General features: G+C 61.1%; 59 protein-coding genes (2 of these 59 only partly in view). 18 read left to right on the top strand and 41 right to left on the bottom strand.

Annotation, left to right across the window (positions count from 1 at the left end):
• The 3 genes from AC09SL_RS16000 to AC09SL_RS15990 all read left to right on the top strand — a co-directional run.
• Nucleotides 1-713: the 3' portion of a zinc-binding dehydrogenase gene (locus tag AC09SL_RS16000; RefSeq protein ID WP_058542345.1), read on the top strand. Its footprint begins 250 nt before the window's first position; the window shows 713 of its 963 coding nt (coding positions 251-963); its start codon lies beyond the left edge, outside the window; it ends in the stop codon at nt 711-713.
• Nucleotides 714-1,050: 337 nt separating this feature from the next.
• Entirely contained in the window at nt 1,051-1,686 is a 636-nt protein-coding gene (locus AC09SL_RS15995; RefSeq protein ID WP_058542344.1) for a DUF1326 domain-containing protein, read from the top strand.
• Nucleotides 1,687-1,688: 2 nt separating this feature from the next.
• On the top strand, nt 1,689-2,477 hold the full coding sequence (locus AC09SL_RS15990) for a DUF2182 domain-containing protein (RefSeq protein WP_058542343.1): 789 nt from the start codon (nt 1,689-1,691) through the stop codon (nt 2,475-2,477).
• A gap of 33 nt (nt 2,478-2,510) precedes the next feature.
• On the opposite strand, the gene AC09SL_RS15985 is transcribed toward AC09SL_RS15990, so the two are convergent.
• The 6 genes from AC09SL_RS15985 to AC09SL_RS15960 form a co-directional block, all read right to left on the bottom strand.
• Nucleotides 2,511-3,164 (bottom strand): HAD family hydrolase, encoded by a 654-nt coding sequence (locus tag AC09SL_RS15985; RefSeq protein WP_058542342.1) that lies wholly within the window; start codon nt 3,162-3,164, stop codon nt 2,511-2,513.
• Between the two features lie 46 nt (nt 3,165-3,210).
• Entirely contained in the window at nt 3,211-4,200 is a 990-nt protein-coding gene (locus AC09SL_RS15980; RefSeq protein ID WP_058542341.1) for an ABC transporter ATP-binding protein, read from the bottom strand.
• Nucleotides 4,197-4,997 carry an ABC transporter permease gene (locus tag AC09SL_RS15975; RefSeq protein WP_058542340.1) on the bottom strand — a complete coding sequence of 267 codons (801 nt, stop codon included), beginning with the start codon at nt 4,995-4,997 and terminating at the stop codon, nt 4,197-4,199. Before AC09SL_RS15975 ends, AC09SL_RS15980 begins: the two co-directional genes overlap by 4 nt.
• Nucleotides 4,984-5,820 (bottom strand): ABC transporter permease, encoded by an 837-nt coding sequence (locus AC09SL_RS15970; protein ID WP_175359939.1) that lies wholly within the window; start codon nt 5,818-5,820, stop codon nt 4,984-4,986. The genes AC09SL_RS15975 and AC09SL_RS15970 overlap by 14 nt, the downstream gene beginning before the upstream one ends.
• Before the next feature lie 5 nt (nt 5,821-5,825).
• Nucleotides 5,826-6,632, bottom strand: a complete 807-nt coding sequence (locus AC09SL_RS15965; RefSeq protein WP_058542338.1) for an alkaline phosphatase family protein — start codon at nt 6,630-6,632, stop codon at nt 5,826-5,828.
• A 211-nt stretch (nt 6,633-6,843) separates the two neighbouring features.
• Entirely contained in the window at nt 6,844-7,911 is a 1,068-nt protein-coding gene (locus AC09SL_RS15960) for an ABC transporter substrate-binding protein (protein ID WP_058542336.1), read from the bottom strand.
• Between the two features lie 349 nt (nt 7,912-8,260).
• On the opposite strand from AC09SL_RS15960, the gene AC09SL_RS15955 reads away from it, so the two are divergent.
• Nucleotides 8,261-8,992, top strand: a complete 732-nt coding sequence (locus AC09SL_RS15955; RefSeq protein WP_058542335.1) for a UTRA domain-containing protein — start codon at nt 8,261-8,263, stop codon at nt 8,990-8,992.
• A 7-nt stretch (nt 8,993-8,999) separates the two neighbouring features.
• On the opposite strand, the gene AC09SL_RS15950 is transcribed toward AC09SL_RS15955, so the two are convergent.
• From AC09SL_RS15950 to minC, 7 genes are all read right to left on the bottom strand, one after another.
• Nucleotides 9,000-9,182, bottom strand: a complete 183-nt coding sequence (locus AC09SL_RS15950; RefSeq protein WP_058542334.1) for a hypothetical protein — start codon at nt 9,180-9,182, stop codon at nt 9,000-9,002.
• Nucleotides 9,183-9,436: 254 nt separating this feature from the next.
• Nucleotides 9,437-10,726, bottom strand: a complete 1,290-nt coding sequence (locus AC09SL_RS15945; protein WP_058542333.1) for a M18 family aminopeptidase — start codon at nt 10,724-10,726, stop codon at nt 9,437-9,439.
• Between the two features lie 102 nt (nt 10,727-10,828).
• Nucleotides 10,829-11,932 (bottom strand): hypothetical protein, encoded by a 1,104-nt coding sequence (locus tag AC09SL_RS15940; RefSeq protein ID WP_058542332.1) that lies wholly within the window; start codon nt 11,930-11,932, stop codon nt 10,829-10,831.
• 44 nt (nt 11,933-11,976) lie between these two features.
• The gene (locus tag AC09SL_RS15935) at nt 11,977-12,612 is read right to left on the bottom strand and encodes an RluA family pseudouridine synthase (protein ID WP_025214990.1); all 636 of its coding nucleotides are present in this window, start codon (nt 12,610-12,612) and stop codon (nt 11,977-11,979) included.
• 187 nt (nt 12,613-12,799) lie between these two features.
• On the bottom strand, nt 12,800-13,054 hold the full coding sequence (gene minE / locus AC09SL_RS15930; RefSeq protein WP_003179111.1) for a cell division topological specificity factor MinE: 255 nt from the start codon (nt 13,052-13,054) through the stop codon (nt 12,800-12,802).
• On the bottom strand, nt 13,054-13,866 hold the full coding sequence (minD, locus tag AC09SL_RS15925; RefSeq protein WP_058542331.1) for a septum site-determining protein MinD: 813 nt from the start codon (nt 13,864-13,866) through the stop codon (nt 13,054-13,056). The genes minE and minD overlap by 1 nt, the downstream gene beginning before the upstream one ends.
• 200 nt (nt 13,867-14,066) lie before the next feature.
• The gene (minC, locus tag AC09SL_RS15920; protein WP_058542330.1) at nt 14,067-14,804 is read right to left on the bottom strand and encodes a septum site-determining protein MinC; all 738 of its coding nucleotides are present in this window, start codon (nt 14,802-14,804) and stop codon (nt 14,067-14,069) included.
• 118 nt (nt 14,805-14,922) lie between these two features.
• Here minC and AC09SL_RS15915 point away from each other — a divergent pair, with 118 nt between their 5' ends.
• The gene (locus tag AC09SL_RS15915) at nt 14,923-15,855 is read left to right on the top strand and encodes a lipid A biosynthesis lauroyl acyltransferase (protein WP_058542329.1); all 933 of its coding nucleotides are present in this window, start codon (nt 14,923-14,925) and stop codon (nt 15,853-15,855) included.
• 47 nt (nt 15,856-15,902) lie between these two features.
• Nucleotides 15,903-17,057 (top strand): patatin-like phospholipase family protein, encoded by a 1,155-nt coding sequence (locus tag AC09SL_RS15910; RefSeq protein ID WP_058542328.1) that lies wholly within the window; start codon nt 15,903-15,905, stop codon nt 17,055-17,057.
• Between the two features lie 211 nt (nt 17,058-17,268).
• On the opposite strand, the gene AC09SL_RS15905 is transcribed toward AC09SL_RS15910, so the two are convergent.
• The 7 genes from AC09SL_RS15905 to puuE form a co-directional block, all read right to left on the bottom strand.
• Nucleotides 17,269-18,054 (bottom strand): outer membrane protein OmpK, encoded by a 786-nt coding sequence (locus AC09SL_RS15905; protein WP_058542327.1) that lies wholly within the window; start codon nt 18,052-18,054, stop codon nt 17,269-17,271.
• A 42-nt stretch (nt 18,055-18,096) separates the two neighbouring features.
• Nucleotides 18,097-18,369, bottom strand: a complete 273-nt coding sequence (locus tag AC09SL_RS15900; RefSeq protein ID WP_155742091.1) for a hypothetical protein — start codon at nt 18,367-18,369, stop codon at nt 18,097-18,099.
• Nucleotides 18,370-18,543: 174 nt separating this feature from the next.
• A complete protein-coding gene (locus AC09SL_RS15895) occupies nt 18,544-19,845 on the bottom strand; it encodes a urate hydroxylase PuuD (RefSeq protein WP_058542326.1) in 1,302 nt (433 codons plus the stop codon).
• A gap of 51 nt (nt 19,846-19,896) precedes the next feature.
• Nucleotides 19,897-20,400, bottom strand: a complete 504-nt coding sequence (locus tag AC09SL_RS15890; RefSeq protein ID WP_064106976.1) for an ureidoglycolate lyase — start codon at nt 20,398-20,400, stop codon at nt 19,897-19,899.
• Nucleotides 20,401-20,565: 165 nt separating this feature from the next.
• Nucleotides 20,566-21,561, bottom strand: a complete 996-nt coding sequence (alc, locus tag AC09SL_RS15885) for an allantoicase (protein WP_058546667.1) — start codon at nt 21,559-21,561, stop codon at nt 20,566-20,568.
• Between the two features lie 67 nt (nt 21,562-21,628).
• The gene (uraD, locus tag AC09SL_RS15880) at nt 21,629-22,144 is read right to left on the bottom strand and encodes a 2-oxo-4-hydroxy-4-carboxy-5-ureidoimidazoline decarboxylase (protein WP_058546668.1); all 516 of its coding nucleotides are present in this window, start codon (nt 22,142-22,144) and stop codon (nt 21,629-21,631) included.
• Nucleotides 22,141-23,082, bottom strand: a complete 942-nt coding sequence (gene puuE, locus AC09SL_RS15875; RefSeq protein WP_058546669.1) for an allantoinase PuuE — start codon at nt 23,080-23,082, stop codon at nt 22,141-22,143. The genes uraD and puuE overlap by 4 nt, the downstream gene beginning before the upstream one ends.
• 413 nt (nt 23,083-23,495) lie before the next feature.
• On the opposite strand from puuE, the gene uraH reads away from it, so the two are divergent.
• Complete coding sequence (uraH, locus tag AC09SL_RS15870) at nt 23,496-23,849, top strand: hydroxyisourate hydrolase (RefSeq protein ID WP_058546670.1); 354 nt, start codon at nt 23,496-23,498, stop codon at nt 23,847-23,849.
• 205 nt (nt 23,850-24,054) lie between these two features.
• Here uraH and AC09SL_RS15865 read toward each other — a convergent pair whose 3' ends face one another.
• From AC09SL_RS15865 to AC09SL_RS15855, 3 genes are all read right to left on the bottom strand, one after another.
• Nucleotides 24,055-24,681 carry a LysE family translocator gene (locus AC09SL_RS15865; protein ID WP_058546671.1) on the bottom strand — a complete coding sequence of 209 codons (627 nt, stop codon included), beginning with the start codon at nt 24,679-24,681 and terminating at the stop codon, nt 24,055-24,057.
• A gap of 62 nt (nt 24,682-24,743) precedes the next feature.
• Nucleotides 24,744-26,093 carry an NCS2 family permease gene (locus AC09SL_RS15860; protein WP_058546672.1) on the bottom strand — a complete coding sequence of 450 codons (1,350 nt, stop codon included), beginning with the start codon at nt 26,091-26,093 and terminating at the stop codon, nt 24,744-24,746.
• Nucleotides 26,094-26,567: 474 nt separating this feature from the next.
• On the bottom strand, nt 26,568-27,014 hold the full coding sequence (locus tag AC09SL_RS15855; RefSeq protein WP_058546673.1) for a MarR family winged helix-turn-helix transcriptional regulator: 447 nt from the start codon (nt 27,012-27,014) through the stop codon (nt 26,568-26,570).
• Between the two features lie 81 nt (nt 27,015-27,095).
• On the opposite strand from AC09SL_RS15855, the gene AC09SL_RS15850 reads away from it, so the two are divergent.
• Nucleotides 27,096-28,262: an aminotransferase-like domain-containing protein gene (locus tag AC09SL_RS15850; RefSeq protein ID WP_058546674.1), complete on the top strand. Its 1,167-nt coding sequence runs from the start codon at nt 27,096-27,098 to the stop codon at nt 28,260-28,262.
• A 144-nt stretch (nt 28,263-28,406) separates the two neighbouring features.
• On the opposite strand, the gene AC09SL_RS15845 is transcribed toward AC09SL_RS15850, so the two are convergent.
• The 5 genes from AC09SL_RS15845 to AC09SL_RS15825 all read right to left on the bottom strand — a co-directional run bounded on the left by AC09SL_RS15845 (nt 28,407) and on the right by AC09SL_RS15825 (nt 31,177).
• The gene (locus AC09SL_RS15845) at nt 28,407-28,778 is read right to left on the bottom strand and encodes a glutathione S-transferase N-terminal domain-containing protein (protein WP_058546687.1); all 372 of its coding nucleotides are present in this window, start codon (nt 28,776-28,778) and stop codon (nt 28,407-28,409) included.
• Between the two features lie 104 nt (nt 28,779-28,882).
• Complete coding sequence (gene folE, locus AC09SL_RS15840; RefSeq protein WP_003204506.1) at nt 28,883-29,428, bottom strand: GTP cyclohydrolase I FolE; 546 nt, start codon at nt 29,426-29,428, stop codon at nt 28,883-28,885.
• Between the two features lie 77 nt (nt 29,429-29,505).
• Entirely contained in the window at nt 29,506-30,063 is a 558-nt protein-coding gene (locus tag AC09SL_RS15835) for a Smr/MutS family protein (protein WP_003204497.1), read from the bottom strand.
• A 73-nt stretch (nt 30,064-30,136) separates the two neighbouring features.
• Nucleotides 30,137-30,457 (bottom strand): hypothetical protein, encoded by a 321-nt coding sequence (locus AC09SL_RS15830; RefSeq protein WP_058546675.1) that lies wholly within the window; start codon nt 30,455-30,457, stop codon nt 30,137-30,139.
• A gap of 129 nt (nt 30,458-30,586) precedes the next feature.
• Nucleotides 30,587-31,177, bottom strand: coding sequence for a cysteine hydrolase family protein (locus AC09SL_RS15825; protein WP_058546676.1), 591 nt, complete (start codon nt 31,175-31,177; stop codon nt 30,587-30,589).
• A gap of 254 nt (nt 31,178-31,431) precedes the next feature.
• On the opposite strand from AC09SL_RS15825, the gene prmB reads away from it, so the two are divergent.
• Nucleotides 31,432-32,340 (top strand): 50S ribosomal protein L3 N(5)-glutamine methyltransferase, encoded by a 909-nt coding sequence (gene prmB, locus AC09SL_RS15820; protein ID WP_058546677.1) that lies wholly within the window; start codon nt 31,432-31,434, stop codon nt 32,338-32,340.
• A gap of 222 nt (nt 32,341-32,562) precedes the next feature.
• On the opposite strand, the gene AC09SL_RS15815 is transcribed toward prmB, so the two are convergent.
• Together AC09SL_RS15815 and AC09SL_RS15810 are read right to left on the bottom strand one after the other, a co-directional pair.
• Nucleotides 32,563-33,351, bottom strand: coding sequence for a hypothetical protein (locus AC09SL_RS15815; RefSeq protein ID WP_058546678.1), 789 nt, complete (start codon nt 33,349-33,351; stop codon nt 32,563-32,565).
• 106 nt (nt 33,352-33,457) lie between these two features.
• The gene (locus tag AC09SL_RS15810) at nt 33,458-34,423 is read right to left on the bottom strand and encodes an alpha/beta hydrolase (RefSeq protein ID WP_058546679.1); all 966 of its coding nucleotides are present in this window, start codon (nt 34,421-34,423) and stop codon (nt 33,458-33,460) included.
• A gap of 142 nt (nt 34,424-34,565) precedes the next feature.
• On the opposite strand from AC09SL_RS15810, the gene aroC reads away from it, so the two are divergent.
• The 3 genes from aroC to AC09SL_RS15795 are packed head-to-tail and all read left to right on the top strand — an operon-like array spanning nt 34,566 to nt 37,405.
• The gene (gene aroC, locus AC09SL_RS15805) at nt 34,566-35,657 is read left to right on the top strand and encodes a chorismate synthase (protein ID WP_064106977.1); all 1,092 of its coding nucleotides are present in this window, start codon (nt 34,566-34,568) and stop codon (nt 35,655-35,657) included.
• Between the two features lie 34 nt (nt 35,658-35,691).
• Entirely contained in the window at nt 35,692-36,837 is a 1,146-nt protein-coding gene (locus tag AC09SL_RS15800; RefSeq protein ID WP_058546680.1) for an MFS transporter, read from the top strand.
• A 34-nt stretch (nt 36,838-36,871) separates the two neighbouring features.
• On the top strand, nt 36,872-37,405 hold the full coding sequence (locus tag AC09SL_RS15795) for an acireductone dioxygenase (protein WP_058546681.1): 534 nt from the start codon (nt 36,872-36,874) through the stop codon (nt 37,403-37,405).
• A 228-nt stretch (nt 37,406-37,633) separates the two neighbouring features.
• Here AC09SL_RS15795 and AC09SL_RS15790 read toward each other — a convergent pair whose 3' ends face one another.
• A complete protein-coding gene (locus tag AC09SL_RS15790) occupies nt 37,634-37,912 on the bottom strand; it encodes a DUF3509 domain-containing protein (protein ID WP_003204481.1) in 279 nt (92 codons plus the stop codon).
• 353 nt (nt 37,913-38,265) lie between these two features.
• Here AC09SL_RS15790 and AC09SL_RS15785 point away from each other — a divergent pair, with 353 nt between their 5' ends.
• From AC09SL_RS15785 to AC09SL_RS15770, 4 genes are all read left to right on the top strand, one after another.
• Nucleotides 38,266-40,104, top strand: a complete 1,839-nt coding sequence (locus AC09SL_RS15785) for a long-chain-acyl-CoA synthetase (RefSeq protein WP_058546682.1) — start codon at nt 38,266-38,268, stop codon at nt 40,102-40,104.
• A gap of 94 nt (nt 40,105-40,198) precedes the next feature.
• Nucleotides 40,199-40,720 carry an ankyrin repeat domain-containing protein gene (locus tag AC09SL_RS15780; protein WP_064106978.1) on the top strand — a complete coding sequence of 174 codons (522 nt, stop codon included), beginning with the start codon at nt 40,199-40,201 and terminating at the stop codon, nt 40,718-40,720.
• A gap of 169 nt (nt 40,721-40,889) precedes the next feature.
• Complete coding sequence (locus tag AC09SL_RS15775) at nt 40,890-41,420, top strand: hypothetical protein (RefSeq protein WP_058546683.1); 531 nt, start codon at nt 40,890-40,892, stop codon at nt 41,418-41,420.
• Between the two features lie 71 nt (nt 41,421-41,491).
• The gene (locus AC09SL_RS15770) at nt 41,492-41,683 is read left to right on the top strand and encodes a PLDc N-terminal domain-containing protein (RefSeq protein WP_003204476.1); all 192 of its coding nucleotides are present in this window, start codon (nt 41,492-41,494) and stop codon (nt 41,681-41,683) included.
• 59 nt (nt 41,684-41,742) lie between these two features.
• On the opposite strand, the gene AC09SL_RS15765 is transcribed toward AC09SL_RS15770, so the two are convergent.
• The 9 genes from AC09SL_RS15765 to gcl all read right to left on the bottom strand — a co-directional run bounded on the left by AC09SL_RS15765 (nt 41,743) and on the right by gcl (nt 52,891).
• Nucleotides 41,743-42,945 (bottom strand): MFS transporter, encoded by a 1,203-nt coding sequence (locus AC09SL_RS15765; RefSeq protein ID WP_064106979.1) that lies wholly within the window; start codon nt 42,943-42,945, stop codon nt 41,743-41,745.
• A 289-nt stretch (nt 42,946-43,234) separates the two neighbouring features.
• Nucleotides 43,235-44,233: a sulfate ABC transporter substrate-binding protein gene (locus tag AC09SL_RS15760; RefSeq protein WP_058546684.1), complete on the bottom strand. Its 999-nt coding sequence runs from the start codon at nt 44,231-44,233 to the stop codon at nt 43,235-43,237.
• 91 nt (nt 44,234-44,324) lie between these two features.
• Entirely contained in the window at nt 44,325-45,149 is an 825-nt protein-coding gene (locus tag AC09SL_RS15755; protein ID WP_058546685.1) for an ion transporter, read from the bottom strand.
• A gap of 20 nt (nt 45,150-45,169) precedes the next feature.
• The gene (locus AC09SL_RS15750; RefSeq protein ID WP_058546686.1) at nt 45,170-46,084 is read right to left on the bottom strand and encodes an urea transporter; all 915 of its coding nucleotides are present in this window, start codon (nt 46,082-46,084) and stop codon (nt 45,170-45,172) included.
• A gap of 220 nt (nt 46,085-46,304) precedes the next feature.
• Nucleotides 46,305-47,720 carry a pyruvate kinase gene (gene pyk, locus AC09SL_RS15745; RefSeq protein ID WP_064106980.1) on the bottom strand — a complete coding sequence of 472 codons (1,416 nt, stop codon included), beginning with the start codon at nt 47,718-47,720 and terminating at the stop codon, nt 46,305-46,307.
• Entirely contained in the window at nt 47,710-48,990 is a 1,281-nt protein-coding gene (locus AC09SL_RS15740; protein ID WP_058542628.1) for a glycerate kinase type-2 family protein, read from the bottom strand. The genes pyk and AC09SL_RS15740 overlap by 11 nt, the downstream gene beginning before the upstream one ends.
• 150 nt (nt 48,991-49,140) lie before the next feature.
• Complete coding sequence (locus AC09SL_RS15735; protein ID WP_058543324.1) at nt 49,141-50,031, bottom strand: 2-hydroxy-3-oxopropionate reductase; 891 nt, start codon at nt 50,029-50,031, stop codon at nt 49,141-49,143.
• 148 nt (nt 50,032-50,179) lie between these two features.
• Nucleotides 50,180-50,962 (bottom strand): hydroxypyruvate isomerase, encoded by a 783-nt coding sequence (gene hyi / locus AC09SL_RS15730; RefSeq protein WP_058543325.1) that lies wholly within the window; start codon nt 50,960-50,962, stop codon nt 50,180-50,182.
• Between the two features lie 153 nt (nt 50,963-51,115).
• A complete protein-coding gene (gene gcl / locus AC09SL_RS15725) occupies nt 51,116-52,891 on the bottom strand; it encodes a glyoxylate carboligase (RefSeq protein WP_058543326.1) in 1,776 nt (591 codons plus the stop codon).
• A gap of 268 nt (nt 52,892-53,159) precedes the next feature.
• Between gcl and AC09SL_RS15720 the strand changes: the two genes are divergently transcribed.
• Nucleotides 53,160-53,600, top strand: coding sequence for a GlcG/HbpS family heme-binding protein (locus AC09SL_RS15720; RefSeq protein WP_058543327.1), 441 nt, complete (start codon nt 53,160-53,162; stop codon nt 53,598-53,600).
• A gap of 134 nt (nt 53,601-53,734) precedes the next feature.
• Here the strand turns inward: AC09SL_RS15720 and AC09SL_RS15715 are convergent, their stop codons facing one another.
• Nucleotides 53,735-54,340, bottom strand: coding sequence for a TetR/AcrR family transcriptional regulator (locus AC09SL_RS15715; RefSeq protein ID WP_058543328.1), 606 nt, complete (start codon nt 54,338-54,340; stop codon nt 53,735-53,737).
• Between the two features lie 131 nt (nt 54,341-54,471).
• On the opposite strand from AC09SL_RS15715, the gene AC09SL_RS15710 reads away from it, so the two are divergent.
• Nucleotides 54,472-55,349: the 5' portion of a DUF808 domain-containing protein gene (locus AC09SL_RS15710; RefSeq protein WP_058543329.1), read on the top strand. 37 nt of this gene lie beyond the right edge of the window; only the first 878 of its 915 coding nucleotides appear in the window; the start codon lies at nt 54,472-54,474; its stop codon lies beyond the right edge, outside the window.

Raw genomic sequence — 55,349 nt, 5'->3', positions numbered from 1 at the left:
TGGCCGGTGGTGGGATGGCCGAGGAAGTGGTGGTCGATGGCCGTCATGTGCTGCCCGTGCCGGAAGGCCTGTCGATGGCCGAAGCGGCCGCGCTGCCTGAGGTCTACAGCACCGCATGGCTGAACCTGTTCCAGCTGGCGGCGCTCAAGCCGGGTGAGAAAGTGCTGCTGCACGCTGGCGCCAGCGGTGTCGGTTCGGCCGCGATCCAGCTGTGCAAGGCGTTTGGCAACCCGTGTTGGGTCAGTGTCGGTTCGACCGAGCGGCTGGACTATTGCGAGGCGCTGGGCGCCCAGGGCGGCGTGGTGCGCACCGATGGCCTGGAGGGTCTGAATGACCTCGGTCCCTTCGACGTGATCCTCGATCCGGTGGGCGGCAGCTACGCCAAACTCAACGTGAAACTTTTGTCAGTTGACGGCCGCTGGGTATTGATCGGCCTGATGGGCGGGCGCTCCACCGAGCTCGATCTGGCGCAGGTGCTGGGCAAGCGCATCCAATTGCTTGGCTCGACCTTGCGCAGCCGTGACGAGCAGTTCAAGGCCGACCTGATCAGCCAACTGGGCCAACAGGTGTGGCCGTTGTTTGCGGACAAGCGTTTGAGCCCGCAATTGGCCAAGACCTTTGCGATCAAGGACGCCGAAGCGGCGTTTGCGGAGCTGGCGAGCAACCAGGTGTCCGGCAAGCTCGTGTTGGTGATCGATGAAAGCCTGAGCTGACTTCCGGAGCTGGACGCGGACTTGTGGGAGCAAAGCTTGCTCGCGAAAGCGATGGGTCAGTTTGCATCGATGCTGAATGTACGGCCGCCATCGCGGGCAAGCCTTGCTCCCACAAGGGGCTTCGGGTGCTCATAGAGCCGGTGTTCACCCCAAATCCCTTGTGGGAGTTGAGCCAAGGCCTCCAATCGACGGTGGCTTGCACCTCTCACCAGCGCCCACGGGCAAGCTGACCTTCGGTCGGCAGCCCGTATCCGATGCGCGCGCCCTGCTAGCGTTAATTAATGGGGGATGGGGTTACCGCAGCTTTCATTTCACCCGCCAGGTGAAGAGGTTGATCATGGCCATCGCCGAATGGCGCATGCAGGGCGTCGAATTCATTGCCTGCAACTGTAATTGGGGCTGCCCCTGTCAATTCAATGCGCCACCGACCCATGGTCACTGCCAGGCGGTGGCGTCGATGCGAGTGGAACACGGGTATTTCAATCAGGTAGCGCTGGACGGCTTGTGCTGGGCCGCCACCTTCGCTTGGCCGGGCGCCATCCATGAGGGCAACGGCAGTTGTCAGGTGTTCATCGATGAGCGCGCCGACGAGGCGCAACGCCAGGCCCTGCTGACCATCCTTTCTGGCCTGGAGAGCGACCCTGGGGCCAACGTGTTTCAGGTGTTCAGTAGCACCATGAGTGAAGCGTTCGAACCGCTGTTCGTGCCCATCACCCTCTCCATCGATGTCGATCAGCGCTTGGCGCACCTGGACATTCCAGGGGTGTTGCAGGCCAGCGGCGAGCCGATCCGCAGCCCGATCGACGGCTCCCCTCATCGAGTCCGCCTGGCCCTGCCCAACGGTTTCGAGTTCCTTGAGGCCGAAGTGGCCAGCGGCAGCTACCAGACGCATTCAGCCCTCAAACTACAATCCCAGGGCAGTCATAGCCACCTCGCCCACGTGCACTTCACCGGCCATGGCATAGAGCCGTAAAAATGGCACAACCTCAGGCGGTGATGCAGAGCAAGCGATTGACAGGCGAGCAACTGCTGCTCCTGCTCTGCCTGCTCGCGCTGACCGCGTTGGCCTGGCTGATGCTCCTGCAGATGGGCCGCGACATGAGTGCGCCGGGCGGCATGGCTGATACGGCGATGGGCGGCATGCTCATGCCCTGGAGCCTGGCCGATGCGCTGCTGATGTTCGCCATGTGGGTGGTGATGATGATCGGCATGATGCTGCCCAGCACCCTGCCCATGCTGCTGATCTACCAGCAGATGCTGCGCAAGCGCATGCCGGCACCGCAGCGACACTTGGCACTGTTGCTGTTCTGCAGCGCCTATGTTCTGGTCTGGGCCGGTTTCGCCCTGGGCGCCACGGCGTTGCAATGGGCGCTCGAGCAACTCGCCCTGCTCAGTCCGGGGATGCGCAGCACCAGTACCGCGCTGGGCGCCGGCCTGCTGTTGGTCGCCGGCGTCTATCAGTGGCTGCCAGGCAAGGCGGTCTGCCTTGAGCATTGTCGCGGGCCGCTGCATTTCCTGCTCAGTTACTGGCGTCCCAACGTGCTCGGCGGCTGGCGCATGGGCCTGGCCCATGGCGCTTACTGCCTGGGCTGCTGCTGGGCCCTGATGGGCCTGCTGTTCGTGGTCGGCGTAATGAACCTGCTCTGGGTGGCAGTGATCGGTGCCTTCATCTTGCTGGAGAAAAACCTGCCGCAGGGACTCTGGCTCAGTCGTCTCTGCGGCTTGTTGTTGCTCGGCTGGAGCCTGTGGCTGCTGCTGGGCTGAACCTGTGGGAGCAAGCTCGCTCCCACTAGGGGCTTATTTCCAGGTATGGATTGGCCACCCGGCCAGTTCGGCATGGGCCTTCAACACCGGGTCCGGATTCACCACATGGGGGAAATCCACCCGCAGCAACAGCGGCAGGTCATTGCGCGAATCGGAATAGAAACTTGCACCTTCCAGGTTCTCTTCCTCGGCATCCAGCCAGTCCAGCAGGCGGGTGATCTTGCCTTCGCGGTAGGTCAGGGTGCCCACGGTCTGGCCGCTGTACACCCCATGGCTCACTTCAAGTTCGATCGCCAGGATCTCGTCGATGCCCAGGCGTTCGGCAATCGGCTTGACCAGGTGCGTGCCCGAGGCCGAGATCACCAGGATCCGGTCGCCGGCCTTGCGGTGTTCGGCGATGGTCTTGGTGGCGTCGCTGAAGATGATCGGTTCGATGAAGTCTTCCACCCAGGGCGCCACCAGGTGTTCGATTTCTTCCGGTGTGCGGCCGATCATCGGTTCCAGGCTGAAGTCCATGTACTCTTCCATGCTCAGCTTGCCGTGGCTGTAGGCGTCCATCAGTGCGTTGTTGCGCTGCATGAACGACTCGGGGTCGACCCAGCCCAGGCGTCCCATCTGTTCGCTCCAGAGGGTGGCGCAGTCGCCGTGGATAAGGGTTTCGTCCAGATCAAAAATTGCCAGGGCCATCAGCGCGTTTTCCTTTTCAAGATCAGCTTCAAAATCAATAAAGCCATCAGGCTACCTCACACAGCGCCGACGGATCGATGGAAAGTGACAGCCGTGCGCCATCGGGGTGCAGGTCGGCGGCCGAGCGATTGAGTACATCCACCACCAATTCCACGCCACGGGCCTCGACCCGATAGCGAATCACGTTGCCCAACAGGCTGTGGCTGCGGATCAGCGCATCGGCCTCGCCGTTGCGGCTCAGCTCGATGGCTTCCGGACGGATGGCGATACGGCCGCTCATCGGCCGTTGCAGCAGTTTGGTCGCGCTGTCGGCGTCCAGCAGGTTGTAGTTGCCGATGAAACCGGCGGCAAAGACGTCGACTGGCGCGGTGTAAAGGGTTTCGGCATCGCCGCTTTGTACGATCTTTCCTTGGTTCATCAGGAAAATCCGGTCAGACATGGTCAGGGCTTCTTCCTGGTCGTGTGTGACGAAGATCGTGGTCAGGCCCAACTCGCGCTGGATCTGTCGGATCTGTTCGCGCAAGTGCTTGCGAATCCGCGCATCCAGGGCCGACAGCGGCTCGTCCAGCAGCAACAGGCGCGGCCGGGTCACCAGGGAGCGGGCCAGGGCGACGCGCTGGCATTGGCCGCCGGACAGTTGATGGGGGTAGCGGCCGGCAAAATCATGCAGCTCCACCAGGCGCAGGATCTCCAGCACGCGCTTGTGGCTGTCCGCGGCATCGACCTTTTGCATACGCAGGCCGAAGGCGACGTTCTGTTCCACGGTCATGTTGGGGAACAAGGCGTAGCTCTGGAACACCATGCCGATGCCGCGTTTCTGCGGGCTCAACGGAACGATGTCTTGCCCGTCCAGGATGATTTGGCCGGCATCCACCGCGGTCAGGCCGGCAATGCAGCGCAACAGCGTGGACTTGCCACAACCGGAAGGGCCAAGGAGGGTGACGAATTCGCCCTTGCGGATCTCGCAGTTGATGTCGCTGAACACCGGTGTGCCGGCGTAGCTTTTTTGCAGGTGTTGGACGCTGACGTAGCTCATTGGCTTTTGTCCTTGCTCAAGATGTTGGCCGCCCAGGTCAGGACCAGTACGAAGAAGAAGTAGGAAATCACCAAGGCACTGGTGAAGTGGCCGCTGCTGTTGCGCATGTTATTCAGGTACACCTGCAGGGTTTCATAGCGGGTGCCGACGAGGATGTTGGCAAACACGAATTCGCCGAACAGGAACGAGAACGACAGTAGCAACGCCACCATCAAGCCCTTGTGCAGATTTGGCAGCACCACCAGCAACGCGGCCTGGAAGGTGCTGGCGCCGAGCAGTTGGGCGGCGTCCATCAAGTCGCGCAGATTTATCGCTTGCAGGTTGTTGGTGATCGCCCGGTACATGAACGGCAGGGCGACGGTGAAGTAGCAGCCGATCAGGATCCACGGCGTGCCGACCATCGCCAACGGCCCGGAGCCGTAGAGTTGCAACAGCCCCACCGATGACACCACCGGCGGTACCGCGAAGGGCAGCAGAATGAGGATGTTCATCAGCGCGTCGAGTCTGGGGAAGTGGTAATGCACCACGAACAGCAATGGCAGGATCAACACCACCGAGAGCACCAGCGCACCGACGCAGACCAGCAGCGATTGACCGAAGGCGTGGAGAAAACGTGGATCGCTCCACAACTGCACATACCATTTGAACGTGAAGCCGCTGGGCAGCACGGTGGCCGACCAACTGCTGGCGATGGAGTAGACGAGCGTGCCGGCCAGGGGCAGCAGCAGGATGGCGAACAGCAGGTACACCACCGCCCGATGATAGAGCCCGACGGAGCCCGGTTCAGCGCGAGACATGGTAGCTCCTCTTGAGCAGCAACTGATGGACGATGGTCACCACGGTCATCAACGCCACCAATATCACGGCCAGGGCGCTGGCCATGTTCGGGTCGAGGGAAATATCGCCGGAAACCATGGCGGCGATGCGGATCGGCAGTACGTTGAAGTTGCCGGTAGTCAGCGCATAGACCGTGGCGTAGGCGCCGAGGGCGTTGGCCAGCAGGATCACGAAGGTGCCCAGCAGCGCCGGGGTCAGCACCGGCAAGCCGATGTGTCGCCAGAACTGCCAGCCGTTGGCGCCCAGCAGCTCGGCGGATTCGCGCCAGTCTTCGCGCAAGGCGTCGAAGGCCGGATAGAGCAGCAGCACGCCCAGGGGGATCTGGAAGTAGGTGTAGAGAATGATCAGCCCGGTTTTGGAGTACAGGTTGAAATCTTCGATGATCCCAGCCTGTTTGAGCATGATCGTGATGCTGCCGTTGAACCCGAGCAAAATGATGAAGGCGAAGGCCAGGGGCACGCCGGCGAAGTTGCTGGTCATGTTGGCGAAGGCGTTGACGAAGTTGCGCAGCCGCGAATCCACGCGGCGCAGGGAGTAGCTGCCGAGCACAGCGATGACGATGCCGAACACACTGGACCAGAAGCTGATTTCCAGGCTGTGCTGGATCGCTTGCAGGTAGAACTTGGAACTGAAGATCTTGCTGAAGTTGGCCAGGCCCCAGCCGAACTCTTGCGATTCCAGGCTATTGACCAGCACCCAGAACAGCGGGGCGATCTGGAACACGATGAAGAAAATCGCGAAGGGCACCAGGCACAACGCTGCCAGCCATTTGCCGCGCGTCATGGCGTTCACTTGAGTATCTCCTGGCAATAGGGTTTGTCGTGGTCGACGCCGAGCAATTGGCAAATGGTGCCGCACAGTTCGGTCTGCCGGGGCGTGGCCGCGGGATCGAGACTGAAGCCGCTGCCCAGGACAAACAGCGGCACTTCCCGTTCTTCGGCCAGCAGGCCGTTATGGGAGCGGTCGTTGTTCATGCCGTGATCGGACGTCACCAGCACCTGGTAACCGGCATCGAGCCAGCCTTGCAGGTAGACCGCCAGGTTGATGTCGGCCGAGCGGGCGCTGTTGCGGTATTGCGCAGTGTCGAGGCCATGCTTGTGGCCGGCATCGTCGATGTTCATCGGATGCACCAGCAAAAAGTTCGGCATGTAGCGCAGGCGCAGGTGTTCGGCGTCGGCGAACAGATGGGAATCGGGGTAGTGGTCATTCCAATAGAAATGCCCATATTGAATCGGCAAGTCGGGGTTGTCGGTATGACGATCACGACCGGCCACGAAGGGCGAAACGTTGTAGAGCTCGCTGACCCAGTGATACGCCGCGGCCGCCGTACTCAAGCCGGCCTGGGTGGCGTAGTGGAAAATGCTGCGCTGGTTCGACAGGCGCGAGACGTTGTTGTGCACGATCCCGCTGTCGATGGGCACGACGCCGGTGAGGATGCATTCATAGAGCGGGCGGGACAGGGCGGGCAACTCACATTCCAGTTTGTAGAGGGCCGCGCGTCCTGCGCCGACGTAAGCCTGCAAATGCCCCATGGCATGCCGGGCGACCTCATGGTTGAGACCGTCGAGCACCACCAGGATGACGTTGTGCTTCATGGGTACCGGGACTCCGGACAGATACCAGGAAACTCGGATCCAGCAAGCTCCACTGTGAGAGCAGGCCTGTGGGAGCAAAGCTTGCTCGCGATGAAGGCGACACGGTTCAACTGCAAGACCGTGTCATCGTTTATCGCGAGCAAGCTTTGCTCCCACGGGGCCTGTTCCCACAATTGCATTGCCTGTGGATAGCCGAGCGGGAGCTATTGCCTCACTCCATATTGATGATCACTTCTTCCTGCCACTTCTGCGGCAGTGTCTTGGAGGTTTTTTCCCAAGCATCCGCGTCCTTGATCGGGGTCACGCCTTTGTACTGCTCGTTGGGCAGCAGCTTGGCCTTGACCTCTTCCGGCAGGGTCAGGTGCTCGGCGCGGATCGGACGGGCGTTGCCCTTGGCCAGGTTGATCTGGCCAGCGTCGCTGAAGATGTACTCACGGGCCAGCTTGGCGGCGTTCGGGTGCTTGGCGTATTTGTTGATGATGGTGGTGTAGCCGGAGATGACCGAGCCGTCGGACGGAATCAGTACGACGTAGTCATCCGGGTTGGCCATCTTGGCCTTGTAGCTCAGGCCGTTGAAATCCCAGACCACGCCGACTTCGACTTCACCTTTTTCCATCGTGGCGATGGTTGGGTTGGCCATGGACAGGCGTCCTTGCTTGGCTATGTCGGCGAACATCAACAGCGCCGGCTGAACGTTCTTCTCGTCGCCGCCGTTGGCCAGGGCCGCGGCCAGCACGCCGTTGGCGGCTTGGGCGGCGGTGCTCACGTCACCGATGGATACCTTGTATTTGCCGGTCTTCAGGTCTGCCCACTTGGTCGGCACTTCGGAACCGTGCAGCAACTTCTTGTTGACGATGAACGCGATGGTGCCGGTGTAGGCCAAGGCCCAGTTGCCATCTTTGTCCTTGGCCCAGGCAGGTACTTGTTCCCAGGTGCTTGGCTTGTAGGGTTGGACCACGCCCTGCTTGACCGCGATCGGGCCGAACGCTGCACCGACGTCGCCGATGTCGGCGCTGGCGTTGTCTTTCTCGGCGGCGAACTTGGCGATTTCCTGGGCCGAGCTCATGTCGGTGTCGATGTGTTTCAGGCCGTAGACCTTGGCCAGGTCGTCCCAGGTGCCTTTCCAGTTTGCCCAGTCATCGGGCATGCCGACGCTGTTCACGGCACCTTCCGCTTTCGCAGCGGCTTCCAACGTTTTCAGATCGGTGTCAGCGGCCATGGCGGCGGTGCACATGGCAATGGTCGAGCCTAACAGTGATGCCAGGAAAAGCTGTTTCATCCGAAGCTCCTATGGGCGTTTTCAACGCTGCGTTTGCGGTTGTGTTGGTCTAGGTCAGCAATACCTGAGCCAATGTAGGCGAGCCCTGTGACATTTTGATGTCGGTGTTGGAGGGTCCAGGAAACGCCCGGCTCATGGAGGTTGGTTGCGAATTAAGCGTAGACCATGGTTAAACAACTGATCTGCAAGGACTTGGCCGTTAATTTGCACGCTTGCAAAACGACCGTTCGGCGGCTCTGTCATCTGCCAGTCATGTGCAGTGCCTAGGCTTGCTGGACGAAGAAGCGGATCGATGAACAGTCGATCTTGCCCCGAAACAGTGCTGGTCTAGTCCAGATAGGTAACGTTGATGCGCATCGATGCAACCAAAGCGGTGACAGCCATCGGACAGGTCCTGCAAGAGCAGCTCGACCACGGGTTGCTGGCGCCCGGCAGCAAGTTGCCGGCCGAGCGCAAGCTCAGTGAATTGTTCGGGACCACGCGCATTACCGTGCGTGAGGCGTTGTTGCAGCTCGAAGCCCAGGGGCAGATTTATCGGGAGGAGCGCCGGGGCTGGTTCGTCTCGCCACCCCGCCTGGCCTACAACCTGATGCAGCGCAGCCATTTCCACGCCATGGTCGCGGCCCAGGGGCGTGTGCCTTCTACCCAAGTGATCTCGGCGCGCCTGCAACCCGCCTCGGCGGCGGTGTGTGCCTGGTTGCAGTTGCCGGCGCTGTCCAGCGTGATCCAGATCTGCCGCGTGCGACGTATCGACGAGCGGCTGGTGCTGTACGTCGAGCACTACCTGAACCCGCAATATTTTCCGGACATCTTGGGGTTCGACCTCAACCAGTCCATCACCGAGCTGTACGCCCGCCATTACGACCTGCATTACGGTCGGGTGAAGTTCGAAATCGTGCCCACCTCTCTACAGCCGGAAGCGGCGGCGGCGTTGAAGGTTTCGGTGGGTAGTCCGGGGCTGCGGATTGCCCGGGTCAACTATGACCAGCATCAGCGGCTGATCGATTGCGACCTGGAGTTCTGGCGACACGATGCGATTCATGTCGGGGTAGACGTGCCGGAGCAACCGCCTGCCGCCTGAGGTGGTGTCAGGCCGACTCGTTGAGCTTGGCCAGGATGCGGAACAACACCGTGACGAGGATCAGCAACATGCCGATCCACATGGCAAAGACCCCGACGTTCTTGTCACGGAAGTTGAAACCGATGGCCAGCAGGATCATGCCGGCAATGATGGGCACCAGCATGGCGTTGAACGAAGACATCGAGATCATGGCGACAGCCTTGTCGGGGAAGGATAAGGTCAGTCTAGTCGGGGTTTGGCTGGGGTGGGATGACGTATGTCATGGCCTCCTCGAATCTTTAGGCAGACATCATTGTGGCGAGGGAGCTTGCTCCCGCAGAGGTCTGTAGGAGCTGGCGAAGCCTGCGATCTTTTGATCTTTCGCTTGGGGCTCAAGTGTTTGGGGAAAGATCGCAGCCTCGCTTCGCTCGACAGCTCCTACACATCTCTTGCAGCCCAGTGTGGCTATGGCAACTCGCGAGAGGCGTAGAACGCGCTCAGCACCTTCACCAAATGCGCCAGGTCATGGCTGCCACACAGTTCGCGGATCGAATGCATGGCGAAGGTCGGCAGGCCGATGTCCACGGTGCGTACGCCCAACTGACTGGCGGTGATCGGGCCGATGGTCGAGCCGCAGCCCATGTCGCTGCGCACCACGAAGCTTTGCACCGGCACTTCTTCAGCCATGCACAGGTGACGGAAGAACCCGGCGGTTTCGCTGTTGGTGGCGTAGCGCTGGTTGCTGTTGACCTTGATCACCGGTCCGGCGTTGAGCTTGGGGCCATGGTTGGCGTCGTGCTTGTCGGCATAGTTGGGGTGCACGCCGTGAGCATTGTCGGCCGAAACCAGCAAGGACTTCTGAATGGTGCGCACGAACTCTTCACCTTCAGGCAGCAGGCGCCGCAGGGTCTGTTCCAGCATCGGACCGTCGGCGCCACAGGCCGAGCACGAACCGACCTCCTCGTGATCGTTGCACACCAGTACGCAGGTTTCTTCGGTGTCAGCGTTCAGCAAAGCCTGCAGGCCGGCGTAGCACGACAGCAGGTTGTCCAGGCGCGCGCCAGCAATGAAATCGCCGTGCAGGCCAATGACCGCGGCGCTTTGGGTGTCGTAGAAACTCAACTCGTAATCGAGCACCACGTCGGCATTCAGGCCATGTTCGCGGGCCAGTTGATCGGTGAGCACGGCACGGAAATCGACACGCTCGTCCCCGGCGAACTGGGCGAGGATCGGCGGCAATTCATTCTGCGGGTTGATGGCCCAGCCCTGGTTGGCTTCGCGATTGAGGTGGATGGCCAGGTTCGGAATCGTGGCGATCGGCGCCTTGAAATCGATCAGTTGGCTTTCGACCTTGCCGTCGCGGCGCAAGGTCACCCGCCCGGCCAGGGACAGGTCGCGGTCGAACCACGGCGCCAGCAGCGCGCCGCCGTAGACTTCCACGCCCAGTTGCCAGAACCCGTGGCGTTGCAGTTCCGGCTGCGGCTTGACCCGCAGGCAGGGGCTGTCGGTGTGGGCGCCGACCAGGCGGATGCCATCGTGCAACGGTGAGTTGCGGCCGAGCTTGAATGCGATGATCGAGGAGTCGTTGCGCGTGACGTAATAGCGACCGTTGGCCTCGGTGGACCAGGTCTCGCGTTCGTCAAGACGCTGATAGCCTGCCGCCTCCAGGCGCTTGGCAAGGCTGGCGGTGGCATGGAAAGGGGTAGGGGAGGCCTTGAGGAAGTCGATCAGGCCTTGGTTCAACTCTGCGCGCATAAGTAACTCCAGACAGCAATGGGCGGCAGTTTACCCCATCGACCGCCTGCATTGCAGACCCAATCCCCCCGTCACAAATTGTCCTGCAGCCCGCTGTTTTGATCAGCCCGGGGCCGTGATCCGCTTGCGCAAATGCTCCATGATCAAGGGCTTGTCTTGCGCTTTGGACGGTTCTGGCAAGCGCTGCGGCCAGTGCTCCAGTTGGCCGAACAGCTCTTGCCGGCGCTCCGGGTCCAGGCGAAGAACTTCCCGCGATGCCGAATCCCACCAGTGGTGCCGGCAAAGGTTGTAATAAGGATGCTCTGGCACCGCGCTGCCATACAGCAGGTCGCGCCCGATTTTGTGCAAGGCGCCGCGTTGATGGCGCAATTTCCATTTGATCTTCAGGCGCCGCCAGGCCGAGGGGAAAGGCCTGGTGCGCGGTACGTCATGGCAGCGCTCAACCAACTGCGTACTGAACGCCTCGCCGTGCAAGGCAAAGAAGTGCGCCTGCATGGTGTGGAAGAAGCGTTTTTCGGCGAAGTAGTGATAGACGTGTTTGTTGGTTTCGTTAATGGTCTGGTTGCGCAGGGTGAACGAAATCGCGATCTGTTCGATGGTGTGGATGTCGAAGCCACCCTCGGTCCATTCATCGATCAGTCCGACGGCCTGGGCCAGCAGCACGGCGTCGTTGTCAGTCACGCCGCACAGCCCGCTGTTGTAGAGCTTGAAGCTGTTGCCCGGGGTGATGCCGTGGCGGAGCAGGCGCGAACCCAGCTGGAGGTAATCCTCGCGCTTGCAGACATAGTCCCAGTTGTATTCGAAGCTGTCCATCAGGTAGCGCCCTGGCTGGATTTGCTTGAACAGCAGGTCGGGATCGGCGAGGAACAGCGTGTCGGTGTCGACGAACAGGGTCTTTTCTGCCAGCGTCAGGCCGGCTGCGATGGCGCAGGCCTTGCGCCGGTGAATGTAGCCGTTATGACCTTGCCACTCGGTCAGCAACTGCGGGCTCAGCGCGAGGGTCTCGACCGGCCAGCCTTGATAATCCTCAGGCCGGTCGGTCAGGATCCTGATGCTGGGCAGGGTTGCCGGATTGCCGTGGGCCAGGGCAGTCAGGATGCTGAACTTGGCTTCGTGGCAATAAGCGTCTTTGTCGCCGTAGATCAGGTACAGCAGTTGGTGACGAACTTTTTTGACCGGGGTTTTCTGAAAATCAATAACCTGCATGCCAAACCTTTATCGGATAAAGCCATTTTCCATGGGGGGACAATCTAGAACGGTGCTGGGCACTCGAAGCGCAGGCGCTCGCCGCTTTGCGGATGGGTGAAGCTCAGCATGCTGGCGTGCAGGCACAGGCGTGGCCAGGCGGCGAGGGCCTGCGGGTGGGCGTAGAGCCCGTCGCCCAGCAGCGGGTGACCGATGGACAGCATGTGCACGCGCAATTGGTGCGAGCGGCCGGTGATCGGCGTGAGTTCGACCCGGCACCAATCGCCGCAACGTTCCAGCACGCGCCAGAAGGTCAGGGCGTGTTTGCCGTGTTCATGGTCCACCACATGCCGAGGTTTGGTCGGCGGGTCGTAGCGCAAGGGCAGGTCGATGCTGCCGCTGTCCAGTGCCGGTTGGCCCCAGCACAGCGCGGTGTAGGCTTTTTCGGTTTCGCGATCATGAAATTGCCGGGACAGTTCGCGATGGGTGTCCGGGTCGCGGGCCAACAGGATGATGCCGGAAGTTTCCCAGTCCAGTCGGTGCACGATTCGGGCTTCCGGATAGCCGTTTTCCTGCAGGCGGGTGATCAGGCAGTCTTTGTTGTCGTCGGCCCGGCCGGGCACGGAAAGCAACAGGGTCGGCTTGTCGACCACCAGGACGGCGGCGTCCTGATGAATGATGCGGATGTTGGACAGGGGCATTGAAAACAGTCTCGTTACAAACGCCAACGGCGGCTCGGGCCCGTCGTCCTATATGTAGGAGCTGGCGAAGCCTGCGATCTTTTCCGAGCTTCCTTGAGTTTCAAGTGAAAGATCAAAAGATCGCAGGCTTCGCCAGCTCCTACACAAGGGCGCTAAGCCCGAGCCGCCGTGGCTCCCGCAGGATCTATCAGCGATCCGGCAGGGTGATGTTGAGTTCCAGGATCGAGCAACTGCCCTGGCTTTCCAGCGCCACGTGCACGTCATCGCTACCGATGTTGACGTATTTGCGGATCACTTCCACCAGTTCCTTCTGCAAGGCTGGCAGGTAGTCAGGGGTGCTGCGTTGGCCGCGTTCGTGCGCCACGATGATCTGTAGACGCTCTTTCGCGACCGAGGCGGTACTGGGCTTTTTGTTGGCACGAAAGAAGTCAAAAAGGTTCATTACCTACCTCCAAACAGGCGCTCGAAGAAACCCTTCTTCGTTACATCGAGGAATCGATGCGCTACGGTTTTGCCCAGCAGACGATCGACGGCATCGCTGTATGCCTGGCCGGCGTCGCTCTGGTCGTCGAGAATCACCGGCACGCCGGAGTTGGAGGCCTTGAGTACCGCTTGAGATTCCGGAATGACACCCAGCAGGGTGACGGCGAGGATCTCCTTGACGTCTTCGACGCCCAGCATTTCGCCATCGCTGACCCGTTGCGGGTTGTAGCGGGTCAGCAGCAGGTGTTCCTTGATCGGTTCTTCGCCCTTCTCGGCGCGACGGGATTTGCTCGCCAGCAGCCCCAGCATGCGGTCGGAGTCTCGGACCGACGACACTTCCGGGTTGGTCACGACAATCGCTTCGTCCGCGAAGTACATGGCCAGGTGGGCACCTTTCTCGATACCGGCCGGGGAGTCGCAGACCACGAACTCGAAGTCTTCCTTGAGTTGCATCAGGACTTTTTCCACGCCTTCCTGGGTCAGCGCGTCTTTGTCGCGGGTCTGACTGGCGGCCAGCACGTAGAGATTCTCAAGGCGCTTGTCCTTGATCAGGGCTTGTTGCAGGTTTGCTTCGCCGTTGACCACATTGACGAAGTCGTAGACCACGCGACGCTCGCAACCCATGATCAGGTCCAGGTTACGCAGGCCGACGTCGAAGTCGACGATGACTGTCTTGTGGCCGCGCAGAGCGAGGCCGGTACCGATAGCGGCGCTGGTGGTGGTCTTACCCACACCACCCTTGCCGGATGTAACCACGAGAATCTTGGCCAAGGTGTTTCACCCCTAAGGAAAAAGGACTTTTTCAGCCCCTGAAAAACATCTCTGGAAAACCGCTGCAATTGGACAGGCTTGGCTGGAATCGGATGTCGGGCGGGGTCTACCTCCGGTAAACACTGCCTGATCCTTTTTCCTACGTCGTTTAAGCCGTTTTCGCTCGTTTTAGAGATGCTTGGAAAATGCGGCAGTATCCGTTAAAGCCGAATGATGTTCAACACGTCGCCCGACAGGCTGATCTGAACGCCGGCCCCCCACAACGGATCGCGGCGCAAATCCTCGGAGACCTTGTACTGCCCGGCGATGGAGACCAGTTCAGCGCTCAATTGCTGACAGAAGATCCTGGCTTTCGTATCCCCCTTGACGCCGGCCAGCGCGCGACCGCGCATCGGGCCGTATACATGGATGTTGCCATCGGCCAGAAGTTCCGCCCCCGGGCTGACCGAGGACACCACGACCAGATCGCCACCCTGGGCATAAATCTGCTGGCCGCCGCGTACTGGCGAGGTGATCACGCGCGTTGGCTTGATGGTGGGCTCTGGTGGCTTTTCCGGGGCTTTCCTGGCTTGGACCGGGCTCAGTTCCAGCACGCGCTCCCGGGCGCCGGACGGCGGCAGCACCGGGATGTCCACGGCGATGGCGGCGGCGATGTCTTCGATGCGGCTGGCGCGGATCGCCAGGGTGCGCAGGCCGTGCTGGCGGCAAACGCGCATCAGGCCCGGCAGGTCCACTGCGCCTTCGCCGGCCGGCAGCTTGTCCAGGGCCAGCACCAGCGGGGCATTGCTGAAGAAATTCGGTGCCTGGGCGACTTTGGCCGCCAACTGCCGGTCAAGGCCTTCCAGGTCGTTGCGGGCCAGCTCCAGCACCGTAATGGCGAGCATGCTGCCCTTCAGCTGGAACACGGGATCTTGGTCTAGCGGTTCGGTTTGGCTCATGGTCGGCGTACAACGGCTTGTCACTAAAAGTGCCGAGACTTATAACGAGATCGTCCGCCAGCCGCAACCCGGGTCGAACAATGTAGAATGCGCGGCCCATGTCTTAATGGAAGCTGTAATGGATCGCCCGCGTTTTCGAGCTGCATTCTTTCATCCGCGTTTCTGGCTGCTGTGGTGCGGCCTGGGGCTGTTGTGGCTGATCGTCCAGTTGCCTTATCCGTTATTGCTGCGGGTCGGTCGTGCATTGGGCGCGCTGATGTACCGGGTGGCCGGCGACAGACGGCGCATCGCCCGTCGTAACCTGGAACTGTGTTTCCCGCAAAAGTCCGCTGCCGAGCGCAAGCGTCTGCTCAAGGAAAACTTTGCCTCCACCGGCATCGCCTTTTTCGAAATGGCCATGAGTTGGTGGTGGTCGCGCTCGCGCCTGGCGAAACTGGCCCATGTCGAAGGGCTGGAGCATCTCAAGCAGGCCCAGCGCGAGGGCAAGGGCGTGATCCTGATGGCGTTGCATTTCACCACGCTGGAAATCGGCGCGGCGTTGCTCGGCCAGCAGCACACCATCGATGGCATGTACCGCGAGCACAAGAACCCGCTGTTCGACTATATCCAGCGCCGGGGCCGCGAGCGGCACAACCTCGACTCCCTGGCGGTGGAGCGTGACGACGTGCGCGGCATGCTCAAGCTGCTGCGGGCCGGGCGGGCGATCTGGTATGCGCCGGACCAGGATTACGGCGCCAAGCAGAGCGTGTTCGTCCCGCTGTTCGGCATCCAGGCGGCGACGGTCACCGCCACCAGCAAGTTCGCCCGCCTGGGCAAGGCGCTGGTGGTGCCATTCATTCAGGAGCGCCTGGCCGACGGCAGCGGTTATCGCCTGGTGATCCAGGCCCCGCTGACGGATTTCCCGGGCGAGACCGAGGAGGCCGATTGCATCCGCGTCAACCAGTGGGTCGAGCAGTCGGTGAGCGATTGTCCCGAGCAATACCTCTGGGCCCATCGGCGCTTCAAGAGCCGTCCGCCGGGCGAGCCCAAGCTGTACGACAAACGCGGTTGAGCCAACATCCGCCACTTTCAACAGCACCTCGAGCACGGAGCATTGCGATGACCCCAGCTGAACCGGTTACAGGTTTGATTCTTTCCGGCGGCGGGGCTCGAGCGGCGTATCAGGTGGGCGTACTGGCGGCCATCGCCGAATTGTTGCCGGAAGGGGCGCGAAACCCGTTTCCGGTGATTGTCGGTACGTCGGCCGGGGCGATCAACGCGGTTAGCCTGGCAAGTGGGGCGATGGACTTCAAGAGCGCCATCGAGCGGCTGACGGCGTTCTGGCAAGCGGTGCGCAGCCACCAGGTCATGCGCAGCGACTGGCTGGGCGTCATTGCCCAGGCCAGGCGTTTCATCATTCATAGCCTGCTGGGCCTGGGGGCCAAGCTGCCGGTGGCGTTGATCGACAGTTCGCCGTTGCGCCAACTGCTCCAGAGCCAATTCCACGCCTCGGGCATCGAACAGGCCATCGCCGAGCAGCAATTGCGGGCGGTGGCGGTGACGGCGTTCGGTTATGAGTCCGGCCAGGCCGTTACGTTCTACCAGGGGCGCGGGACCATTGGTGCCTGGCTGCGACATCGACGCATTGGCGTGCCGACGCAGTTGTCGGTGGAGCACCTGCTGGCCAGTTCGTCGATTCCCTTGTTGTTCGCGCCGGTCAGGATCGGCCCGCAATACTTCGGTGACGGCGCGGTGCGTCAATCGGCGCCTATCAGCCCGGCCTTGCACCTGGGAGCCAATCGCGTGCTGGTGATCGGCGTCAGTGGCAACCCCCGTGGCGCTGGCGGGCAGGATCCCTCCGAGCGCAGCTACACCGGCCTGCAACCGACCCTGGCGCAGATCGGCGGCCATATGCTCAACAGCACGTTCATTGACAGCCTGGAAAGCGACATCGAGTTGCTTGAGCGCCTGAACGGGTTCAGCCACCTGCTGCCCGATGACGTACCGGCCCACGCCCTCGGCGCGGCACCGGTGGACGTATTGGTGATTTCCCCAAGCCAGCCAATAGACGAAATCGCCGCCCGCCATCGCCAGGAGCTGCCTCGTGCGCTGCGGTTATTCTTGCGTGGGCCGGGTGCGACCAAGACCAGTGGTGCGGGGGTGCTGAGTTACCTGTTGTTCGAGTCAGGGTATTGCAGCGAATTGATCGAGTTGGGACGCCAGGATGCGTTGGCGCAGCGTGAGGCATTGAGCCGGTTCCTGGGGTTGTCCTGATTTGATGCAGGCAGGTCCATCGCAATCGCGAGCAGGCTCGCTCCCACAAGGGATTGGCGGTGGGCGCTAAATCCTAGCTTTCACGAAACCAATGTGGGAGCGAGCTTGCTCGCGATGACGGCGGTACATTCAACATCAATGCAAGCCGGTCCACCGCTATCGCGAGCAAGCTCGCTCCCACCGGGTATTGCTGCGGATGTAAATTCAGGGATCAGAAATGATACTTCAGCAAGAAGCTGGTATTGCTCTGGTTGGTCTTGAAGCCGTCGCTGTCTTCGATCCCGTACTTGTTCTTCCAGTAGTCATACTCCACGCCCACATACAACTGCTTGGCACCGAGCTTCAACGCCTTGCCCAGGTCATATTTGATCTGCGGGTTGATGTGCAGGTTGGCGTGGTAGGTGCCCTTGGCGTTGGTGTCGTTGTCCACCACCCAGTCGATGAAACCGTCGATCAGGAGGTCGGATGAGCCCATGGGGATGGTATAGGCCCAGGCCGGAGTGATTTGCCAGACATTGTCGCCGGCGCGTGGGCCTTCGGTCTGGCGGTTGTAAAAGTTCAGTTGGAAGTAGTCGAAGCCGGGAATTGCCAGGTCGAAACCCGGGCCGATCAGGTAGGACTCGTTGTCGCCTTCGCCGAATTCATACGTCATGGCCAGCAGCACATCCTTGATCGGGCCCAGTTCCAGCTTCTGGTCGAAGATCTTGCCGAACGACAGGCGTGGGCTGAACTCACCGTAGTAGGTGTTCGGGCCGGACTGGCTGTCGTCCTGGCCGTTGTAGAAGATCCGATCGAGGAAGAAGAAGTTGTCCCCGTATTTCCACGCGTCGGCGTGTTCGAAGGTCACGGTCTGCTGGATGCGCGGGTTGACCTGGAAATCCTTGCCATACAGGTAGGTCAGGCTGTTGTTCTGCCACTGGAACAGGTCGTCGGCCATCGCTTGGCCTCCGGCCAGCAAGGATCCTGCGAGTATCAGGCTGGTGCACGTACGTTTCATTCGGTTTGCTCCCAAAGGTAAGTGGTACCGCTTTTTTTCAGATCAGAGCTCTGGTGTGGCGCCTTTTTCCTCGGATAAAAACATCCGTTTGGTCAGCTTTTCGCTTGTGGCCAGTGCTGATAGCAAGAGCTGAGCCAACGCCAAAAAAGGCTCGTCCAGCTGCTTTTTGAACAGTGGTAAAGGGTTTTTCAGGGGCGCGTTTTTTGTCCGCCAGCGCCCGGATAAGTTGGCGGGGCGGTCAGGATTGGATGGTTTTTTGTTGTCGGCCGGCTTCGAGCGGCCGCGCAGGATACGGGCTTGCCTTGAGGGGCTCAAGTGCCCTGCAACGGCGCATCCGTGGCGAATTTGGGGCGTGATGGCGGGGCTGGATCATCTGGTGCTTTCCTCTTGTTTTTATTGTTGAGGCGCAGGCAGTCGCTGACGGGCGACCGGTGGTGAACCGGTCGGCCTGTCAGCGGTATGACATGTGACGCTATTGGCGCGCGAGGCTCAGTTGGTCCGCGCGCCCTGGTTGATCCACGCGCCGATCAGATCGCGTTCCTGCTGGGTCATCTGGGTGATGTTGCCCAACGGCATGATCTGGCTGGTGACGGCCTGGGCCTGGATGCGCGCCGCTTGTTGCTGGATCTGCTGCGGGGTGTCGAACATCACCCCACCTGGTGCGGCGCTGAACAATGGGCTGGTGGGCTTGGCCGAGTGACAGACCGAGCAGCGTTCCTGGATGACGCTGTGGACCTTCTCGAACGACGGGCCCTGGACGTTGGCGGCCTGGGTGGGCGCCGATGTCGGTGCGGCGGGGGCCGTCGCCGGTTTCGCGCCACCCCCCACTGCCGTTTCCGGCAACGGTTGGTACTCGATCACGCCAGGGGCCTTGGCCACCTCCGGTGCGGTGGGCATGGGCTTGGGGCCTGTGACATAAGCCAGGCAGATCATCGCCAGGGCACCGACCGGCAGCGTCCAGGCAAACCGGTTGCTGTCATGGCGCGTATTGAAGTAATGGCGCACCAACACCGCCGCCACGGCGATCCCCGCCAGGATCAGCCAGTTGTACTGGCTGCCGTAGGTGCTCGGGAAATGGTTGCTGATCATGATGAACAGCACCGGCAGGGTGAAGTAGTTGTTGTGGCGCGAGCGCAACAAGCCCTTGGCCGGCAGTGCAGGATCGGGCGTGCGGTTCTCGGCGATGGCCGCCACCAGCGCACGCTGGGCCGGCATGATGATGCGGAACACGTTGCCGACCATGATCGTCCCGATGACCGCCCCGACATGCAGGTAGGCACCGCGACCGCTGAACACCTTGCTGAACCCGTAGGCCGCGGCGATCAACAGCACGAACAGGATCAGGCCGAGCAGGGCAGGGCGCTTGCCCAGGGCCGAGTCGCATAGGAAGGAATAGACGAACCAGCCGACGAGCAACGAACCGAGGCCCAGGGCGACGCCTTCGGGGCCGCTCAGGCTGCTGCCGGGGGCCAGAAGGTAGACGGTCGGGTTCCAATAGAACACCACGCACAACAGCGCGATGCCCGACATCCAGGTGAAGTAGGCTTCCCACTTGAACCAGTGCAGGTTGTCCGGCATGGACGGTGGCGCGAGTTTGTATTTTTCCAGGTGGTAGATGCCGCCACCGTGGATGGCCCACAGGTCGCCGGCAAGGCCGCTCCTGGGGTTGACGCGATTGAGGTTGTTTTCCAGCCAGACAAAGTAGAACGACGCGCCGATCCAGGCCACGCCAGTGATCATGTGAACCCAGCGTACGCTCAGGTTCAGCCATTCCAGCATATGTGCTTCCACAGTCTTTACCTCTCGCCCGTCACGCTTGTTTTCGCGTGATCGGACCTTCTCTTATTGGTGGGGGGCGAGGATCAATAACTCATCCTCTTTGAAAAAATGCTCATCGCAGTTATTGCCTGTGCCACTGCGATCAACCACCAGGAAGTCATCCCGCTTTTCGATCGTCAGCACCGGGTGGTGCCAGACGCCGCGATGGTAATTAATGCCCTGCCTGCCGTTGGTGACGAAGGCGCGGACCAAGCCTGATACAGGTACATCGCCAAGTGGCGCGACCACGATCAGAAAGGGGTTGCCGAGCAGCGGAATGAACGCTTGGCTGCCCAGCGGATGGCGCTCCAGCATGCGCACGGTCAGCGGCATGTCCAGCGCGTCGGCGCGGAAGATGCTGATGATCGCCTTGTCGTCCGGCGTGGCGGTTTCCACCGTCGCCAGGCGGTGGAAGCGCATGGTCGAACCGTTGTTGATCATGAAGTGATCGCTGCCGTCGGTTTCGATCACGTCACCGAACGGGGCGAAGGCTTCTTTGGTCAACGGTTCGATCTTGAGTGTGCGCATGCTGGTCTTCTTATCCAAAAATTCTGTGTTGTGGTTCAGCTTTTGTGACGAGGGAGCTTGCTCCCGCTGGACCGGTCCGACGCCTCGGGCGCAGCAGTCCCATTTGAAAAGCGGGGTCGCTTCGCAACCCAGCGGGAGCAAGCTCCCTCGCCACAGGTACGTTGTTTATTTCGACACCTTGCCCAGCACCCGCAGGCGACTCACCCCGCCATCCGGGAACACGTTCAGGCGGATGTGGGTGATCGGCCCCAGGGCCTTGATCTGCTCGGCGAAGGTGTGTTCGGCGTGCATTTCCAGCTTCTGGCTTGGCAGCAGCTCGCGCCAGAACAGCGATTGGGTTTCGATCTGGCTGTCGGTGCCGCCCTTGACGAACGCCCCCTGGATCGAGCAGCTGTCCGGGTAGTTACCCTTGAAGTGCAGGGTGTCGACGATGACTTTCTCGACCTCGCCGGCATGGCCCAGGGCGACGATGACCCAGTCATTGCCCGGGGTACGACGACGGGCGGTTTCCCAGCCATCGCCCATGTTGATGCCACGACCGGGGTTGAGAATGTTGCTCATGCGGCCGAAGTGTTCGTCGGAGCAGGCCAGGGCGCGACCGCCGTTGAGGGCGGCAGCCAGGTCGATCTGTTCGTTGTCGCCCACGGCTGACCAGTCGCGGTATGGAATGCCATAGACCCGCAACCGGGCCACACCGCCATCGGGGTAGATGTTGAAGCGCAGGTGGCTGAAGGCCTGGTCGTTGCTGATTTCGTGGTAGTGGTGGCTGTTGCCTTGCAGCTCTACGGCCGACAGCACTTCGGTCCACTGGGTGTTTTCGTCTGGCTCGCCTTCGGTCAGGAAGCAGGCTTCCAGGGAGGCCGACGGTGGGTAGTTACCGGTGAAGAATGAGGTGTCGATGTCCACGCCTTTGATCGAGCCGGCCACACCCAGGCGGATCACCGCGCTGTCGTAGCCTTCGAAGCGCTTGCGCCGCGATTCCCAGCCGTCCATCCACTTGCCGTTGTCATCGAACACGCCCTCCTTCCATACGGCCGGGGTCGGTTGGAACAAACGGTTGGCGTCGGCGAACCAGTCATCGGTGACCGAGATGATCTTGGTGCCCAGGCGGGCGTCGGCCAGGTTGACGAACTTCTCGAAAGGTACGGCGTAAGCTTTCATTCTTTTTGTCTGCCTTTAAATAAGTGGCTGGGGATGCTTGCAGGGCCTCGGGTCGCGGGGCTGCTCGCTAAAGGGTCAGTAATCGGAACAACGCGATCTTGTTGATCTCTGCCAGCGCGCATTTGAATTCGGTGTCTACCGAGTGATGGATGCGCGTTTCGAACGCCGCGAGGATCTGATGCCGGTTGCTGCCTTTTACCGCCATGATGAAGGGAAACTTGAACTTTGCCTTATAGGCGTCGTTCAGCTCAGTGAAGCGCTGAAACTCATCGCTCGAGCATTGGTGAATACCGGCGCCGGCCTGTTCGTTCGTGCTGGCTTCGGTCAGTTGGCCCTGAACGGCGGCTTTGCCGGCCAGGTCCGGGTGAGCGTTGATCAGCGCCAGTTGGCTGGCGTGATCGGCGCTCAACAGGATATCGCTCATGCGCTGGTGCAGGGTTTCGATCTGGTCGATCGACGGGTCCTGACCCAGGTCGAAAGCCTTTTCGGCGACCCATGGCGAATGTTCGTAGATATCGGCAAAAGCCCGGACGAAGGCGTCACGGCTCAAAGTGGAAGGCTTGAGGGTCTGGAAGGCAGTCATTTCGAAGCTCCTGATTTCGAAGCTTGTGGGCACGGGTGGGTCTGGTGCCAGTGGCGGGCGATGTCGACGCGACGGCTGAACCAGACCTGTTCATGACCCTTGGCATATTCAAGGAAGCGCTTGAGGGACGCCAGGCGGGCAGGGCGGCCGATCAGGCGGCAGTGCAAGCCGATGGAGAGCATCTTGGGGGCTTCGGCGCCTTCGGCATACAGCACGTCGAAGGCGTCCTTGAGGTATTGGAAGAAATCATCGCCCTTGTTGAAACCCTGCACTTGGGTAAAGCGCATGTCGTTGGTGTCGAGGGTGTAGGGGATCACCAGGTGCGGCTTGCCGTCGGGGGTGTTTGGTTCCCAGTAGGGCAGGTCGTCGTCATAGGTGTCGCTGTCATAGAGAAAACCACCTTCCTCCATGACCAGTCGGCGGGTATTGGGGCCGGTACGACCGGTGTACCAACCCAGCGGACGCTCGCCGGTGATTTCGGTGAGGATGCGGATCGCTTCGAGCATGTGCTCGCGTTCCTGGGCCTCATCCATGTATTGGTAGTCGATCCAGCGATAGCCGTGGCTGCAGATTTCGTGACCGGCGGCAACCATGGCGCGGATCACGTCTGGATGGCGCTGGGCGGCCATGGCCACGGCGAAGATGGTCAGCGGGATATCGAATTCCTTGAACAGCTTGAGGATCCGCCAGACCCCGGCACGGCTGCCATACTCGTACAGCGATTCCATGCTCATGTTGCGCTCGCCCTGCAGCGGTTGCGCCGCGACCATTTCCGAGAGGAACGCCTCGGATTCCTTGTCGCCATGCAGGATGTTGCGCTCGCCGCCTTCTTCGTAATTGAGCACGAAGGACAGGGCGATGCGGGCATTGCCCGGCCACTGGGGATGGGGCGGGTTACTGCCGTAACCGATCAGGTCGCGTGGGTAGTCAGCGCTCACTGCAGTTTTCCTTCTTGTTCGAACCATGTGGGTGGCGCCCTGGAGATGGAGCATAGGCTGGCGTCACGACGATGGGATGATTGTATACAACTTTATGTGCGATTTGTAAGCCTGATTTTTTGTAATTTTCACCGCTGCCCTTGGTTTGTCTACACTGCAAGAAACCTGCCCATCTGGTCAATTAATCAATGTAAGGATAGCGTATCCATTGGTTTGGCTTCGGATTGGGTTGGAACCCTGGTCGGAACGCACAGGGGCAAAATATTGATTTTTTATTGTGTACAATTTTCTTTTAAAGTGTCTTAATTCGTTCATCGCCGTGGCGTTTCGTGCTCCGAAACGGTGCGGCCTGTCTTTCAACTGATTCAGGAGGCGTCGGGCCGGACTGCACTGCAGCGAGGCGCGCACAATCAATGGGACGTTTGACTACTCATGTTTTGGATGCTGCACACGGCTGCCCGGGCAGCTCGATCAAAGTCGAGTTGTACCGTGTGGAAGGTTCGCAACTGCAACTGGTCGCCAGCGCGCTGACCAACAGCGACGGTCGCTGCGACGCGCCGTTGCTGCAAGGGGATGACTACCGTTCGGGCGTCTATCAGATTCAATTCCATGCCGGCGATTACTACCGCGCCCGTGGTGTCCAGTTGTCCGAACCGGCGTTCCTGGATGTGGTCGTGCTGCGCTTCGGCATTTCGGCCGAGCAGGAGCATTACCACGTGCCCTTGCTGATTTCGCCTTACGCTTATTCAACCTATCGAGGCAGTTGATCCCCCAAGCAACTGCCTGGTCCTGGAAGCCACTGCGCATAGAGCTTCTTTGGTTTTTCGCCCGCTCACACTGCGGGCTTTTTTTCGTCCATGAAAAATAGGGTGTCTGGGAGGGCGTCTTCGCGAGCAAGCCCGCTCCCACACTGGATTTTTGTCGTTCACAAAAACCTGTGGGAGCGGGCTTGCTCGCGAAGCTTTTGCTTTTTTAGCGGCTCAGCAGGGAGGCCGCCCCCGCACCGCCAAACAACCCGGCACTGACCCGGTTGAACCAGCCCTGGCCTTTACCCGTGCGCAGATATCGCGCCGCGCCGTGGGCGCCAAGGCCGTAGGCCAATTTGCACAGCAGGTCGAGTACGGTCCAGGTGGCGATCATGATAAGCAACTGCGGCATGAACGCTTGTTCGGCGCTCAAGAACTGCGGCAGGAAAGCGGCGAAGAACAGGATGTCTTTCGGGTTGCTCGCACCCAGCACGAACGCCCGGCCGAAGAGGGCGCGAAAGCGCGGGACGGTGGCGGCTTGCGGCACGTCGGTGCCTTGGGACGGCTGGCGCGATTGCTGCCAGCTCTGCCAGGCCAGATAAAACAGGTACAGGGCACCGACAATCTTCAGGGCACTGAACAACTGCTCCGAGGCCATCAACAATGCACCAAGCCCCAGCGCCGAGGCGCTCAGCAGGCAGATCGAGGCAATCACCCCACCCAGGAACGCCGGGTACGAGCGGCGCAGGCCGTAGTTCAGGCTATTGCCGATCATCAACAACGACAACGGGCCGGGGATGAGGATCACCACCAAGGCGGCACCACTGAACAACAGCCAGGTTTCCAGATTCATTGCTTTGCTCCTGATGTACAAAAGCCTCACCCAATGGGTGAGGCGGGTGAAAACGGTCTCGCTTACAAGAAGATGAACTTGGCGATGAAGATCGCGCAGAGCACCCACAGGCTCACGGAGATTTCCTTGTGTTTACCCGTGCCGGCCTTGAGCACCACATAGGTGATGAAACCCAGTGCGATACCGTCGGCGACCGAGAACGTCAGGGGCATCATGATGGCCGTGACGATGGCCGGGATGCTGTCGGTCGCTTCGTCCCATTCGATGTGGGCCATGCCGCCCATCATCAGCATCGCGACGTAGATCAAGGCCCCGGCCGTGGCGTAGGCCGGGATCATCCCGGCCAGCGGTGCGAAGAACATGGCGGCAATAAATAGCACACCGACGGTCACGGCGGTAAGCCCGGTGCGGCCACCGGCGGCCACACCGGCGGCGCTTTCCACGTAGCTGGTCACTGGCGGCACGCCGACCATGGCGCCGAAGACGCTGGAGGCGCTGTCGGCTTTCAAGGCGCGGGACAGGTTCTCGATCTTGCCATCGGCTTTCACCAGGCCGGCGCGCTGGGCCACGCCCATCAGGGTGCCGGCGGTGTCGAACATGTGCACGAACAGGAAGGCCAGGACCACGCTGATCATGCTGACGTTGAACACACCGGCCACGTCCATCGCCATCCAGGTGGGGGCCAGGCTCGGTGGTGTCGACATGACGCCGTTGTACTGCACCAATCCCAGGCCCCAACCGGCCAGGGTCACAGCGATGATGCTGATCAGGATCGCGCCGAACACACGGTGATAGCTGAGCACGGCGATCATCAGGAAGCACACCGCGGCCAACAGCGGACCGGGCTCACGCAACGAGCCGAGCTTGATCAGGGTGGCGGGGCTGTCGACGATGATCCCGGCGGTTTTCAGACCGATCAGCCCGAGGAACAATCCGACCCCCGCGCCCATGGCAAACCGCAGGCTCACCGGAATGCTGTTGAGCAGCCACTCCCGCACCCGTGACAGGGTCAGGAACATGAACAGCACACCGGAAACGAACACCGCACCCAACGCGGTTTCCCAGTTGTAGCCCATGGTGCCGACCACGGTGTAGGTGAAGAAAGCGTTCAAGCCCATGCCTGGCGCCAGGCCCACCGGCCAGTTGGCGTACAGGCCCATCAACAGGCAACCCAGGGCCGCAGCGATGCAGGTGGCGACGAATGCGGCGCCGTGATCGATGCCGGCATCGGCCATGATGTTGGGGTTGACGAAGATGATGTAGGCCATGGTGATGAAGGTCGTCAGGCCGGCAATCAGCTCGGTTTTCACCGTGGTGCCATGCAAGCTGAGTTTGAAGAGGCGTTCCAGCCAGCCACTACGTAGCGGCGGCGAGAGGTCCAGCGTCTGGGCTTCGGGTTTGCGGCTTTCCACAGCGAGTACTCCTCAAGAGTCTTATTGTTATTTCCAGCACCGCACACGCCCTGGGGGTGGCTGCGATGCGCTGAGGCAGGTAAGGCTGGCGAAGTATGTTGACCTGATGGTCAGGAACTCGCACGAAGCGAATTATGCTTTTGTATACAAATAAAGCAAATAATGTTTTCTGTGTTGTCGACGAAATGTCGGTCGATAGGGATATATCGACCTTGGGGGCGCCATCGCGAGCAAGCTTTGCTCCCACAGTGGAAGTCCGTTGAGACCTTTTATGGGACCAAGCTTTGCTCCCACAGCGGACGTCCGTTGAGACCCTTTATGGGAACAAGCCTTGCTGGCACGGCAGGCGTCCGTTGAGACCTTTTATGGGAACAAGCCTTGCTTGCACGGCAGGCGTCCGTTGAGACCCTCTGTGGGAGCAAGGCTTGCCCGCGATGGCAATAGGCCGGGCAATACACACCTTGCAGAGGAAACTCAGTCGACAGCCACCTGACCCTTCCCCAACCCCAGATTCACCGCCAACCACCCATTCACCGCCTCCTCCCCAGCCTCGGCAAACACCCGCTCCAGCAATTTCACCTGCTCACGCCGTAACGCCTGCTCGAACCGCTCGCCCTCGGTCGTCAGCTCCAGCAGCCGCTTGCGCTTGTCGGTCTCGGACGCGACGCTGTTCACCAGGTGCATTTCCATCAGTTGCCGCAACGGCATGTTCAGCGCCTGCTTGCTTACCCCGAGCAGCGCCAGCAGTTCCTTCACGCTCAGGGATGGGTAGCGGGCGACGAAAAAAACGATGCGCTGGTGCACCCGGCTCAACCCACGACGCTCGAGCATTTCATCGGCCTTGGCGGTAAATGCCTGGTAACCGAAGAAGAACGCTTCCATGGCCTTTTGTTGGGAAATCGGGTTTTTAAGGTCAAGCATATTGACGTATCCACAGAGGTCGGCGTAATTTCGGTCAATCAGTTTGACTCATTCTTCCCGTGCCCCGCTACAGGTGACCCCATGGCTTTTTCCGAACGTGTCTCGCGCCTCAAAAGTTCTTTGATTCGAGAAATCCTTGCAGCGGCGCAGCGCCCTGAAGTGATGTCGTTCGCCGGCGGCCTGCCGGCCGAAGCCATGTTGCCGAAAGTGGAATGGGCAGCCATGCCGTTGTCCATGGGCCAATACGGCATGAGCGAAGGCGAACCCGCCCTGCGCGAAGCCCTGGCGGCCCAGGCGCGGGGGCTGGGCGTGGCGTGTGAGGCGAGTCAGGTGCTGGTGGTCAGTGGCTCTCAGCAAACCCTCGACCTGGCGGCCAAGTTGCACATCGACGTGGGCACGCAGGTGATGCTCGAAGCGCCGACGTATCTGGCCGCGTTGCAGATTTTCCAACTGTTCGGCGCCGACTGCATCACCGTGCCCCTGGAGGCCGACGGTCCGGACCTGAAACAGTTGCGGGCCCGCCTGGAGCAGCATCGGCCAGCGTTCATTTACCTGATTCCGACGTTCCAGAACCCCTCGGCGGTGCGTTACAGCGAAGCCAAGCGCGATGCGGTGGCGGCGCTGTTGGACGAATTTGGCGTGACCTTGATCGAGGACGAACCCTACCGCGAGCTGACGTTCGATGGTGGCAGTGCCACGCCGATTGTCAGTCGCTTGAAGAAGGCCAGTTGGATCTACACCGGCACCGTGTCCAAAACCCTGTTGCCGGGGCTACGGGTGGGTTACCTGATCGCCAGTCCGGATTTGTTCCCGCACCTGTTGCGACTCAAGCAGTCGGCGGACTTGCACACCAATCGCATCGGCCAATGGCAGGCGCTGCAATGGATCGGCACCGAGCAGTACCGCAGCCATTTGAGTGAGTTGAGGGAGTTCTACCGGGATCGTCGCGATCGGTTCCAGGCGGCGCTGCAAAAGCACTTCTGCGACATCGCGGACTGGAACGTGCCCCAGGGTGGGTTGTTTTTCTGGCTGACCCTAAGGCAACCGCTGGACACCCGCGCCTTGCTCCCCGCCGCGTTGGCGGCCGACGTTGCGTTCATGCCAGGGGAGCCGTTCTTTCCTGAGCCGGACCAGCATCCGGGGCACTTGCGCTTGAACTTCAGCCACATCGACCCGGCGCGGTTGGATGAGGGGCTCAAGCGGTTGGCGGGGGTGGTGCGGGAGGCGTTGGCGGTAAAGGCAGCCTGACTTATGTGGTGACGGGGGTGGCCCCATCGCGAGCAAGCTTTGCTCCCACAGGGGGCCTTGGTGAACACTGGATTTGTATTCACCACTGTCCCTGTGGGAGCAAAGCTTGCTCGCGATGAGGTCAGTGGCCACACCACAAAACCATCAGGCTGCCGAGAACCGCTTATCCAGATAATCAATGATCACCTTGGACTCATACATCCAGGTGGTCTCGCCATTTTCTTCAATACGCAGGCAAGGTACTTTGATCCTGCCGCCTTGCTCCAGCAGTGCCTGGCGATCCTGCTCGTTGTTTTTCGCATCGCGCAGGGCCACCGGCACGTTGAGGCGGCGCAGGGTGCGGCGGGTCTTCACGCAGAACGGGCAGGCGTGGAACTGATACAGCGTCAGGCTGCGAGCGGCCTGCTCGACCTGCGCCTGGGCCTCGGCCGGGCGCTGTTTCTTGCCCGGGCGGGTGATGAAGTCGATGAAGATGATGAGCTGGCCCAAGCCAACCCGAAGCGCTTTGACGATCACGGTATTAAGCCTCGCGGCAGGGAAGAAGAGGGCGCGCAGCTTACCTGATTTTTCACGGGCGAAAAAAAACCGGCGATCAATGCCGGTTTTCTTCATGCGACGGATTACTTGATGAGGCTGAGGAATTCGCTGCGCGTGGCGGCGTTTTCCCGGAACTCGCCGAGCATCACCGAGGTGATCATCGAGGAATTCTGTTTTTCCACACCGCGCATCATCATGCACATGTGCTTGGCCTCGATCACCACCGCCACGCCCAGGGCGCCGGTCACTTGCTGGACCGCATCGGCGATCTGGCGGCTGAGGTTTTCCTGGATCTGCAGGCGACGCGCATACATGTCGACGATGCGCGCGACTTTCGACAGCCCCAGCACCTTGCCGCTCGGGATGTAGGCCACATGAGCCTTGCCGATGAAAGGCAGCAGGTGGTGTTCGCACAACGAGTACAACTCGATGTCCTTGACCAGCACCATCTCGCTGTTGTCGGAGCTGAACAAGGCACCGTTGGTGACTTCTTCCAGGGTCTGTTCGTAACCGCGGCAGAGGTACTGCATGGCCTTGGCAGCGCGCTTGGGCGTGTCGAGCAGGCCCTCGCGGGAAACGTCCTCGCCCAGTTGGCCGAGAATCGCGGTGTAATTCTGTTCCAGAGACATGAAACTACCTGTGGGATTTTACGCAAAGGGCAAGGGTACGGTGGCGGACACGGCGCTGCAAGCTCGGCAAGCGAGGGCTATTCGTCGCGGCCTTCCATCATGGTGCGCTTGAGCATCACGTAGACCGCCCCGGCGCCGCCGTGTTTCGCCTGGCAGGAGGTGAAGCCCAGTACTTGTGGGTGCTGGCGCAGCCAGGTGTTGACGTGGCTCTTGATCATCGGCCGCTTGCCGTCCAGTCGCACGGCTTTGCCATGGGTGACGCGCACACAGCGGATTTCGAATTTGGTGGCTTCGGCCAGGAATGCCCAAAGGGTTTCCCGGGCTTTTTCAACGCTCATGCCGTGCAGGTCCAGGCTGCCCTCGAAAGGGATCTGGCCGACCTTAAGCTTGCGCATCTGGCTTTCCTGGACGCCGTCGCGCGCCCACATCAACTCGTCTTCAGGCCCGACGTCGATCACGAACTGATCGGACAAGCCATCCACGGTCGTGGCATCGGTGCGTACGGTGGCGGCTTGGCGCAGCTTGGCGATTTGCGCGCGATCGGCCTTGGGCTTGCCGGTCTCGGCACGGTCGTGTTTGATCGGTTTTACGCCCTGGATCGCACTTTTGAACAGGGAAAAGTCGTCGTCTTGCATGTCAGCCTCCGCGAAGCCGGCCAGTTTACCCAACTCTGGCGGGATCAGGCGCGACAAAACGTCGGATAGCGGGTCAGTCGTGCTTTTTCATCAGGTGCGGAGCCATGGCCAGCTCCAGGGATTGGCGGGCGCGACGGCGGCAGCGGCGCCAGAGCCAGACGCCCAACAGCAATACCAAAAGACCGACTGCCAGGATGATCGCCGAACCCAGTGGTGTGGCATTCAACTCGCCCAGCGCGGGCGGACGGCCTAGCAGGCTGGCCGCACCAGCCATGGCCAGCAGGACACCGAGTGTTGCCAGCAGCGCAGCGATCGCCGCGCCAAAACGAAACCGCCAGTTGCTCGGGCCCTTGGGCCGTAAGCGACGTGCGTCAAAACCATCGGATAACTTCATTCCGACCTTCCTCAATGGGTATCGGCCCTTCGACCGGAAGATGTTCGGGTTGTTCCTGAAGGTAGGGCAATTGCGGCAAATGGGAGGCTTTTGCGGATGAGCGGCGCAGTGGGCCGCTCATCGAGGGCATCAGATGAAGTCGCGGGTCAGGGCCAGGGTGGCGAAGTTGTCCGCCATGATCGCCATTTCGGTCTGCTGAACGTGTTCGGCGCTGAGGACGCCGCCCTTGTACGGCAGGTCGCGGGTGGCGCAGGCGTCTTCCACCAGGGTGCAGCGAAAGCCCAGGTTCTTGGCGGCGCGCACGGTGGTGCTGACGCTGGAGTGGCTCATGAACCCGCACACGATCAGGTCCAGGGGGCCGAAGTCTTCCAGGCGCTTTTTCAACTCGGTACCGTGGAACGCGCTGGGCAGCAGCTTTTCGATCACGGTCTCGTCGCTCTGGGGTTCGAGGCCGGAAATGAACTCACCGCGTTCGCCTTGCGGATCGAACAGCCCGCCATGGGTGCCCAGGTGGCGCACATGGACGATCGGCCGACCGGCTGCACGGGCCGCGCCGAGCAATTGCTTGATGTTCGCAACGGCTGCATCCATGCCGCTCAGGGCCAGGGGGCCCGCAAGGTATTCTTTCTGGGCATCGATGATGATCAGGGTCGCTTGACTCAGATTGGCCGCTGCATAACCACGGCCGCTGAGTTGAAACATCGTTTTTGGAACGGACATTCTGGGGCTCCTTCGAGTGGGGCTTTTGCGACATTGTCCTCTGGCTGAGCGGTTCTGTGAATCGCTTCCATCGCAAGGGCCGCCGTTGCTGGCCTACAGCCTTGTCAAGATGCTCGTCTTGTTCAATAGGCGGTGCAAAAAACGGATAATTCCTACGATTGGTTCGGGCCTTTTCGTTCGTCATCGAGGCGTGTTTGGGGGGGGCCGCGTTTGGCTGGTAGACTCGCCCGTCGATTTTTCTGGAGTTTGCCGCCGTGATCACTTCCCGTCTCCGTACCCTGCGTGACCATATCCGTTGGGCCGTCAGCCGTTTCCACGGGGAGGATCTGTTTTTCGGCCATGGCACCGACAATGCGTGGGACGAAGCCCGGCAACTGGTGTTGGGCGCATTGCACCTGCCATGGGAAATCGCCGACAGCTACCTGGACTGCCGTCTTGAAGACGAAGAGTTGCTCCATGTGCAGCGCCTGCTGCGCCGGCGTATCGACGAACGTATCCCGGCGGCCTATTTGCTGGGTGAGGCCTGGTTCTGCGGGATGTCGTTCATCGTCGACGAACGTGTGCTCATTCCGCGCTCGCCCATCGGTGAGCTGATCGAAAAGCGTTTCGAGCCTTGGTTGGGCCAGGTGCCGGCACGGATTCTTGATCTGTGCACCGGCTCCGGTTGCATCGGTATTGCCTGTGCCTATGAGTTCCCTGAGGCCGAGGTGGTGCTGGCCGACCTGTCGTTCGAAGCGTTGGAAGTGGCCAACCAGAACATCGAGCGCCATGGCGTCGATGAGCGCGTGTTCACGGTCCAGGGCGATGGCTTCGAAGGTCTGCCGGGGCAACGTTTCGACTTGATCGTGTCGAACCCGCCCTACGTCGATGCGGAAGATTTCGCCGACATGCCGCAGGAATACCAGCACGAACCGGAGCTGGGCCTGGCCTGTGGCGATGACGGCTTGAACCTGGTACGCCGGATGCTGGCCGAGGCGGCCGATCATCTGACCGAGAAGGGGTTGTTGATTGTCGAAGTGGGCAACAGCCAGGTGCACGTCGAGGCGTTGTACCCGGAAGTCGATTTCGCCTGGCTCGACTTCGAACGCGGCGGCCATGGCGTGTTCATGCTCAGCGCCGAACAGTGCCGCCAGCACCAGGGATTGTTTGCTTCGCGGGTTTGATCCTATCGATCGCGGATCGCTTTTGTGGCGAGGGGATTTATCCCCGTTGGGCCAGAGGAACCATGTGGGAGCTGTGCAGGAGCTGTGTAGGAGCTGTGTAGGAGCTGTCGAGTGAAACGAGGCTGCGATCTTTCCCCTAACACTTGAATCTCAAGCGAAAGATCAAAAGATCAAAAGATCAAAAGATCGCAGCCTTCGGCAGCTCCTACAGGGCTGTCGGGCTTAATGGCGCGTTGCAATCCAGATCAGCAATCCCGCCTGGAACATGGCGAAGGCCACCAGGCAGGTGATGGTGAAGCGCAGGCCGGCGTCTTCGCGCTTGAACTTGGTGACCCTTTCTTCCTGCTGCTTGAGTTTGACTTCCTGTTCCGCCAGGTTCTGCTCGGCCTGTTGCAGCATCTGCGCCGCTTCAAGGATTTCCACGAACTGCAGCTTCTCGGTGTTCCAGTCCCCGAGCAGATCGCCAACGTGGGTTGGCTTGACGCTGCCCTTGAGGTGCTGGGCGTCGGCGTAGACCACCTCGAAACCTTGGGCCTTGAGAAAGCGGTCGCGGCGCAGGCGAGTGTCTTCGTTCAGGGCGTCCTTGTTGTCCAGGTCGGTGCCGTTCACCTGATAGGCCGACCAGCGTTTCTTGGCCCAGGTAATGCCCTGGGCCGCCAGGAAACGGCCGATGCCACGGTTAAACGGCTCGACTTGCAGGTTGTCCGGGGAAAAAAACAGGCGTTTTTCGACGTGGTCGGCCCAGACGTCCAGATGATTCTGTTCCTTGCGCACGCGCTGGTTCGGCAACTGGATGCTCATGCGCAGCAAACTGCGCTCCTTGCTGTGGCGCTCGGCATAGCTGAACTCGACAAACCGCAATGGCCGCGCACCGGTGGCGCGGTCGGTCTTGAGCGGCGCCAGCCGGAGCATTTTGTGATGCTCGGTATGCACGTCGGCCCACGGCAGCTCCACCGCAGACGAGGCGGGGGCTTCGGCAGCAGTGTCGGGGGAAGCTTGAGTTTCAGTCATAACGGCAAAATCCTGTCCAGGCCGGCGGGTCGGTAGCCATTGCGCTATCCGACACCGGGTTATCGGCCGTTTTTGCCAGTCCTGAAGTTAAATCAACTAAAACCGCCTAACGCGCGGCTAACGAGTCTATAAAACGCAGAATCCGCGTACCGAGTTCGGCGGCCAAGGGCAGGTCGGGATTCTGGTAGGAGGCCAATTGCCGTTTCACGTCGTTGGGCACGATGCGCATCACGTGGTTCATGCCTTCGATCAGCGCCAATTCAGCGTCGGGCTTGGCGGCTTTCAACTGCCTGGCGTCATCGACGCTGATCTGGATGTCGTGGCTGCCCTGGAGGATCAAGGCCGGCATTTTCAACGCCGCGAAGGCCTGGGCCGGGTTCTGGCGGAACAACGAAATCAGGTAGGGCTGTACGCTGGGGCGAAATATGACCTGCAGTTGCGCCGGCACGTTATCGTCGAGTCGACCGGCCTTGAGGCTGTCGAGCAACTCATTGCTGCGCAACATCAGCTGTGGTGGCAGGCGGTTGCTCAGTTGTTGGCGCAGCACCTGGTCGATCGGCCGGGCGCTGCCGGACAGCGAAATCACCGCCGCCGCGTTGGCCTGGGGCGCGGCGAGGCTGGCGATCAACGCGCCTTCGCTGTGGCCCAGCAGGATCAACGGGCCCAGGCGCGGATCGGCGGCGAGCTTGTGGCTCCAGGCCACGGCATCGGCCACATAGGCCTCGACGCTCAGGTTACGTTCGTCCGGCGTCGCCGCGAGGCTGGCGGCCACTCCGCGTTTGTCATAGCGCACGCTGGCGATGTTGTGTTTGGCCAGCACCCAGGCCAGGCGCTTGAGGCTGTCATTGCGCCCACCGTCGGGGTTGTTTCCGTCGCGATCCGTAGGACCCGACCCGGAAATGATCAGGACAACCGGCACTGGCGTGTCGGACTTGGGCAGCAACAACGAGCCGAACAGCTCACCGTTGCCCGTGTCGAGGCTGATCGGGCGTTGCAGCACCGTGGCCTGGGCCAGGCTGCAAAACAGGCCGGTTAACAAGGTCAGGCTTAAGGCAAGCAGCTTTAACATCATCACGCCATTGGTTATGAAGGTGCCGGTTGGACTGGTGGCCGCCGATAAGGTTCGAGGATGAACTACGCGGGGAGCCTGCGTATACTGGCGCGCATTACGAATCCAAGGTTGAGTCTCTCAGCGATTTCACGGAGCACCCTGCATGTCCGGCAATACCTACGGCAAGCTGTTCACTGTCACCACCGCGGGCGAAAGCCATGGCCCGGCGTTGGTCGCCATTGTCGACGGCTGCCCGCCGGGCCTGGAGATTTCCCTGGACGACCTGCAGCGTGACCTGGACCGGCGCAAGCCCGGCACCAGCCGCCACACCACCCAGCGCCAGGAAGCCGATGAAGTCGAAATCCTGTCCGGCGTGTTCGAAGGACGCACCACCGGCTGCGCCATCGGCCTGCTGATCCGCAACACCGACCAGAAGTCCAAGGACTACTCGGCCATCAAGGACCTGTTCCGCCCGGCCCACGCCGACTACACCTACCACCACAAATACGGTGAGCGCGACTACCGTGGCGGCGGTCGCAGTTCGGCCCGGGAAACCGCCATGCGCGTGGCGGCCGGGGCGATTGCCAAGAAGTACCTGGCCAGCCAGGGCATCGTCATTCATGGCTACATGAGCCAGTTGGGCCCCATCGAAATCCCGTTCAAGACCTGGGACTCGGTGGAACAGAACGCCTTCTTCTGCCCCGACCCGGACAAAGTGCCGGAACTCGAGGCCTACATGGACCAATTGCGCCGCGACCAGGATTCGGTCGGCGCGAAGATCACCGTGGTGGCCGAAGGAGTGATGCCCGGCCTTGGCGAACCGATCTTCGACCGCCTCGACGCCGAGCTGGCCCACGCGCTGATGAGCATCAACGCGGTAAAAGGCGTGGAGATCGGCGCCGGTTTCGCCTGTGTTGCCCAGCGCGGCACCGAGCACCGTGACGAACTGACCCCGCAAGGTTTCCTGAGCAACAATGCCGGCGGCATCCTCGGTGGCATTTCCTCGGGCCAGCCGATCGTGGCGCACCTGGCCTTGAAGCCGACGTCCAGCATCACCACGCCGGGGCGTTCCATCGACATCCATGGCAACCCGGTGGACGTCATCACCAAGGGCCGTCATGACCCGTGCGTCGGCATTCGTGCCACGCCCATCGCCGAGGCAATGATGGCCATCGTGCTGATGGACCACCTGCTGCGGCATCGCGGCCAGAACGCCGACGTTCGGGTCAGCACTCCGGTGCTGGGGCAGCTTTGATGGCTGGCCTGCCAGCCGCCGCGGCCTGACGACCGTGGCGGCACTGCCGTACTGGCGGCTCTCCAGCTTCTATCTGTTCTATTTCGCGCTGCTCGGTTCGACGGCGCCGTTCCTGGCGCTGTATTTCGATCACCTGGGGTTCAACGCAGCGCGCATCGGCGAGCTGGTGGCGATTCCCATGCTGATGCGCTGCGTGGCGCCGAACATCTGGGGTTGGCTGGGGGACTACACCGGCCGGCGCCTGGCGATCGTGCGTTTTGGCGCTGTCTGCACGCTGCTGGCGTTTTCGCTGATCTTCATCGACAAAAGCTACGCCTGGCTGGCGATGGTCATGGCGCTGCATGCGTTTTTCTGGCACGCGGTGTTGCCGCAATTCGAAGTCATTACCCTGGCCCATTTGGGTGGGCAGGCCTCGCGCTACAGCCAGGTCCGCCTATGGGGTTCCATCGGTTTCATCATCACCGTGGTCGTGCTCGGCCGCTTGTTCGAATGGCTGAGCCTGGACATCTACCCGGTGGCGCTGGTGTTGATCATGGCCGGCATCGTCCTCGCCAGTTTCTGGGTGCCCAACGCCCAGCCATTGCAGGGGCCGCGAATCGCGGGGGAGGGGTTCCTGCGGCAACTGCGCAACCCTGGCGTGCTGGCGTTCTATACCTGTGTGGGCCTGATGCAGGTGAGCCACGGGCCGTATTACACCTTCCTGACCTTGCACCTCGAACGCCTGGGCTACAGTCGCGGGCTGATCGGCCTGCTCTGGGCCCTCGGTGTTGTGGCTGAAGTATTGGTCTTCTTGCTGATGAGCCGGATCCTGGCGCGGTTTTCCGTGCGCCGGGTACTGCTGGCGAGCTTCCTGCTGGCGGCGTTGCGCTGGTTGTTGCTGGGTTCGCTGGCCGAGTTTCTCTGGGTGTTGTTGTTCGCCCAGGTGCTGCATGCGGCGACCTTCGGCAGCTTTCATGCCGCCGCCATCCATTTCGTGCAACGCAGCTTCGGGCCTCGCCAACAAGGCCAGGGGCAGGCGCTCTACGCGGCGCTGGCCGGCACGGGCGGGGCCTTGGGCGCGTTGTATTCCGGCTACAGCTGGAACGCCTTGGGCGCCAGCTGGACGTTCAGCCTCGCCAGCCTCGCGGCCTTCGCGGCAGCCGTTATCATTGCCACCCGCATGCAAGAGGACCGGCCATGAGCCTTCGAACCGTTAACTTTCTGGAGCCTTTGTCATGAGCAGCCTGTCCGTCTATCACGTTTCGAACCCCGACATCCCGAACAAGGTGTTGACCCATTTTGAGGACATTGCCGCGACGTTGGCTGAACAAGGTGTTCATTTTGCCCGTTGGGAAGCGGCGGTGAAAATCCAGCCGGGTGCCAGTGAGGAGGACATTATTGCGGCTTACCAGGCTCAGATCGATGGGTTGATGACTGAGCGCGGTTATGTGGCGGTCGATGTCGTCAGTGTTAGCAGCGATCACATTGAACAGGCCGAGGTGCTCGATGAGTATCGCCATGGTCAGGATGAAGTGCGGTTTTTTGTTGCTGGTCGTGGCTTGTTTAACCTGCACGTTGGCGATTATGTCTATGCGGTGCTGTGTGAAAGGAATGACTTGATAACGGTGCCTGCTGGTACGCCGCATTGGTTTGACAGGGGGGAGAGGCCGCATTTCGTTACGATTCGTTTGTCTGGTGATTTGCAGGGGTTGGTTGCTGAGGTTACGGGGGATGATATTGCTCGCCGGTTTCCTCGTTTGGAGGATTGACTCGCGTTTGGCTGTGACGTGAAGCGTAGTTTTACGGGCGGAATTTGGTGTGTATATCCGTTTCTTCGGTAACGGCGGAACCGTCAGTGGCCGTTACCGCAGCAACGGATATAGACACCGATCACCCGCAATGGCGGGCTTTCCCAAGGCGTAAAAAAAACGGCGCTTCCCATTTCTGAAAGAAGCGCCGTTTTTTCAAGCAAGCAGCACCGCGTTTTTCCAGCAGACTCACGCGCTATGGTAAGTCGGCAAAGCAAACCGATGCTGGCTCTGCAACAAGGTGATCTGTGGCAACTCGCTAGCCTGTTCAGCCAGGTCACGACGGATCGCGCTGATCGCCCAGGACAACTGATCCCCAGCATGCAGTTGAGCGTAGGAAATCGTGCGTTTGAACAGCTTGCCGTCGCTATTACGCAAGGTCAGCAGAATGCCGCCATCCGGGCGGGGCTGGGTGGTCACTTCGTAGTTGGAAAACAGGGACGCAAACTTTTCTTGAATCATGTTCATAGTTGACTGCTCCATGGTATGGCAAACCGTGGAGGGGAGGTTGCACTGTCTGTGCCAGCATTCAAGGTTGTATAAAATCCTTTTAAAACAATAAGTTAACTTTTTGCTGTGTTTTTGATTTCGTGCATATTGCATGAATGGCGATCGTGCATCCTGCATTTTGCGTGGTCGGGAGATGATTTTTGGAACCAAATCGTTTTCCGACGCTCACGCTTCGCCTGCCTCGGGCAGCGGATACAAAACATTGCAAAAACCGCGTGTACAGCGCCGCAATCGCGGGCGTACTTTCGAGCCAAAATCACCTGCCTGATAACAAGAACCGAGACCCACGAGGTCGAACGGGGAAGATCACCATGAGTCGTACACCCAGCGACGCGATTACCTGGGGCATGATGCTGCGCAAACTGCCAGCCATTGCCAAAGCCGTCCCTCGGATCGTCAAAGGCATGAAGCAGGCCAACGTCCAGGACCCGACCCAGCCTTGCGGCCTGGGCTGGTGTTTCGAGCAGGCCACGCAACGCAATCCCCAGGGCCCGGCACTGCTGTGCGGCGATACGGTGTTGAGTTATGCACAGGTCAACGCGCAGGCCAATCGCATCGCCCATTACCTGTTGGCCCAAGGCATCGGCAAGGGCGACTGTGTGGCGATATTCATCGAGAACCGGCCACAGCTGTTGATCAGCGTGCTGGCGATGGCCAAGGTTGGCGCGGTCAGCGCCATGCTCAACACCTCGCAAACCGGCGATGCGCTGGTACACAGCCTGGCCCTGGTCAACCCGGTCGCGGTGGTGGTGGGGGATGAACGGGTCGCGGCCTTCAACGACATACGAGGGCGAACCACACTGTCGAGCAGCAGGACCTGGTGGCTGGCTGATCAGGACCGCACCGATATTCCGTCCGATGCCCCGTCCGGTTTCATCGACCTGATGGCTGGCAGTGAGGATTACCCAAGCGATGACCCGGCGTGCAGCCGGCAGGTTTTCTGCAATGACCCATGTTTTTATCTCTACACCTCAGGCACCACTGGGCTGCCCAAGGCCGGGGTGTTTCGCCATGGTCGCTGGATGCGCACGTCCACCAGCTTCGGCCTGATCGCCCTGGACATGCAGCCCGACGATGTCGTGTATTGCACGTTGCCGCTGTACCACGCCACAGGCCTGTGCGTGTGCTGGGGCGCGGCGATCTGTGGGGCCTCGGGGTTCGCGATTCGGCGCAAGTTCAGCGCCAGCCAGTTCTGGAGCGACGTGCGCCGTTACCGGGCGACCACGCTGGGGTATGTCGGTGAGTTGTGCCGCTACCTGATCGACCAGCCTGTCGCTGCCGATGACCGCCACCACAGTGTGAAGAAAATGATCGGCAACGGTCTGCGGCCCGGGGCCTGGTCGACTTTCAAGACCCGTTTCGGCATCGACCACATCTGCGAGCTGTATGCGGCCAGTGATGGCAATATCGGCTTCACCAACATCCTGAATTTCGACAACACCATCGGGTTTTCTCTGATGGGCTGGGAGCTGGTGCAGTACGACCATGCCAGCGGCCTGCCGTTGCGCAACCTGCAAGGTCGCATGCAAAAGGTGCCCAGGGGGCAACCGGGCCTGCTGCTGGCGCGGATCGACGATAAGGCGCCACTGGATGGCTACACCGACCAGGCCTTGACTGAAAAAACCATCTGCCGGGATGTCTTTGTGCCGGGCGACCGTTACTTCAACACCGGAGACCTGTTGCGCAACATTGGTTTCGGGCATGGGCAGTTCGTTGATCGCCTCGGCGACACCTATCGCTGGAAAGGCGAAAACGTCTCCACCACGGAAGTCGAAAATGTGCTGCTGCAACATCCGCAGGTGGCCGAAGCGGTGGCCTACGGCGTGGAGATCAATGGCACCAATGGCCGCGCCGGCATGGCGGCAATCACCCCGTCCGAATCCCTGGCGACTCTGGACTTCAGCGAGTTGTTGCAATTCTTGCAATGCCAGTTGCCCGCCTATGCGGTGCCGCTGTTCCTGCGCATCAAGGTGAAAATGGACACCACCGGCACTTTCAAGTACCAGAAGACTCGCCTAAAGGCTGAAGGGTTCGACCCGTGCGTCACCGGTGATGAGCCGGTCTACGCCTGGCTGCCGGGTACCGATACCTACGTGCGGGTGGATCGGCAGCTGGCGACTCGGATTCAGGGCGGACAATTGCGTTATTGATTCTGGCTATGACGGGCACAGTGAAAAAAGGGATGACAGCGCCCGGGTCCCTCGGGAAACTAGCCGCTTTGCGAAGACCCGAGTGGAGTTTCCCATGTCCGATACAAGCCGGCAGATGACGCCGGAAGAGGCAGCCGAGTTTGCCGAGCAGGTGTTCAACGTCGCACGCCAGGGTGATGCGGCCATGATGGCCGCGTTGCTGAGCAAGGGCCTGCCGCCCAACCTGCGTAACCACAAGGGCGACACCTTGTTGATGCTGGCCGCTTACCACGGGCATGTGGAGACGGTGAAAGTGTTGCTGGAACACAAGGCCGATCCGGAAATCCGCAACGACAACGGCCAGAGCCCGATTGCCGGCGCGGCGTTCAAGGGCGACCTGGCGGTGGTTTCGGCGCTGGTGGAGGGCGGTGCGCAGGTGGAGGGTTCTTCCTTCGATGGCCGTACCGCGCTGATGATGGCGGCGATGTTCAACCGGGTGGAAATCGTCGACTACCTGATCGGCAAAGGCGCCGATCCGAAAGCCAAGGATGCCAACGGCGTCTCGGCCCTCGATGCTGCCAAGACCATGGGCGCGGTGGACACCACGGCGCAGTTGGAAACGTTGTTGGGCCTTTAGGAGCTGCCGAGCGAAGCGAGGCTGCGATCTTTTCCCCGGCAGTTGAATCTCAAGCGAAAGGTCAAGATCAAAAGATCGCAGCCTCGCTTCGCTCGGCAGCTCCTACGGACCGATGTGATGCGCTATCCTGCCCGCCCTCAAAACACCCTTCGCCACAGGATTCAGCCCCATGAAAGCCGCCCTCATCGAACTCATCGGTAAAATCAGCTCCGGCTGCCTCGGCGAGGCGGACATTGCGAAAATCGCTGACGAAGCGGCGCAGGCCTACGCCGATCCGACGGCTTTCCTGGCGGCCAACCCCGATATCAACTACGACGACACTTTCCCGATCCCATTGGGTGAGTGGGTCGTGGTGGGCAGCCTGCCGGACACCGTGTTGTTCCAGGCCGACACCTACGTGGACCTGTTCGAACAGATCGTCGCCTCGTTCGGCCCCGGCGTGGCGTTCAACCTCAAGCCCAAGCAACTGGCGAAAACCGAAGCCCTGACCGCGCTCAACCGCATCCAGATCCAGATGAGCAGCCTGAACAAGGAAAACGGCGGCTACGTGCTGATGAACTTCAGCCAGTTGCTCGACGATGAACTGCAGATGGTGCTGGTGTACGGCAACGACGTGCCGCGGGTGTTGGAATTGTGTGCCGAAGTCGGCATCGCCGCCGCGCCGGCCCTCGAAGCCCTCAAGGTCGCGGTCCACGTCTGAAGCAATAAAACGGAACCCTTGCCGGCGGCCCGCTATCCTAAGGGTGCACATCACCATTTGGGAGCGACACCATGGGTTCCACCTTCAACGGCCTGGTCGGCCTGATCATCCTGGCGCTCGATATCTGGGCGATCATCAACGTACTCAAGAGTGGCGCGGAAACCGGGATGAAAATCCTCTGGGTGCTGCTGATTCTGCTGTTGCCGGTACTGGGCCTGATCATCTGGGCGATTGCCGGGCCGCGTGGCAACGTGCGGATTTGACACGTTCCACCAAAAAGCCCGGTCGTTGAACGCGACCGGGCTTTTTTATGCGTGGATATTCAGGCCGTTGCCAGGGACGGCTTGCGCGAGGTGCTCAAAAAGCGCAGCAAGGCCAACAGTGGGAAGGCGCTGCCGACGATCACCACCCACAACCAGCCGCCGTGTTCGTACACCGCACTGGCAATCGATGAGCCGAAGGCGCCACCGACGAAGATGCTGGTCATGTACAGCGCGTTCAGCCGGCTGCGACTCCTGGCATCGAGGGCGTAGATGGTGCGCTGGCCCAGGACCATGTTCATCTGCACACAGAAATCCAGGACCACGCCGGTCACCGCCAGGCCGATCACGCTGTACAGCGGATGGATGAATGCTGGCAGGAAACTCAGGCTGGCGAACAACATCGCCAGCAACGAGGCGTTGCGGGTATGGCCGGCATCTGCCAGGCGACCGGCGATGGGCGCGGCGATGGCACCAATGGCACCGACCAGGGCGAACAGGGCGATTTCAGTTTGGGACAGGCCATGGTTGCGTGACAGCTCCAGTGGCACGGCGGTCCAGAACAGGCTGAACGTGGCAAACATGCAGGCTTGATAGAACGCCCGTTGCCGCAACAGCGGTTGTTGGCGCAGCAGGGTGCCGAGCGAACCCAGCAGTTGGCCATAAGAGGCACTGTGGTCGGGCTGGCGCTTGGGCACGGTCAGTGCCAGGACGATGCTGATGGCGGCCATCAACGCGGCGGCGATGATGAACATGGCCCGCCAGCCGAAGTGATCGGCCACGATGCTGGAGACCGGCCGCGCCAGCAGGATCCCCAGCAGCAGGCCGCCCATGATCCCACCCACGACCCGACCTCGAGTCTCCTCCGGCGCCAGGTGCGCGGCCAGTGGAATCAGGACTTGCACCGACACCGAACTGAACCCCACCAACAGCGAAACCAGCAGGAATACGTTCGGTTGATCAGTGAACGCCGCCCCCAACAAACTGGCGATTGCGACCAGCGTGGTGACGATCATCAGCCGTCGGTTTTCCAGCAAGTCCCCCAGCGGCACCAGGAAAAAAAGGCCCAAGGCATAACCGATCTGGGTCAGCGAAACGATCAGGCTGGCCATGGTGCTGCTTAGGCCGACATCCGGTGCGATCAGTTCGATGATGGGTTGGGCGTAGTAGATGTTGGCGACGATGGCGCCGCAGCAGAAGGCGAAGAGCAGGACCATGCCGCGGGTCAGGGGCGCGCCGGGCAAGGTAGGGGAATGAGCACTCATGGCAATCTCGTCAGTGAACAGGAAAGATGGCGCGAGGCTAAAGCGTTATGGGGCCCTGGAACAGGGCTTGTGGTTGATATCAGACATGCTTGCAGTTGATGATGGGGCGCACAAGGACGCTGGGAGGATCCTGTGGCAAGGGGATCTGTGGGAGCAAAGCTTGCTCGCGATGAAAACAGCGCGGTGCCTCTGGAACCGAGGTGCCTTTATCGCGGGCAAGCCTTGCTCCCACACAAGCTTTGCTCCCACAGATTCCCTTGCCACAGGATCGCGTACAGCTTGTCCTCTCTTATTGCCCGCTGTAGATCTGGTCGAAAACCCCACCGTCATTGAAGTGAGTCTTCTGCACCGTGCGCCAGTCGCCGAAGGTTTTTTCCACCGACAGGAAGTCCACTTTGGGGAAACGGTCGGTGTATCTGGCCAGTACCGTCGGGTCCCGTGGGCGCAGGTAGTTGGCGGCGGCGATTTCCTGGCCTTCGGGCGACCACAGGTATTTGAGGTACGCCTCGGCGGCTTCGCGGGAGCCTTTTTTCTCGACAACCTTGTCGACCACGCTGACCGGCGGCTCGGCCTCGGCGGAGACGCTCGGGTAGACCACTTCGAACTGGTCGCGGCCGAATTCGCGGGCGATCATCTCGGCTTCGTTTTCAAAGGTCACCAGCACGTCGCCGATCTGGTTGGTCATGAAGGTGGTCGTCGCGGCGCGACCGCCGGTGTCCAGTACCGGCGCCTGCTTGAACAGCTTGCCGACGAAGTCCTTGGCCTTGGTTTCGTCACCGCCATTTTTCAGCACGTAACCCCAGGCCGACAGGTAGGTGTAGCGACCGTTACCGGAGGTTTTCGGGTTGGGCACGATCACCTCCACACCGTCCTTGAGCAGGTCGGGCCAGTCTTTCAAGGCTTTCGGGTTGCCTTTGCGTACGATGAACACCGTGGCCGAGGTGAACGGCGCACTGTTGTCCGGCAGGCGGGTGACCCAGTTCTCGGGCACCAGTTTGCCGTTGTCCGCCAGGGCGTTGATGTCGGTGGCCATGTTCATGGTGATGACATCCGCCGGCAGCCCGTCGATCACCGAGCGCGCCTGCTTGCTGGAGCCGCCGAACGACATCTGCACGGTGATGTTTTCATTGTGCTCGGCCTGCCAGTGTTTCTGGAAGGCTGCGTTGTAGTCCTTGTAGAAATCGCGCATCACGTCGTAGGAAACGTTGAGCAGGGTCGGGGCGGCGTGGGCCAGGCTGCCAAAAGTCAGGCCGACGGCGAGAAGAGCGGCGCCAAACAAGTTCTTCACGGCAAATTCCTTTTTATCAACAGGGTTCCGGGCATTAGCCGGCACACTAGCTGCAAGCCTATAGACCTTCAAGCATCAAAAAGTGCTTTGCTTATTCCAATTTCTTAAACAACGCGTTGCCACAACGGGAGCAGAAAGCGGCGCCATGTTCGTGGTGGTTTTTGCTGCACACCGGGCAATCGCGCTGGAGTTGGTCGCCGCGCATGGCCGTGGCCAGTTCAGCCGTGAAAATACCCGTCGGCACGGCGATGATCGAATAGCCGGTGATCATTACCAGGGATGACACCACCTGGCCCAGCGCTGTCTTGGGCACGATGTCGCCGAAGCCCACGGTGGTCAGTGTCACGATAGCCCAATAGATGCCCTTGGGAATGCTGGTGAAACCGTTCTGGGGGCCTTCGATCACGTACATCAGCGTGCCGAACACGGTCACCAAGGTCGAGACGCTGACCAGGAACACAATGATTTTCTGCTTGCTCCCCCGCAGCGCCGCCATCAGGTAGTTGGCCTGCGTGAGGTAAGGGCTGAGCTTGAGCACGCGGAAAATCCGCAGCATGCGGATGATCCGAATGATCAACAGGTATTGGCCATCGCTGTAATACAGCGCCAGGATCCCCGGCACGATCGCCAACAGATCCACCAGGCCGTAGAAACTGAAGGCATAACGCAGCGGCTTGGGCGAGCAGTACAGGCGCAGGCCGTACTCGACGATGAAAACGAAGGTGAAGCCCCATTCGATACCGGCCAACAGGGTGGCGTAGTTTTTGTGCACGCTGTCGATGCTGTCGAGCATCACGATCACCAGGCTGGCGAGGATGATCAACAGCAAGGTGCTGTCGAAGCGCCGTCCGGCCACGGTGTCGGTCTGGAAAATGATCACGTAGAGGCGGTCACGCCAGTTGTTGCTGTTTTGCATAATCTTCGCCTGAGCCGGAATCAACGAAGCCTAGGGCGATTGCCCCGCAGAGCGCAAGGCGTGGTGTCGAGGCTGGCTTGGCACCACGCCCGGCCGGTGGCCTGGATCAACCAGCAGGCGAGGATGAACGGTGCCGTCAGGGGAGGCAGGCCAAGGGCAATAAAACCTGGGGTGAGCATGACCGCCAGGAGAATCCCCGCCAGCGGCAGCCAGGGTTGGCGGCGCTGTTGGCTGAGGGCCAGCGCCACCAAAGCCGGGTTGTAGCCGCCCAGCCCGCAAAGGGCGATTGCGTTTTCATGTTGCGACAAGGCAAAGGCCAGGCCCACGGCGGAACCGAACAATGCCCAAGCGGCGGCGCGACGATTGGCCAGCAGCAGGCCCGCCGCGATCAACGCACCGGCTGCTGGGTGGCTGAGAAACATGACCTGGCCCAACCCGCTCAAATGCGCGGCCAGCAGGTTGGGTATCGTTATTTCAATCGAGGCGGTTGGGGGCGGCGGCAGGGTGAAACTCATCAACAGCCAAGCCAGCCCTACAAAAGGCGCGGTGTAGGCGGGCAGGCACCGAGGGCCTCGGGTGCGCTTGAGCCATTGCTGGGTCAGCATCGCGCTGAGACCGCCTGCGGCGATGATCAACGGTGGCAACAGGGCGGACCAGGGCAATACAAGGCTCAGCAACAAGCCCAGCAGGATGCCGTTGTAGCTGAACAGCCCGGCTTGCCGGTCGGCCTTGGCGTAAGCGCGTCGCTGGGCCGTGAGCAACCCGGCCACCCCACCCAGCAACGCGCCGCCGAACAGGTTGGGGGCGGTGAACAGAATCGCCAGCAGGCACAGCAGGCCGCACAGCGGATGGCGCTGGAGGAAGACTTGGCTGAAGCCATTGAGCAGGGCGGTGGCCCAGTCGGGGCAGTGGGTGTTGAAAGAATGGTTGGGCATGATGGGTCTAGGGAGAAGAGAACGCTGCGCCAGAAATTGCTCCGCTGAGCCCAGTAGAAGCTCTGTAGGAGCTTTGTATGAGCTTTGTTGGAGCTTTGTAGGAGCTGTCGAGTGCAACGAGGCTGCGATCTTTCCAAAGACACTTGAATCTCAAGCGAAAGATCAAGATCAAGATCAAGATCAAAAGATCGCAGGCTTCGCCAGCTCCTACAGAAGCAAATTAGATCAACGTCTCAATGCGCAGCGAATTGGTCGACCCCGGCTGCCCGAACGGCACGCCCGCCGTGATCAGCAAGGTATCGCCGCGCTGGGCCATGCCTTGGGCCTGGGCGATTTCCAGGGCGGTGGAACAGACTTCATCCACTTGCTTCAACCGCTCGTTGACCACAGAGTGCACGCCCCAGGCCAGCGTCAGGCGGCGAGCGGCCTGCAGGTTCGGCGTGAGGTTGAGGATCGGCACCGTCGGCCGTTCCCGCGCCGCCCGCAGGCTGGAACTGCCCGATTCGCTGTAGTTCACCAGCACCGCCACTGGCAGCACATTGCTGATACGGCGGATCGCGCAACTGATGGCGTCCGACACCGTGGCCTCGGCTTTTGGCCGGCTGACGTCCAGTTGCGCCTGGTAGTCGGGGCCGTTTTCCACCTGGCGGATGATCTTGCTCATCATCTGCACGGCTTCGAGGGGGTAGTCCCCAGAAGCGGTTTCCGCCGACAACATCACCGCATCGGCCCCCTCGGCCACGGCGTTGGCGACATCGGTAACTTCGGCGCGGGTGGGCGCCGGGGAGAAACGCATCGACTCGAGCATCTGGGTCGCCACCACCACCGGTTTGCCGAGGGCGCGACAGGTGCTGATGATGTTTTTCTGGATCTGCGGCACGCTCTCGGCCGGGACTTCGACCCCCAGGTCGCCGCGAGCAACCATGATCGCGTCGCTCAATTCGGCGATTTCCTGCAGTTGGGTCACCGCCGACGGTTTCTCGATCTTCGCCATCAGGAAGGCCTTGTCGCCGATCAGCGCCCGGGCCTCGCGGATGTCCTCGGGCCGCTGGACGAACGACAATGCCACCCAGTCCACGCCCAGCTCCAGGCCGAAACTCAAATCGCGCCGGTCCTTGGCGGTCAGCGGGCTCAGGTCGAGCACGGCCTGGGGTACGTTCACGCCTTTGCGGTCCGATAGCTCGCCGCCGTTGAGCACTTCGGTGTCGATGGCGTCGCTGTGCCTGGCGGTCACGCGCAGGCGCAATTTGCCGTCGTCCAGCAGCAGGTCCATGCCGGGCTCCAGGGCCGCGATGATTTCCGGGTGGGGCAGGTTGACCCGGCGTTGATCACCGGGCGTCGGGTCCAGGTCCAGGCGCAGGGCCTGGCCGCGTTGCAGCAGGACCTTGCCATCGGCGAACCGGCCGACCCGCAGCTTCGGACCTTGCAGGTCCATCAGGATGCCCAGCGGGTAATTGAGCTGCTGCTCGACCTCACGAATCCACTGGTAGCGCTGGGCGTGGTCGGCATGCTCGCCATGGCTGAAGTTCAGGCGGAAGATGTTCACGCCGGCCTGTACCAGTTCACGGATGTCATCGATGCCCCGGGTGGCGGGGCCGAGGGTCGCGAGGATCTTGACCTTTTTATCAGGCGTCATGTTTGGGGTTCTCGAGGATCAGGATGGCGCGAAAGTCGTTGACGTTGGTGCGGGTCGGTTCGGTGACGATCAGCGCATCCAGGGCGGCGAAGTAGCCGTAGCCATTGTTGTTGTCCAACTCGTCGCTGGCGCTCAAGCCCAGTTCGGCGGCGCGTCGATAGCTGTCCGGGGTCATGAGGGCACCGGCGTTGTCTTCGGATCCGTCGATGCCGTCGGTGTCGCCGGCCAGCGCATAGATGCCGGGATGACCCTTGAGGCTGTCGGTGAGGCTCAGGAGGAATTCGGCGTTGCGTCCGCCACGACCATTGCCACGCACGGTGACGGTGGTTTCGCCGCCGGAGAGGATCACGCACGGCGCCGCCAGAGGTTGGCCGTGCTGGACGATTTGCCGGGCGATGCCGGCGTGGACTTTCGCCACCTCTCGGGATTCGCCTTCCAGGTCGCCGAGGATCAATGGGCTGAAACCGGCCTGGCGCGCCTTCACTGCCGCGGCCTCCAATGACTGCTGAGGACGGGCGATCAATTGGAAGTGGCTACGGGCCAGGCTCGGGTCGCCGGGCTTGACGGTTTCCGATTCGGGGCTGTGCAGCCAGTTGCGCACCGAGGTCGGTACTTCGATGCGGTAGCGCTGGAGAATCGCCAGGGCTTCGGCCGACGTACTGGGATCGGCCACGGTAGGGCCGGAGGCAATGACCGTGGCAAGGTCGCCGGGCACATCGGATATCGCGTAGGTGTACACCGTCGCCGGCCAGCAGGCCTTGCCCAGGCGCCCGCCCTTGATCGCCGAGAGGTGCTTGCGCACGCAGTTCATTTCGCTGATTGTCGCGCCGGACTTGAGCAAGGCTTTGTTGATCGATTGCTTGTCAGCCAGGGTGATGCCTTCGGCGGGCAAAGCGAGCAGGGCAGAACCGCCGCCGGACAACAGGAAGATGACGCGGTCGTCTTCGCTGAGGTTGCTGACCATTTCCAGCACCCGCTGGGCCACGGCCAGGCCAGCGGCATCAGGCACCGGGTGGGCGGCTTCCACTACTTCGATTTTCTGGCAGGGCGCGCCATGGCCGTAGCGGGTCACCACCAGGCCGGACACTTCGCCCTGCCAGCAGCGCTCGACCACTTGCGCCATGGCCGCGGCTGCCTTGCCGGCACCGATGACGATTACCCGGCCGCTGCGATCGCCGGGCAGGTAGGGTTCAAGGACGTGCAGCGGATGGGCCGCGTCGATGGCTGTGGCAAACAGCTCGCGCAGCAATTGTTGCGGATCGACCGACATGGCGGGCTCCCGGTTTTTATTATTGGCTGAGGCGACTCGGTTACCTGTGGGAGCGAGCTTGCTCGCGAAGACGGCGTGTCAGTCAATACTTCATTGACCGGTAGATCGCCTTCGCGAGCAAGCCCGCTCCCACAAGTGGGGTGGGGTGTGTCAGTTATCGCGAATCGAGAAATTGGCCATATGCTCCAACCCCTTGATCAACGCCGAGTGATCCCAGTGGCTGCCGCCGATGGCCGCGCAGGTGCTGAACACTTGTTGGGCGTTGGCGGTGTTGGGCAGGTTGATGTTCAGTTCCCTGGCACCTTGCAGGGCCAGGTTCAGGTCCTTCTGGTGCAGGCTGATGCGGAAGCCTGGATCGAAGGTGCCCTTGATCATGCGCTCGCCGTGTACTTCGAGGATCTTCGAAGAGGCGAAACCGCCCATCAGCGCTTCGCGAACCTTCGCCGGATCGGCGCCGTTCTTTGAGGCGAACAACAGGGCTTCGGCCACGGCCTGGATGTTCAGGGCGACGATGATCTGGTTCGCGACTTTGGCGGTCTGGCCATCGCCATTGCCGCCCACCAGGGTGATGTTCTTGCCCATGGCCTGGAACAGCGCCAGGGCCCGCTCGAAGGCGGCGCTGTCGCCACCGACCATGATGCTCAGGGTTGCGGCCTTGGCGCCGACTTCACCGCCGGACACCGGGGCGTCGAGGTACTGCGCGCCTTTTTCATTGATCTTCGCTGCGAACGCCTTGGTGGCGGTGGGGGAGATCGAACTCATGTCGATCACCACCTTGCCCGCGCCCACGCCCGCTGCTACGCCATCGGCGCGAAACAGCACGTCTTCGACCTGCGGGGTGTCCGGGACCATGACGATGATGAACTCGGCTTCCTGGGCCACTTCCCTCGGGTTGGCCAACGCCACCGCACCACCGGCCAGCAGGTCGGCCGGGGCCGGGTCATGGTGCTGGGACAGGAACAGGCTGTGACCGGCCTTTTGCAGGTTCAATGCCATGGGGTGGCCCATGATGCCAGTGCCGATGAATCCGATTTTAGCCATGAGAAAATCCTCTTGTTGTTATCGCTGCTCGTAGGAGCTGTCGAGTGCAACGAGGCTGCGATCTTTTGATCTTTCACCGGGGGACTCAAGCGCCAGGGGAAAGATCGCAGCCTCGTTGCACTCGGCAGCTCCTACAGGGAAAGGTGGGTCAGATCGCGTTATGGGTTTTCAGCCAGCCCAATCCCGCTTCGGTGGTGGTCAGCGGCTTGTATTCGCAGCCGACCCAACCCGTGTAGCCGATGCGGTCCAGGTGTTCGAACAGGAATCGATAGTTGATCTCGCCCGTGCCCGGCTCGTTGCGGCCCGGGTTGTCTGCCAGTTGCACATGGTTGATCTCGCCCAGGTGCGCCGACAGGGTCCTGGCCAGGTCTCCTTCCATGATCTGCATGTGGTAGATGTCGTATTGCAGGAACAGGTTGGCGCTGCCCACCTGCTCGCGGATCGACAGGGCCTGGGCGGTGTTGTTCAGGTAAAAGCCGGGAATGTCGCGGGTGTTGATGGCCTCCATCACCAGCTTGATGCCGTTGGCTTGCAGCTTTTCGGCGGCGTATTTCAGGTTGGCGACGAAGGTTTTTTCCACCAGGGTTTCACTGCAGTTCTGCGGGCGAATCCCGGCCAGGCAGTTGACCTGGGTGTTGCCCAGCACTTGGGCGTAGGCAATGGCCAGGTCGACACCAGCGCGGAATTCCTCGACCCGGTCCGGCAGGCAGGCAATGCCACGCTCGCCCTTGGCCCAGTCACCGGCCGGCAGGTTGAACAGCACCTGGGTCAGGCCGTTGGCGTCGAGCAAGGCCTTGAGTTCGGCGGAGCTGTAGTCGTAAGGGAACAGGTACTCGACGCCACTGAAGCCGGCCTTGGCAGCGGCTTGGAAACGGGCGAGGAAATCCTGCTCGGTGAACAGCATGGACAGGTTGGCGGCGAAACGCGGCATGGTGGTCTCCTGCTACAAATTAAATGGCGTCCTGACCCGTAGGAGCTGTCGAGCGAAGCGAGGCTGTGATCTTTCTATCGACACTTGAGATTTAAGCGAAAGATCAAAAGATCGCAGCCTTCGGCAGCTCCTACAGGTAAGGCAACCGTCAGCTCAGTCGAGCAGCGAAATGGCGGTCGGTGCATCGTTGCCCACAAGCGCCAGGTCTTCAAACTCATTGACGGCGTTGATCTCGGTGCCCATGGAAATGTTGGTGACCCGCTCCAGAATGATCTCGACGATCACTGGCACCTTGAATTCCTCGATCATCGCCTGGGCCTGGCGCAGCGCCGGTTGGATACCGGCCGGTTCGAACACCCGCAGCGCCTTGCACCCCAGGCCCTCGGCCACGGCGATGTGGTCCACGCCATAACCGTTGAGCTCCGGCGCATTGAGGTTGTCGAAGGACAGCTGCACACAGTAGTCCATGTCAAACCCGCGCTGGGCCTGGCGAATCAAGCCCAGGTAGGAGTTGTTCACCACGACATGAATGTAGGGCAGCTTGAACTGCGCACCCACCGCCAGCTCTTCGATCATGAACTGGAAATCATAGTCGCCCGACAGCGCCACGACCTTGCGGCTCGGATCGGCCTTGACCACCCCCAGCGCGGCCGGAATGGTCCAGCCCAAGGGGCCGGCCTGGCCGCAGTTGATCCAGTGGCGTGGCTTGTAGACGTGCAGGAACTGCGCCCCGGCGATCTGTGACAGGCCGATGGTGCTGACGTAGCAGGTGTCCTTGCCGAACACTTGGTTCATTTCTTCGTACACGCGCTGTGGTTTGACCGGCACGTTGTCGAAGTGGGTCTTGCGCTGCAGGCTGGCCTTGCGCTGTTGGCAATCTTGCAACCAGGCGTCGCGGTTTTTCAGCTTGCCGGCGGCTTGCCATTCGCGGGCCACTTCGATGAACACCGTCAGGGCCGAGGCAGCGTCGGAAACGATGCCCAGGTCGGGGGTGAAGACGCGGCCGATCTGGGTCGGCTCGATGTCCACGTGAATGAACGTGCGACCTTCGGTATAGACGTCCACCGAACCGGTGTGGCGGTTGGCCCAGCGGTTGCCGACACCCAGCACCACGTCCGACTTGAGCAAGGTTGCGTTGCCGTAGCGATGGGAGGTTTGCAGGCCGACCATGCCGACCATCAGCGGGTGATCGTCGGGGATGGTGCCCCAGCCCATCAGGGTGGGAATGACGGGAATGCCGGTCAGCTCGGCGAACTCCACCAGCAGTTCGCTGGCATCGGCGTTGATGATGCCGCCGCCGGCCACCAACAATGGACGCTCAGCCTGATTGAGCATCGCCAGGGCTTTCTCGATCTGCACGCGGTTGGCCGCGGGCTTGGCCAGGGGAAGTGGCTGGTAGGCGTCGATGTCGAACTCGATCTCGGCCATCTGCACGTCGAACGGCAGGTCGATCAGCACCGGGCCTGGACGGCCGGAGCGCATTTCAAAGAACGCCTTTTGGAAGGCATACGGCACCTGGCCCGGCTCCAGCACGGTGGTTGCCCACTTGGTCACGGGTTTGACGATGCTGGTGATGTCCACAGCCTGGAAGTCTTCCTTGTGCATACGCGCACGGGGGGCCTGCCCGGTGATGCACAGGATCGGGATCGAATCGGCCGAGGCGCTGTATAGCCCGGTCACCATGTCGGTGCCTGCCGGGCCCGAGGTGCCGATGCACACCCCGATATTGCCGGCCTTGGTCCGGGTGTAGCCCTCGGCCATGTGCGAGGCGCCTTCTACGTGGCGAGCAAGGACGTGATCGATGCCCCCTACCTTCTGCAGGGCGGAGTACAGCGGGTTGATCGCGGCACCCGGGATACCGAAGGCGGTGTCCACGCCTTCACGGCGCATGACCAGGACGGCGGCTTCGATTGCTCTCATTTTGCTCATTATTTTGTGCCTCTTACGTTTTGTAATTGTATACAAGTGGCTGTGCGCAGAGTGTATTCACGGCAAACGGCGCAGGTCAATCCATTTCCTCAAGCATCTGTTTCATTCGTCGGAAGGCCAGGTTTTGCGGTGGCCTTTCGTCGATCAAGGTGCTTTGTGAAAATTATTGTATACAAAAATAATGATTGTTGTGTTCTATTTGTTGTGTTCGGTTTTTCTGAAAGTGATGCCCGCAAGGCTCTCCCATAACAAAAGAAGGACAGCACCCATGAGCGTTCTAACCTTGAAAATTGCCGTCAACCTGGCGGGGCAAGCTCTTGCCGCCGGTCGTGAAATCAGCGCTGCACCCCTGACCGTCGCGGTCCTGGACAGCGGCGGGCACCTGGTTGCCTTGCAGCGCGAAGACGGCGCCAGCCTGCTTCGCCCGCAGATCGCCATCGGCAAGGCCTGGGGCGCCATCGCCCTGGGCAAAGGCTCACGCCTGCTCGCCCAGGATGCCCAGCAACGCCCGGCATTCTTCGCCGCATTGAATGGGCTGGGGCAGGGCAACGTCGTACCGGCACCGGGTGGGGTATTGATCAAGGATCAAGATGGGAAGGTGTTGGGGGCGATTGGTGTCAGTGGTGATGTTTCGGATGTGGATGAGCAGGTGGCGGTCAGGGCTGTGGAGGCGGTGCAGTTGAGGGCGGATGTGGGGATTACTGTTTGATTTCGCGGTGAATTGACTGGCGTCTTCGCGAGCAAGCTCGCTCCCACAGGATCTGATGTTGGACACATGATGTCTGAACGACGCAAGTCCAGTGTGGGAGCGGGCTTGCTCGCGAATGGGCGCACTGCGGTGTTTCAGCCTGGCTCACACCCCTTCAACACCAACCGAATAATCGTCTGCGCCGCCGCTTCGTAATCCGCTTCATCGAGCTTCGCCTTGCCGGTCACGGCGCTGATCTGCCAGTCGAAATCGGCATAGGTCTGGGTGGCGGCCCAGATGCTGAACATCAGGTGGTTGGGGTCGATGGGGGCGATTTGGCCGCGGTCGATCCAGGTCTGGATGCAGGCGATGTTGTGCCGGGCCTGGGCGTTGAGTTGTTCCACCAGATCGGGGCTCAGGTGCGGGGCGCCGTGCATGATTTCGCTGGCAAAGACTTTCGAGGCGAAGGGCAGGTCGCGGGAGATGCGGATCTTGGAACGGATGTAGTGGCTCAGTACCTCACCGGGCACGCCGTCGGCATTGAACGGTGTCGAAGCCTGGAGAATCGGCTCGATGATGCTTTCCAGAACCTCGCGGTAGAGGTTTTCCTTGGATTTGAAGTAGTAGTAGACGTTGGGTTTGGGCAGGCCTGCCTTGGCCGCGATGTCGCTGGTCTTGGTCGCGGCGAAGCCCTTGTCGGCAAATTCTTCGCTGGCGGCACGCAGGATCAATGCTTTGTTGCGCTCGCGGATAGTGCTCATAAACCCAGGGGTTCCTTGCCTGTTCTGGCGGTGGCGCATGGTAGCACCGGCCTCGCGCGGCGCTCAAGAATGCCCCAAGGCGCCGCGGCTCGCGGTATGCTGCGCGGCATGATTATTCAAGGAGCCTCTCCATGGCTGGAAGCAGTTTGCTGGTACTGATCGACGATATCGCCACCGTACTCGACGATGTTGCGTTGATGACCAAGATGGCCGCCAAGAAGACCGCTGGCGTGCTCGGCGATGACTTGGCGCTCAATGCCCAGCAAGTCTCTGGTGTGCGTGCCGAGCGGGAACTGCCGGTGGTGTGGGCGGTGGCCAAGGGTTCGTTCATCAACAAGTTGATCCTGGTGCCGTCGGCGCTGGCGATCAGCGCCTTTGTCCCTTGGTTGGTGACGCCGTTGTTGATGGTGGGCGGCGCCTATCTGTGTTTCGAAGGGTTCGAAAAACTGGCCCACAAATTCCTTCACAGCCCGGCCGAAGACCAGGCCGAACATGCGCAACTGGTCGAGGCCGTGGCTGACCCGGCGGTCGACCTGGTGGCCTTTGAAAAGGACAAGATCAAGGGCGCGGTACGCACCGACTTCATTCTGTCGGCGGAAATCATCGCCATCACCCTCGGCACCGTTGCCGACGCGGCACTGACCCAACAGGTGATCGTCCTGTCGGGCATCGCCATCGTCATGACCATTGGGGTCTATGGCCTGGTGGCCGGGATCGTCAAGCTTGATGACCTGGGGCTCTGGTTGACGCAGAAGCCAGGCCAGGCCGCCAAAAGCATTGGCGGCGCCATCCTGAGTGCAGCGCCCTACATGATGAAAGGTCTGTCGGTGATCGGCACGGCGGCGATGTTCCTGGTGGGTGGTGGCATCCTGACCCACGGCGTGCCGGTGGTGCATCACTGGATAGAAGGCGTGACGGCCAGTGCCGGCGGTGCCGGGTTTATCTTGCCAATGTTGCTCAATGCGGTGGCAGGAATCGTGGCGGGGGCAGTGGTGTTGGCGGGTGTGCT

This window comes from Pseudomonas sp. PF05 (genome assembly GCF_056521845.1).
This window is presented reverse-complemented; position numbering and strand designations above follow the sequence as displayed.

Bases quoted from the DNA above. Each gene is read 5' to 3' on its own strand.
- AC09SL_RS15765 (WP_064106979.1), bottom strand. From the start codon at position 42,945: ATGAGTGCTCATTCCCCTACCTTGCCCGGCGCGCCCCTGACCCGCGGC.
- AC09SL_RS15910 (WP_058542328.1), top strand. From the start codon at position 15,903: ATGACCCCAGCTGAACCGGTTACAGGTTTGATTCTTTCCGGCGGCGGG.
- AC09SL_RS15915 (WP_058542329.1), top strand. From the start codon at position 14,923: ATGGATCGCCCGCGTTTTCGAGCTGCATTCTTTCATCCGCGTTTCTGG.
- pyk (WP_064106980.1), bottom strand. From the start codon at position 47,720: ATGACGCCTGATAAAAAGGTCAAGATCCTCGCGACCCTCGGCCCCGCC.
- AC09SL_RS15990 (WP_058542343.1), top strand. From the start codon at position 1,689: ATGGCACAACCTCAGGCGGTGATGCAGAGCAAGCGATTGACAGGCGAG.
- AC09SL_RS15945 (WP_058542333.1), bottom strand. From the start codon at position 10,726: ATGCGCGCAGAGTTGAACCAAGGCCTGATCGACTTCCTCAAGGCCTCC.
- AC09SL_RS15810 (WP_058546679.1), bottom strand. From the start codon at position 34,423: ATGATGTTAAAGCTGCTTGCCTTAAGCCTGACCTTGTTAACCGGCCTG.
- AC09SL_RS15740 (WP_058542628.1), bottom strand. From the start codon at position 48,990: ATGTCGGTCGATCCGCAACAATTGCTGCGCGAGCTGTTTGCCACAGCC.
- AC09SL_RS15735 (WP_058543324.1), bottom strand. From the start codon at position 50,031: ATGGCTAAAATCGGATTCATCGGCACTGGCATCATGGGCCACCCCATG.
- AC09SL_RS15785 (WP_058546682.1), top strand. From the start codon at position 38,266: ATGAGTCGTACACCCAGCGACGCGATTACCTGGGGCATGATGCTGCGC.
- folE (WP_003204506.1), bottom strand. From the start codon at position 29,428: ATGTCTCTGGAACAGAATTACACCGCGATTCTCGGCCAACTGGGCGAG.
- AC09SL_RS15795 (WP_058546681.1), top strand. From the start codon at position 36,872: ATGAGCAGCCTGTCCGTCTATCACGTTTCGAACCCCGACATCCCGAAC.
- AC09SL_RS15830 (WP_058546675.1), bottom strand. From the start codon at position 30,457: ATGAAGTTATCCGATGGTTTTGACGCACGTCGCTTACGGCCCAAGGGC.
- AC09SL_RS15790 (WP_003204481.1), bottom strand. From the start codon at position 37,912: ATGAACATGATTCAAGAAAAGTTTGCGTCCCTGTTTTCCAACTACGAA.
- AC09SL_RS15755 (WP_058546685.1), bottom strand. From the start codon at position 45,149: ATGCAAAACAGCAACAACTGGCGTGACCGCCTCTACGTGATCATTTTC.
- AC09SL_RS15975 (WP_058542340.1), bottom strand. From the start codon at position 4,997: ATGTCTCGCGCTGAACCGGGCTCCGTCGGGCTCTATCATCGGGCGGTG.
- AC09SL_RS15985 (WP_058542342.1), bottom strand. From the start codon at position 3,164: ATGGCCCTGGCAATTTTTGATCTGGACGAAACCCTTATCCACGGCGAC.
- gcl (WP_058543326.1), bottom strand. From the start codon at position 52,891: ATGAGCAAAATGAGAGCAATCGAAGCCGCCGTCCTGGTCATGCGCCGT.
- minC (WP_058542330.1), bottom strand. From the start codon at position 14,804: ATGAGCCAAACCGAACCGCTAGACCAAGATCCCGTGTTCCAGCTGAAG.
- alc (WP_058546667.1), bottom strand. From the start codon at position 21,561: ATGAAAGCTTACGCCGTACCTTTCGAGAAGTTCGTCAACCTGGCCGAC.
- AC09SL_RS15940 (WP_058542332.1), bottom strand. From the start codon at position 11,932: ATGCAGGTTATTGATTTTCAGAAAACCCCGGTCAAAAAAGTTCGTCAC.
- AC09SL_RS15955 (WP_058542335.1), top strand. From the start codon at position 8,261: ATGCGCATCGATGCAACCAAAGCGGTGACAGCCATCGGACAGGTCCTG.
- aroC (WP_064106977.1), top strand. From the start codon at position 34,566: ATGTCCGGCAATACCTACGGCAAGCTGTTCACTGTCACCACCGCGGGC.
- AC09SL_RS15995 (WP_058542344.1), top strand. From the start codon at position 1,051: ATGGCCATCGCCGAATGGCGCATGCAGGGCGTCGAATTCATTGCCTGC.
- AC09SL_RS15980 (WP_058542341.1), bottom strand. From the start codon at position 4,200: ATGAGCTACGTCAGCGTCCAACACCTGCAAAAAAGCTACGCCGGCACA.
- AC09SL_RS15825 (WP_058546676.1), bottom strand. From the start codon at position 31,177: ATGTCCGTTCCAAAAACGATGTTTCAACTCAGCGGCCGTGGTTATGCA.
- AC09SL_RS15835 (WP_003204497.1), bottom strand. From the start codon at position 30,063: ATGCAAGACGACGACTTTTCCCTGTTCAAAAGTGCGATCCAGGGCGTA.
- AC09SL_RS15890 (WP_064106976.1), bottom strand. From the start codon at position 20,400: ATGCGCACACTCAAGATCGAACCGTTGACCAAAGAAGCCTTCGCCCCG.
- AC09SL_RS15950 (WP_058542334.1), bottom strand. From the start codon at position 9,182: ATGATCTCGATGTCTTCGTTCAACGCCATGCTGGTGCCCATCATTGCC.
- minE (WP_003179111.1), bottom strand. From the start codon at position 13,054: ATGAACCTTTTTGACTTCTTTCGTGCCAACAAAAAGCCCAGTACCGCC.
- AC09SL_RS15850 (WP_058546674.1), top strand. From the start codon at position 27,096: ATGGCTTTTTCCGAACGTGTCTCGCGCCTCAAAAGTTCTTTGATTCGA.
- AC09SL_RS15855 (WP_058546673.1), bottom strand. From the start codon at position 27,014: ATGCTTGACCTTAAAAACCCGATTTCCCAACAAAAGGCCATGGAAGCG.
- AC09SL_RS15720 (WP_058543327.1), top strand. From the start codon at position 53,160: ATGAGCGTTCTAACCTTGAAAATTGCCGTCAACCTGGCGGGGCAAGCT.
- AC09SL_RS15780 (WP_064106978.1), top strand. From the start codon at position 40,199: ATGTCCGATACAAGCCGGCAGATGACGCCGGAAGAGGCAGCCGAGTTT.
- uraH (WP_058546670.1), top strand. From the start codon at position 23,496: ATGGGACGTTTGACTACTCATGTTTTGGATGCTGCACACGGCTGCCCG.
- AC09SL_RS15775 (WP_058546683.1), top strand. From the start codon at position 40,890: ATGAAAGCCGCCCTCATCGAACTCATCGGTAAAATCAGCTCCGGCTGC.
- hyi (WP_058543325.1), bottom strand. From the start codon at position 50,962: ATGCCGCGTTTCGCCGCCAACCTGTCCATGCTGTTCACCGAGCAGGAT.
- AC09SL_RS15960 (WP_058542336.1), bottom strand. From the start codon at position 7,911: ATGAAACAGCTTTTCCTGGCATCACTGTTAGGCTCGACCATTGCCATG.
- AC09SL_RS15770 (WP_003204476.1), top strand. From the start codon at position 41,492: ATGGGTTCCACCTTCAACGGCCTGGTCGGCCTGATCATCCTGGCGCTC.
- AC09SL_RS15905 (WP_058542327.1), bottom strand. From the start codon at position 18,054: ATGAAACGTACGTGCACCAGCCTGATACTCGCAGGATCCTTGCTGGCC.
- AC09SL_RS15715 (WP_058543328.1), bottom strand. From the start codon at position 54,340: ATGAGCACTATCCGCGAGCGCAACAAAGCATTGATCCTGCGTGCCGCC.
- AC09SL_RS15865 (WP_058546671.1), bottom strand. From the start codon at position 24,681: ATGAATCTGGAAACCTGGCTGTTGTTCAGTGGTGCCGCCTTGGTGGTG.
- AC09SL_RS15970 (WP_175359939.1), bottom strand. From the start codon at position 5,820: ATGACGCGCGGCAAATGGCTGGCAGCGTTGTGCCTGGTGCCCTTCGCG.
- AC09SL_RS15965 (WP_058542338.1), bottom strand. From the start codon at position 6,632: ATGAAGCACAACGTCATCCTGGTGGTGCTCGACGGTCTCAACCATGAG.
- uraD (WP_058546668.1), bottom strand. From the start codon at position 22,144: ATGACTGCCTTCCAGACCCTCAAGCCTTCCACTTTGAGCCGTGACGCC.
- AC09SL_RS15750 (WP_058546686.1), bottom strand. From the start codon at position 46,084: ATGCCCAACCATTCTTTCAACACCCACTGCCCCGACTGGGCCACCGCC.
- AC09SL_RS15935 (WP_025214990.1), bottom strand. From the start codon at position 12,612: ATGCCCCTGTCCAACATCCGCATCATTCATCAGGACGCCGCCGTCCTG.
- AC09SL_RS15815 (WP_058546678.1), bottom strand. From the start codon at position 33,351: ATGACTGAAACTCAAGCTTCCCCCGACACTGCTGCCGAAGCCCCCGCC.